At 64.4% G+C, this 46,571-nt stretch carries 45 protein-coding genes and 1 pseudogene (1 of these 46 running past the window's edge); 21 read left to right on the plus strand and 25 right to left on the minus strand.

Annotated features, from left to right (window positions below; genetic code table 11):
- The 3 genes in view from GGD67_RS34670 to GGD67_RS34680 are tightly spaced (at most 4 nt apart) and all read left to right on the plus strand, a layout consistent with a single transcriptional unit that may run on beyond the window.
- Positions 1–92 carry the 3' portion of an ABC transporter ATP-binding protein gene (locus tag GGD67_RS34670; protein ID WP_179739053.1) on the plus strand. It extends 1,078 nt beyond the left edge of the window, so 92 of the gene's 1,170 nt are visible here — the last part of the coding sequence; the start codon falls outside the window, past its left edge; it ends in the stop codon at positions 90–92.
- A complete protein-coding gene (locus GGD67_RS34675) occupies positions 89–1,003 on the plus strand; it encodes an ABC transporter permease (RefSeq protein ID WP_179739055.1) in 915 nt (304 codons plus the stop codon). Before GGD67_RS34670 ends, GGD67_RS34675 begins: the two co-directional genes overlap by 4 nt.
- A 4-nt stretch (positions 1,004–1,007) precedes the next feature.
- On the plus strand, positions 1,008–1,820 hold the full coding sequence (locus tag GGD67_RS34680; RefSeq protein ID WP_018317822.1) for an ABC transporter permease: 813 nt from the start codon (positions 1,008–1,010) through the stop codon (positions 1,818–1,820).
- Between the two features lie 14 nt (positions 1,821–1,834).
- Here the strand turns inward: GGD67_RS34680 and GGD67_RS34685 are convergent, their stop codons facing one another.
- Entirely contained in the window at positions 1,835–2,221 is a 387-nt protein-coding gene (locus GGD67_RS34685; RefSeq protein WP_018317823.1) for a hypothetical protein, read from the minus strand.
- A 184-nt stretch (positions 2,222–2,405) separates the two neighbouring features.
- Positions 2,406–2,738, minus strand: coding sequence for a hypothetical protein (locus GGD67_RS39600; protein ID WP_246784506.1), 333 nt, complete (start codon positions 2,736–2,738; stop codon positions 2,406–2,408).
- A 379-nt stretch (positions 2,739–3,117) separates the two neighbouring features.
- Here GGD67_RS39600 and GGD67_RS34695 point away from each other — a divergent pair, with 379 nt between their 5' ends.
- A complete protein-coding gene (locus GGD67_RS34695) occupies positions 3,118–3,615 on the plus strand; it encodes a DUF6622 family protein (protein ID WP_092254773.1) in 498 nt (165 codons plus the stop codon).
- Here GGD67_RS34695 and GGD67_RS34700 read toward each other — a convergent pair whose 3' ends face one another.
- The 5 genes from GGD67_RS34700 to GGD67_RS34720 all read right to left on the minus strand — a co-directional run bounded on the left by GGD67_RS34700 (position 3,616) and on the right by GGD67_RS34720 (position 9,299).
- Complete coding sequence (locus GGD67_RS34700) at positions 3,616–4,608, minus strand: hypothetical protein (RefSeq protein WP_179739059.1); 993 nt, start codon at positions 4,606–4,608, stop codon at positions 3,616–3,618.
- Positions 4,609–4,721: 113 nt separating this feature from the next.
- A complete protein-coding gene (locus tag GGD67_RS34705) occupies positions 4,722–5,573 on the minus strand; it encodes a carbohydrate ABC transporter permease (protein WP_018317827.1) in 852 nt (283 codons plus the stop codon).
- Positions 5,570–6,442 (minus strand): carbohydrate ABC transporter permease, encoded by an 873-nt coding sequence (locus GGD67_RS34710; protein WP_018317828.1) that lies wholly within the window; start codon positions 6,440–6,442, stop codon positions 5,570–5,572. Before GGD67_RS34710 ends, GGD67_RS34705 begins: the two co-directional genes overlap by 4 nt.
- 95 nt (positions 6,443–6,537) lie before the next feature.
- On the minus strand, positions 6,538–7,923 hold the full coding sequence (locus tag GGD67_RS34715) for an ABC transporter substrate-binding protein (RefSeq protein ID WP_092254779.1): 1,386 nt from the start codon (positions 7,921–7,923) through the stop codon (positions 6,538–6,540).
- Positions 7,924–8,318: 395 nt separating this feature from the next.
- Complete coding sequence (locus GGD67_RS34720) at positions 8,319–9,299, minus strand: LysR family transcriptional regulator (RefSeq protein WP_179739060.1); 981 nt, start codon at positions 9,297–9,299, stop codon at positions 8,319–8,321.
- A 118-nt stretch (positions 9,300–9,417) separates the two neighbouring features.
- On the opposite strand from GGD67_RS34720, the gene GGD67_RS34725 reads away from it, so the two are divergent.
- Positions 9,418–10,491, plus strand: a complete 1,074-nt coding sequence (locus GGD67_RS34725; RefSeq protein WP_179739110.1) for a 4-oxalomesaconate tautomerase — start codon at positions 9,418–9,420, stop codon at positions 10,489–10,491.
- A 69-nt stretch (positions 10,492–10,560) separates the two neighbouring features.
- Positions 10,561–11,946: a C4-dicarboxylate transporter DctA gene (gene dctA / locus GGD67_RS34730; RefSeq protein WP_179739062.1), complete on the plus strand. Its 1,386-nt coding sequence runs from the start codon at positions 10,561–10,563 to the stop codon at positions 11,944–11,946.
- Positions 11,947–12,061: 115 nt separating this feature from the next.
- On the opposite strand, the gene GGD67_RS34735 is transcribed toward dctA, so the two are convergent.
- Positions 12,062–14,002 (minus strand): AsmA family protein, encoded by a 1,941-nt coding sequence (locus tag GGD67_RS34735; protein WP_018317832.1) that lies wholly within the window; start codon positions 14,000–14,002, stop codon positions 12,062–12,064.
- Positions 14,003–14,274: 272 nt separating this feature from the next.
- On the opposite strand from GGD67_RS34735, the gene GGD67_RS34740 reads away from it, so the two are divergent.
- The 3 genes from GGD67_RS34740 to GGD67_RS34750 are packed head-to-tail and all read left to right on the plus strand — an operon-like array spanning position 14,275 to position 16,309.
- Complete coding sequence (locus tag GGD67_RS34740) at positions 14,275–14,982, plus strand: CoA transferase subunit A (RefSeq protein WP_018317833.1); 708 nt, start codon at positions 14,275–14,277, stop codon at positions 14,980–14,982.
- Between the two features lie 18 nt (positions 14,983–15,000).
- A complete protein-coding gene (locus GGD67_RS34745; RefSeq protein WP_011089829.1) occupies positions 15,001–15,651 on the plus strand; it encodes a 3-oxoacid CoA-transferase subunit B in 651 nt (216 codons plus the stop codon).
- A 22-nt stretch (positions 15,652–15,673) separates the two neighbouring features.
- Positions 15,674–16,309: a GNAT family N-acetyltransferase gene (locus GGD67_RS34750; RefSeq protein ID WP_018317834.1), complete on the plus strand. Its 636-nt coding sequence runs from the start codon at positions 15,674–15,676 to the stop codon at positions 16,307–16,309.
- Between the two features lie 88 nt (positions 16,310–16,397).
- On the opposite strand, the gene GGD67_RS34755 is transcribed toward GGD67_RS34750, so the two are convergent.
- The 4 genes from GGD67_RS34755 to GGD67_RS34770 form a co-directional block, all read right to left on the minus strand.
- Positions 16,398–17,276 carry an SUMF1/EgtB/PvdO family nonheme iron enzyme gene (locus GGD67_RS34755; protein WP_179739071.1) on the minus strand — a complete coding sequence of 293 codons (879 nt, stop codon included), beginning with the start codon at positions 17,274–17,276 and terminating at the stop codon, positions 16,398–16,400.
- A 52-nt stretch (positions 17,277–17,328) separates the two neighbouring features.
- Positions 17,329–18,426: a copper-containing nitrite reductase gene (nirK, locus tag GGD67_RS34760; protein ID WP_179739073.1), complete on the minus strand. Its 1,098-nt coding sequence runs from the start codon at positions 18,424–18,426 to the stop codon at positions 17,329–17,331.
- A gap of 122 nt (positions 18,427–18,548) precedes the next feature.
- Entirely contained in the window at positions 18,549–19,421 is an 873-nt protein-coding gene (locus GGD67_RS40215) for a copper chaperone PCu(A)C (protein ID WP_179739075.1), read from the minus strand.
- Between the two features lie 25 nt (positions 19,422–19,446).
- On the minus strand, positions 19,447–19,647 hold the full coding sequence (locus GGD67_RS34770; protein WP_018317837.1) for a hypothetical protein: 201 nt from the start codon (positions 19,645–19,647) through the stop codon (positions 19,447–19,449).
- A 202-nt stretch (positions 19,648–19,849) separates the two neighbouring features.
- On the opposite strand from GGD67_RS34770, the gene hemN reads away from it, so the two are divergent.
- Complete coding sequence (hemN, locus tag GGD67_RS34775; protein WP_018317838.1) at positions 19,850–21,202, plus strand: oxygen-independent coproporphyrinogen III oxidase; 1,353 nt, start codon at positions 19,850–19,852, stop codon at positions 21,200–21,202.
- Positions 21,203–21,392: 190 nt separating this feature from the next.
- Positions 21,393–21,590: a DUF1858 domain-containing protein gene (locus GGD67_RS34780; protein WP_028140266.1), complete on the plus strand. Its 198-nt coding sequence runs from the start codon at positions 21,393–21,395 to the stop codon at positions 21,588–21,590.
- 139 nt (positions 21,591–21,729) lie between these two features.
- Here GGD67_RS34780 and GGD67_RS34785 read toward each other — a convergent pair whose 3' ends face one another.
- On the minus strand, positions 21,730–22,440 hold the full coding sequence (locus GGD67_RS34785) for a Crp/Fnr family transcriptional regulator (protein ID WP_018317840.1): 711 nt from the start codon (positions 22,438–22,440) through the stop codon (positions 21,730–21,732).
- Between the two features lie 129 nt (positions 22,441–22,569).
- On the opposite strand from GGD67_RS34785, the gene GGD67_RS34790 reads away from it, so the two are divergent.
- Entirely contained in the window at positions 22,570–23,781 is a 1,212-nt protein-coding gene (locus GGD67_RS34790) for an NnrS family protein (RefSeq protein WP_179739077.1), read from the plus strand.
- Between the two features lie 2 nt (positions 23,782–23,783).
- Here GGD67_RS34790 and GGD67_RS40020 read toward each other — a convergent pair.
- Positions 23,784–24,820 (minus strand): annotated as a pseudogene (locus tag GGD67_RS40020) (AraC family transcriptional regulator).
- 206 nt (positions 24,821–25,026) lie between these two features.
- Here GGD67_RS40020 and GGD67_RS34800 point away from each other — a divergent pair.
- Both GGD67_RS34800 and GGD67_RS34805 read left to right on the plus strand, forming a co-directional pair.
- Positions 25,027–25,632, plus strand: coding sequence for a response regulator transcription factor (locus GGD67_RS34800; protein ID WP_092254816.1), 606 nt, complete (start codon positions 25,027–25,029; stop codon positions 25,630–25,632).
- Between the two features lie 179 nt (positions 25,633–25,811).
- Positions 25,812–27,488: a mucoidy inhibitor MuiA family protein gene (locus GGD67_RS34805; protein WP_179739079.1), complete on the plus strand. Its 1,677-nt coding sequence runs from the start codon at positions 25,812–25,814 to the stop codon at positions 27,486–27,488.
- 52 nt (positions 27,489–27,540) lie between these two features.
- Here GGD67_RS34805 and GGD67_RS34810 read toward each other — a convergent pair whose 3' ends face one another.
- From GGD67_RS34810 to GGD67_RS39620, 4 genes are read right to left on the minus strand one after another with little or no spacing between them, the layout of a single operon-like run.
- Complete coding sequence (locus GGD67_RS34810; RefSeq protein WP_179739081.1) at positions 27,541–28,344, minus strand: heme ABC transporter ATP-binding protein; 804 nt, start codon at positions 28,342–28,344, stop codon at positions 27,541–27,543.
- Entirely contained in the window at positions 28,341–29,432 is a 1,092-nt protein-coding gene (locus tag GGD67_RS34815) for an iron ABC transporter permease (protein WP_179739083.1), read from the minus strand. Before GGD67_RS34815 ends, GGD67_RS34810 begins: the two co-directional genes overlap by 4 nt.
- Complete coding sequence (locus GGD67_RS34820; protein ID WP_179739085.1) at positions 29,429–30,382, minus strand: hemin ABC transporter substrate-binding protein; 954 nt, start codon at positions 30,380–30,382, stop codon at positions 29,429–29,431. Before GGD67_RS34820 ends, GGD67_RS34815 begins: the two co-directional genes overlap by 4 nt.
- A gap of 6 nt (positions 30,383–30,388) precedes the next feature.
- Positions 30,389–30,595, minus strand: a complete 207-nt coding sequence (locus tag GGD67_RS39620) for a hemin uptake protein HemP (RefSeq protein ID WP_246784509.1) — start codon at positions 30,593–30,595, stop codon at positions 30,389–30,391.
- 264 nt (positions 30,596–30,859) lie between these two features.
- Between GGD67_RS39620 and GGD67_RS34830 the strand changes: the two genes are divergently transcribed.
- The 6 genes from GGD67_RS34830 (at position 30,860) to GGD67_RS34855 (ending at position 36,250) form a co-directional block, all read left to right on the plus strand.
- Positions 30,860–33,208 (plus strand): TonB-dependent hemoglobin/transferrin/lactoferrin family receptor, encoded by a 2,349-nt coding sequence (locus tag GGD67_RS34830; RefSeq protein ID WP_179739089.1) that lies wholly within the window; start codon positions 30,860–30,862, stop codon positions 33,206–33,208.
- Positions 33,209–33,302: 94 nt separating this feature from the next.
- A complete protein-coding gene (locus GGD67_RS34835; RefSeq protein WP_179739091.1) occupies positions 33,303–33,635 on the plus strand; it encodes an antibiotic biosynthesis monooxygenase in 333 nt (110 codons plus the stop codon).
- A 24-nt stretch (positions 33,636–33,659) separates the two neighbouring features.
- On the plus strand, positions 33,660–34,175 hold the full coding sequence (gene hutX, locus GGD67_RS34840; protein ID WP_026201918.1) for a heme utilization cystosolic carrier protein HutX: 516 nt from the start codon (positions 33,660–33,662) through the stop codon (positions 34,173–34,175).
- 26 nt (positions 34,176–34,201) lie between these two features.
- Positions 34,202–34,972, plus strand: coding sequence for a tonB-system energizer ExbB (exbB, locus tag GGD67_RS34845; protein ID WP_179739093.1), 771 nt, complete (start codon positions 34,202–34,204; stop codon positions 34,970–34,972).
- A 4-nt stretch (positions 34,973–34,976) separates the two neighbouring features.
- Positions 34,977–35,423 (plus strand): TonB system transport protein ExbD, encoded by a 447-nt coding sequence (gene exbD / locus GGD67_RS34850; protein ID WP_179739096.1) that lies wholly within the window; start codon positions 34,977–34,979, stop codon positions 35,421–35,423.
- Entirely contained in the window at positions 35,423–36,250 is an 828-nt protein-coding gene (locus tag GGD67_RS34855) for an energy transducer TonB (protein ID WP_179739098.1), read from the plus strand. Before exbD ends, GGD67_RS34855 begins: the two co-directional genes overlap by 1 nt.
- Before the next feature lie 52 nt (positions 36,251–36,302).
- Here GGD67_RS34855 and GGD67_RS34860 read toward each other — a convergent pair whose 3' ends face one another.
- From GGD67_RS34860 to GGD67_RS34880, 5 genes are all read right to left on the minus strand, one after another.
- Positions 36,303–37,658 (minus strand): esterase-like activity of phytase family protein, encoded by a 1,356-nt coding sequence (locus tag GGD67_RS34860; RefSeq protein ID WP_179739100.1) that lies wholly within the window; start codon positions 37,656–37,658, stop codon positions 36,303–36,305.
- 85 nt (positions 37,659–37,743) lie between these two features.
- Positions 37,744–38,646 (minus strand): carbohydrate ABC transporter permease, encoded by a 903-nt coding sequence (locus GGD67_RS34865; RefSeq protein WP_038948453.1) that lies wholly within the window; start codon positions 38,644–38,646, stop codon positions 37,744–37,746.
- Positions 38,639–39,595 (minus strand): carbohydrate ABC transporter permease, encoded by a 957-nt coding sequence (locus tag GGD67_RS34870; protein ID WP_018317857.1) that lies wholly within the window; start codon positions 39,593–39,595, stop codon positions 38,639–38,641. Before GGD67_RS34870 ends, GGD67_RS34865 begins: the two co-directional genes overlap by 8 nt.
- A gap of 140 nt (positions 39,596–39,735) precedes the next feature.
- A complete protein-coding gene (locus GGD67_RS34875; protein WP_018317858.1) occupies positions 39,736–41,082 on the minus strand; it encodes an ABC transporter substrate-binding protein in 1,347 nt (448 codons plus the stop codon).
- A gap of 84 nt (positions 41,083–41,166) precedes the next feature.
- The gene (locus GGD67_RS34880) at positions 41,167–42,210 is read right to left on the minus strand and encodes a C-terminal binding protein (protein WP_018317859.1); all 1,044 of its coding nucleotides are present in this window, start codon (positions 42,208–42,210) and stop codon (positions 41,167–41,169) included.
- 258 nt (positions 42,211–42,468) lie between these two features.
- On the opposite strand from GGD67_RS34880, the gene GGD67_RS34885 reads away from it, so the two are divergent.
- A complete protein-coding gene (locus GGD67_RS34885) occupies positions 42,469–44,154 on the plus strand; it encodes a methyl-accepting chemotaxis protein (RefSeq protein ID WP_026201919.1) in 1,686 nt (561 codons plus the stop codon).
- A 168-nt stretch (positions 44,155–44,322) separates the two neighbouring features.
- Here GGD67_RS34885 and GGD67_RS34890 read toward each other — a convergent pair whose 3' ends face one another.
- Together GGD67_RS34890 and GGD67_RS34895 are read right to left on the minus strand one after the other, a co-directional pair.
- Positions 44,323–45,300 (minus strand): Bug family tripartite tricarboxylate transporter substrate binding protein, encoded by a 978-nt coding sequence (locus tag GGD67_RS34890; RefSeq protein ID WP_092254855.1) that lies wholly within the window; start codon positions 45,298–45,300, stop codon positions 44,323–44,325.
- A gap of 97 nt (positions 45,301–45,397) precedes the next feature.
- Positions 45,398–46,333, minus strand: a complete 936-nt coding sequence (locus tag GGD67_RS34895) for a DMT family transporter (protein ID WP_018317862.1) — start codon at positions 46,331–46,333, stop codon at positions 45,398–45,400.
- Positions 46,334–46,571 lie beyond the last annotated feature (238 nt).

Consider the following 46,571-nt stretch of genomic DNA (forward strand, 5'->3'; position numbering starts at 1 on the left):
ACAGCGCCCGCCTGGATGTCGACGCCTATAGCGTGGGCCAGCAAATCGTCGCCTGGTTCACGCCGGATGATTGCGTGGTGCTGCCGTCATGAGCTCCCGCCGCATCTTTGCGCGCCCGGCGCGCTTTGCCGCGATCGCGCCCTATGTCTGGATGGTGCTGTTCTTCCTGGTGCCGTTCGCCTTCGTGCTGAAGATCAGCCTGTCGCAGACGGCGATCGCGCAGCCGCCTTACGAGCCCGTATTCGCGCTGACGGCGGGGTGGGATGCGCTCAAGGCGGCCTTTGCCGCACTGTCGATCGACAATTTCAAGCTGCTTGTCTCCGACGACATCTATGTGTTCGCCTATGTGCGCAGCCTCACCGTCGCTCTGACCGCGACTACGCTGCTGCTGCTGATCGGCTATCCCATCGCTTATGGCATGGCGCGGCTGCCGAAGAGTTGGCAGGCTGTGGCGATGGTGCTGGTGATCGTGCCGTTCTGGACCTCGTTCCTGATCCGCATCTATGCCTGGATCAACATCCTCCAGCACGACGGCCTGCTGAACCAGATCCTGGTGGCGCTACATCTGGTCAGCCAGCCCGTGGTCTGGCTCTCCACCGACAGCGCGATGTATATCGGCATCGTCTATTCTTATTTGCCATTCATGATCCTGCCGCTCTACGCCACGCTCGCCAAGATGGAGCCGGTGCTGGAGGAGGCGGCCTCCGATCTCGGCGCGCCGCCGTGGCAGGTGTTCTGGCTCGTCACCTTCCCGCTGTCGCTGCCCGGCGTCGGTGCCGGCGTGCTGCTGTGCTTCATTCCCATCGTCGGCGAATTCGTCATCCCGGACCTTCTGGCCGGCTCCAATTCGCTGATGATCGGCCAGACGCTGTGGCTCGAATTCTTCACCAACAAGGACTGGCCGGTCGCCTCTGCAGCGGCCACCGTGCTGCTGGTGGTGCTGCTGGTGCCGCTGCTGCTGTATGAGCGCCTCCAGAAGCGGCAGCTGGAACAGGGACGCTGACGCCATGCGCAAGGTCTCGCGCCTGTCCCGTTTCAACGTCGCCTCGCTCGCGCTGGGGCTGGCGTTCCTTTACTTGCCGATCCTCATCCTCGTCATCTATTCCTTCAATGCCTCGCGGCTGGTGACGGTGTGGGGCGGCTGGTCGCTGCGCTGGTATCACGAGTTCTTCAACGACCGCGCCATGATCGAGGCCGCCTGGATGAGTTTTCGCGTGGCGGTCTCCTCGGCGACCATCGCCACGCTGCTCGGCACGCTCGCCGCGGTCGCCTTGTCGCGCGGCGAGCGCTTCCGAGGCCGTACGCTGTTCTCCGGCATGCTCTACGCGCCGCTGGTGATGCCCGAGGTGATCACGGGGCTGTCGCTGCTATTGCTGTTCGTGGCGCTGAACGCCGAGCGCGGCTTCTGGACGGTGACGATCGCCCATACCACGCTGACGATGTGTTTCGTCGCCGTGGTCGTGCAGTCCCGCCTCGGCTCGCTCGATCGTTCGCTGGAGGAGGCGGCGATGGACCTTGGCTGCGACCCGGTGCGCGCCTTTCTTTCGGTGACGCTGCCGCTGATCGTCCCCGCGATCGTCGCAGGCTGGATGCTGGCCTTCACGCTGTCGCTGGACGATCTCGTGATCGCGAGCTTCACCACCGGCCCCGGCTCGGCGACATTGCCGATCCGGATCTATTCCGAGGTGAGGCTGGGCGTGAAACCCGAGATCAACGCGATCTGCACGCTGGTGATCGCCCTGATCGCGGTGGTGATCGTGATCGCTTCGCTTGCCTCAAAACTGTCGAGTTCGCAGGGCGAGAGCGCCGCGCCGCTGTAAGCGGGGCCCGCTTCTCAGAAAGCAGCCAACACCCACTTGGCTCCGTCCGCGCGTAAGATGTATAGCTTGCCGCGCGCCAACACGGTCTGGAAGTCGGTATTTCCCGTTCCGATGATGGCCTTGAGCTCGCTGCCGGCTGCATCGGCTTGTACGGTCAGGATCTGCCGTGGCGCCAGCTCGATCTTTTGTGAAACTCCCCCGACAACGAACTGGAAGCCGAGTGGCTGACCGGCGTCGTTGTAAAAGCCGACGCTGTTTGCTGCGACCACCGGCTCGGCGAGCGAGCGGACGGGAACGGTGAGACCTTGATTGCCATTCGGAGCCAGCCCTGTGGCTGTTGGAACGTGGCCCGGCGCAAGTCCGGGGACTTGGAGCGGCATCTGGGTCACATAGGGAGTCATCGGGGCCAGATCAGGCCTTATCGCGTTTCTCTCGATCGCGGTCTGCGGATTTGGAGCTCGCAAGCCAAGATTTCCAGGCGAGGCTGATTGAGCCGATGCCAACTGGGGCGCCGAAATCAGAATAAGGCCGGCGGTCGCTACTGCGGTGCGTAGGCAGTCCATGACGATGCCCTCTTGTCTAACGTTAACCTCTAGGTGCGGTCGCGGTGCCCGGCGGTGCCGCTTGATTGGGAGGAGCCGCGTTGGCAGCATTGAGGGCTGGCGGTTGGCCCTGAGGTTCTTCGGCCGCCCCGGCCGCCGACTTGCCGAAAATATACCCGACGATCGTGCCGAGGAGACTGAATACGGGTGCGGTCTGCGTGTCGGTGTAGCCGGCTACGATCAAGAACAACGCGGCAAAAACCACGACGAGAAGTAGGAAGGCCTTATAGAACTCCTGTGTGAGTTTGCCGATCGCCGCCATTACACACAGCAGGATTGCCATTGTGACCACCAATGCGATGGCGAGGCCGGTCAACCAGAATTCATAAGGCGTCTTGTAGGTGATGTAACCCTGTTGCTGCGCCGGCTAGCCGGTCCCCACGCTTGCGGGCGATTGTCCCGTCGGCGGCGGATTGGTAATCCGTTGATCTTGACTGACGTCTGAGGGCGTCGCGGTGGCGCTGGGGCTCGGATTGTCGGGAAGCTGTTGCGCACAAGCCAGGCCGCCGCAGAGAAGCATCAGCACGATGAGGGCAAATCTCGTCAGTCGGTGTAGCAGCATTTTGCTATCCGTCGGGCAATTGAATTGAAAAATACGCGGCACAGGCAATAAGTAGAGAATATCCTGCGCGCACACTTAGGTTGTCAATCCGATTCTTGCCTTTCTCCGCCCGGTCGGCAGGACTGGAGGTCTCATGAAGAGCTGGCTCGCTATCGCCGCCCATACCCCGCTATGGGTCTGGATCTTGTTCGCCTATCTGGTCTGGCAGGGTATCCAGTCGATGCAGCCACGCACGACGCCGATCTGGCGCGCGCTGATCCTGCCGGTCGTGTTCATCGTCTGGGGGATGTCTCGGATCGGCTTCGGGCCTCAGGGCAACGCGTGGCCGCTGATCGCGTGGATCGCGGCCGCGCTGGCACTGCTGCCGCTGGGTGTGCTGACGCCGCGTCCTTTCGAGGTCGATCACACGACAGGTGAGATCATCCGCCAGGGCAGCGCGTTTGCCCTGATCCGCAACCTTGTCGTGTTCTCACTGCAATATGCGGTCGGCGTGATCTCGGTGATCGATGCGAGCGACCGCGCACTGGCAATCATCATCGGCCGCGCCATCTCGGGCGCGACCGCCGGCTACTTCATCGGCTCGACGATCGCGCTGGTGATGGCCTATCGACGAAAACGCACCCTCGGATGATCAGCGCGACCGGGGCGGACGTTTCGAGCTTCTGGTGCCTGTGGGGCGCAGCCGCGTTGCGGTGGCTGCGACGGGGGCGGCATACCGCGCGCGCAATGCGCCCTGTGCCGCCGCCCCGAGCTGCCGCAGCGCCAGGGCGTCGAGCGGAAATTCCAGCAGGATATGGATCAGGCTCAGCGCCAGCAGGAAGGTAAAGCCGAACGCGTAGTCGTAGAAATAGAGCGCGGTGGAAGCTGCGCTGGCGGCGGCCATCGCCGCCAGCCGCGCCTTCGGGACCGCGGTCCAGCGGATCACGTCGGCTTTGATGAACCAGTTGAGGTAATGATAGGTGTAGACGAAGGCGAGCAGGCTCGTCAGCCTGGTGTCGAGGACGAGGCCGGGCACGCCGAACAGCCGGCTGAGCGCCGGACCGACATTGCCGAAATAATCCTGTCCGACCCGGGCAAAGCTCGCGATCCGGATTTCAGCGGTTGGCGGCAGCAGCAGAATCGTAGCGATCGCGACGAGGTAGACAGCCACCAGCGCAGCCTGGACGCGGCTGCCGGATCGGTGCGCGCCGAGCACCATGAAGATCAGCGTGAACAGTGAGACGTGGATCAAGGTCGGAATCAGGATGCCGATCACGGCGAGCGAGGATCCGCTCGAATACATGAGTGCGGACAGTGCGATCGCCGTCATGAACAGCAACATGCTCTCGATCGCCGAGGTGGTGGCCGCAAGCATGGCGCAGACGATCAGCGCGCCCCACATCGCAAAGCCGAACCAGGAGGCGTTGTCGATCAGGGCCGCGACCACGGCGATGATTGCGAGGGCTGCCGCAATCCCGCGATGTGGCAGGTAGTAGCTGCGGTCGTGCAGCCACGAAATCTCGGTGAAGTAGTGCGCCGGGCCGAGCACGACATAAGCCAGCAGCAACAGCTCGAACGGCATCAGATAGGCCGCCGCGAGCGCCAGCAGCATCAGGCCGAGATGGATCGCGTCGTTGCTGCGCATGATGCCGTGCCCTGCATTGGGGCACGGAGGTTAGAGCAGGCGTGAACAACCCGCAATTGTCCACCTTGTCGCTCGAACGTCCTGCTTGCGGCGACCCGATGCGTCCTGTCGCGTCAGGACTTCACCGCACCTGCCGTGAGCCCGCCCACCATGTAGCGGCGGAAGGCATAGTAGATCGCGGCCGGCGGCAGCGCGTAGATGAAGCCGGTCGTCATCAACAGCTCCCACGGCGAGTCGTCGGCGGCGAGGAAGTTGCCGAGCGCGACGGGCAGGGTGATCTCGCGGTCGTTCGAGAGCAGCAGGAACGCATAGAGATATTCGTTCCAGGCCAGCAGCACCGCATAGGTGCCGATCGCGACCAGCGAGGGCATCATCAGCGGCAGGTAGACCAGGCGGAAGATCTGAAGCGTCGTCGCACCGTCCATCACGGCGGCTTCGTCCAATTCGACCGGCAGCTTGTCGGAGGCCTGCTTGAGCACCCAGATCGCGTAGGGACTGGCGATGGTCACCATCGCCAGGATCAGCGACCAGTGATTGTTGAGCAGGCCGTAATTACCCATGGTGCGGTACATTGGCACGGCAAGGAATGCCGCCGGGATGAAATAGGTGAACAGCGCGAGGTTCATCACGACCCGCCCGCCGGGCACCTTCAGCCGCGAGATCGAGAACGCCGCGGCGGTGGCGATGAACAGCGTCAGCACGCCGACGGATGCCGCGATCACCAGCGAGTTCCAGAACTGTATGTAGAAGTCGCGCAGGAAGTAGTGCTGCTGCTTGAACACGATTTCGAAGTTGTGCAGCGTGGGATGGTCCGGCCACAGCTTGCCGGAGAATGCGTCCTCCTTCGGCGAGATCGCGAACAGGAACATGTGGTAGATCGGAATCATCGTCCAGAGGAAGACGGGAATGCCGATCAGCAGCAACCGCGCTTCGGTTGCGACTTCGCGCAGGGTAGGGAGCTTCATCGCGACAACCGTTTCATCATGAAGTACACGAGCGGCAGGACGAACGGCATTGCGCAGACGATCGATGCCATGGCCAGCGAGAGCTGGTCGAGCCGGAGATAGCGGATGCCGAGGGTCGACAGCACATGCGTGAGGTCGGCCGGGCCACCGCCGGTGAGCAGATAGACGCTGTTGAAGTCGCCGAGCGTCCAGATCATCGAGAGCAGCGTGCAGGTGACGTAGAGCGTCTGCATCGACGGCCAAGTGATGTAGCGGAATTTCTGCCACCAACTCGCACCGTCGACCTCGGCGGCCTCGAACAGATCATGCGAGATCGCAAGGCGGCCGGTGATCAGGATCAGCGTCCAGAACGGCAGCGACTTCCAGATATGCACCGCGATCGCCATGGTCAGTGCCACGGTCGGATCGTTCAGCCAGTTCGGGCCGTCATCGCCGGTCAGGGAGAAGATGAAATGGTTGACCATGCCCCATTCGGGATTGAGCATGAACCGGACCGACAGGATGGTCGGGATCGACGGCACCGCCCAGGGCAGGATGAAGATCACCGAGAGCCATTTGATCCAAGGGCGCTGCACGGCGAAGAAGCCGGAGAGGAACAGCGCGATCAGCATCTTGATGTTGATGCCGATGACCAGGAAGATCAGCGTATTGACCGCGGCACGCGCGAAGATCGGATCGTTGTAAAGCGCGACATAATTCGACGGGGCCCGCGCCAGCCACAGCCCGTAGCCGACGGGATAGACGACGAAGGCAAGGAAAACGAGCAGATAGGGCGCAAGCAGCACGATGCCCCAGACCTGCGCCGGGGTCAGCCGCGACGACAGGGGCGGGGCGGGGATTGCCTGGTCGCCAGAGAGCGTGATCGCCATTCTTTTCGGACTCTTCAAAGAGATGCCGGCCGCGAAACGCGGCCGGTGTTGTTCTTATACCTCTCCCCGCACAGCGGGGAGAGGTAAAGGATGATTCAGCCCGCGACCTGCTTGATGCGGGCGATCAGTTCGTCGACGGCCTTGTCGACCGGAACCTTCTCACTGACGACGCGATTCATCGCCTTCGCCCACACGTTCTCGTTGTTGAGGATCGTGAACTTCCAGTTCTTGGTGAAGTCGAACGCCGCGGTGCCGCCCTTGAACTGGGTGTAGACGGCCTTGCGGTGCTTGTCAGCCTGCCAGAACGGGCTTTCCTGGCTTTCCTTCGTCACCGGGAACCAGCGGCCGAGCGCACCCTCGATGTAGGGACGGACGTTCTCTTCCTGGAGCAGGAAGCTGATGAACTGCTTGGCCTCGGCCTTGTTCTTGGCCGCGGTGAAGATCAGTCCGGTCTTGACGTCGGAGCGGTAGCGGATGGTCGAACCATCCGGCGCCTTCGGGAAGGACGCCGTCACGATGTCCTGCTCATAAGCCTTCTTGCCGGCTTCGCGCTGTTCCGGCGTGAGCGCCTGGTTCTGGGAATCCTCGAACCACTTCGCGGCGATCGAGATCGTGAAATTGTGGGTCATCACGATGGTTTTGTTGTGGAAGGCGACGTTGTTGTCGGGATCCTTCCAGGTCGTGGAGGACGGCGGCGTGCAACCCTTGATGTAGGTGTCGGTGTAATCCTTCATCGCCTTGATCAGGTTCTCGCGAACCTTGGGATCGTCGACCGTGAGCTTGCCGTCGTCGTCGACCAGCTTGACGTGGTAGGCGTCCATGAAGGTGTAGAACGACTGGAAGGCGTCGGTGGATTCCACGCCCATCGGCTGGCCGACGGCATAGATGCGCTGGCCGGTAGCTTTGCGGATCGCCGGCTGCACCTTGTCGCACCAGAACGTCCAGTAGCCGGTCCAGTCGTTCGGGATATCGGTGAGCTTGAAACCGGACTTCTCCAGCATGTCGTTCCAGATCTGGACGTGCATGCTCTGCTGCTTCAGCGGGAAACCGTAATAGGCCTTCTTCTTGGTGACGTCGTTATAGAGGATCGACGCATCCAGCGTGTTCTGCACGAACCGGCCCTTGATCGGCTCCATCACGTCGGAGAGATCCTCGAGCTTGCCTTCATAGGCCCACTTGCCCTGCGCCTGCACGTCATAAGAGTCGGAATAGGCGACATCGGGCACGGTGCCGGCATCGAGCGCGGCGACCGTCTTCGGAATCATGTCCTGGATCGCGTATTGCGACAATTCGACCTTGATGCCGGTCTTGGCTTCGAACTTCTTGATCGTCTCGATCAGCGCGTCGTCTTCGGAGCGATAGAAGCCCTTGCCCCACCACACCGTGATCGTCTTCTGCTGCGCAAATGCGGGTGCAGCGGCTGCAAACAGCCCGGCCGCAGCGACCGCCAGTGATACTGCGCCAATAACCTTGGATTTCACGTTTTTCTCCCTCAAACGGCCGGTGTTTTTAACCGGTCGTATAAAACACTAGCCCATGCCGTTAACCCGATCTAGCGGCATGTTGTCAGACATAGGTCGTGGGGACGGGCCTTGCGGAGATGCTTAACGCGTGCATCGATCCAATCGCCGCATCAATTCGCGGCAATCAATTCGCCTTGTGCGTTCTGGCTTCGCCGGGCCATCCGCGACGTCAAACGCCGGATCGCCGAAAGACCGGCTGTTGTAAGCGGTGCGAGGACCGGGTGCAACGTGGCAGGCACCCGCGCCACCGCCGCGGCGGTGGATCCAACATGCCTTTGAAGACATAACAGGGGCGATCCGAGGGGTTCCGGTTTGGCTCGGGAACAGTCTGGCGCCGTTCTGCGGGGGAATTGTCAGCGTCTGCGCTTTGGCCCCGTCGAAGTGGCATTCGAACTTGCCTCGGTTGATCGAGGCCGCGACCTGGCTTGCCCGCTCGTCCGCAATGGAGAGCGCCATGCTTCGAGCAGCATCTTGAGAAACTGGCTGGCATGCGGCGATAGCGTCGCCCCGCGCCTGCGCACAATTCCGATCGTCCGCGACACTTCCGGCTCGACCAGCCGAACGGTGTGAATGATCGGATGACCGGCGGCGGGCGTCGCGAGCCTCGGCAGCACGGCGATGCCCAATCCCTCCTCGACCAGACCAAGCGAGCCGGAGAGGTGGGCGACTTCATAGGACCAGTTCAGCTGCAGGCCCTGCCGCGCCAGCGCATTGTCGATCAGCGCGCGGTTGCCGCTGTTGCGACCGACAGTGATGACCCGGTGCGACACGATCTCCGACCAGCTCACCTGCTTGCGCGATGCTAGCGGATGGTCATGGCGGCAGGCCAGCACGAACGGGTCCTCAACCAATTTCTCGAATTCGATTTCGGCATGCGAAGCGCCGATGAAATTGATGCCGAAGTCGACTTCTCCGCGCGCCACCGCTTCCAACCCCTCATTGGCGCCGATGTCCAGAATGCGGATGCGAATGCGCGGATAGGCTTCGGCGAACCGACCGATCGCTCGCGGAAGAAAATAGAACACCGCCGTCGGCACCGCAGCCACGGAGACCAAACCCGAACTTCGCGCGCCGATATCATGGATGGCGAGCACCGAGGTCTCGAACTCGTCGATGAGGCGGCGGACCTTCGGCAGGAAGTCGCGTCCCGTCATGGTGAGATTGACGTGGCGCGTGGACCGTTCGAGCAAGGGCGCACCAAGGCTTTCCTCCAGCTTCTGAATGCGTCGGCTGAGCGCCGGCTGGGACAAGTTCAGCGCCTTCGCGGTCCGGACGAAGCTGCCCATCTCCGCGACGGTGATGAACGCCTTGAGGTCGAGCAGTTCTGCGTTCATGCCAGGGCTCCATTATGTCGAACAGCGAAATAATACCTCAGATATTTGCATTTCACAAAATAGTTCGGACGGAGGATGCTCTGGTTCAGACGAGCACGTCGCCGAACGGAAGAACATCATGAACGATCAGATTGCCATTCCCTGTGTGGTCATGCGCGGTGGGACCTCGCGCGGACCGTTTTTCCTGGCCCGCGACCTTCCGGCCGACCCCAGCTCGCGCGACGCGGTGCTGTTGTCGGTAATGGGAGCTGGGCACGATCTCGGAATCGATGGAATCGGCGGCGACAATGCCGTGATCAACAAGGTCGCGATCATCGGACCGGCAACGGTGCCCGGTGCCGATGTCGATTACCTGTTTGCCCAGGTGAGGGTCCGTGAAGGGATCGTCGATACCTCGCCGAATTGCGGAAACATGCTTGCGGCGGTCGGGCCATTCGCAATCGAAGCCGGCCTGGTCGCCGCTACCGCAGATCGCACCCATGTGCGTATTCATAATGTCAACACCGGCAAGCTGATCGACGCGACGGTCGCCACTCCGGGAGGGCGGGTGACCTATGAGGGAGAAGCGCGGATCGACGGCGTGCCGGGAACGGCCGCGCCCATCGAACTGTCGTTCCCCAACGCCGCCGGCGCACGCACCGGCCGTCTGTTGCCGACAGGACGTCCGGTCGATCGCATCGGAGGGATCGACGTGACCTGCATCGACGCAGCCATGCCCGTCATGCTGGTCCGCGCGGCAGATCTCGGATGGACCGGCCGCGAGGCCCCTCCGGCCTTCGCCGACGGCGCCTTCCGCGGGCGGCTCGAACATTTGCGCATCGAGGCTGGACGCCGGATGGGTTTTCCGGATTCCGCGTCAATGGTGATTCCGAAGCCGGTTCTGATCGCGCCCGCAAGCGGGGCGACGTTGAACGTCAGGTACTTCATGCCGCACGACTGCCATAGCGCGCTGGCGGTGACCGGTGCCGTCGCGATCGCGACCGCCTGTGTGACGCCCGGGACGATCGCCGCGGAGATGGTTGGATGGCTGGCACCGCCGGTACCGATCACGCTCGCCCATCCCTCCGGCCGGCTCGTGGTTCGGCTCGAGCCCGGCCCGGTTGCCCGGGTGCAGCGGACAGCCCGGCGAATTCTCGAGGGCCATGTCTTCGCCCGTCGATCGCACGTCCCTCATTCGGTCCTGGCGGCCTGAAGCCGGACCGCTTTTCAAAACCGTCAAGAATCAGAGCCATGAAAAATCAGAGCCATGGGAGAAACGAGAATGCAGAAGCAAGCGCTGGTCGGGCCCGCGAACGGTGAGACGCGAAAACCATTCTACCGGATCCTTTACGTCCAGGTGCTGATCGGTCTCATGTTGGGCGTCCTCACCGGCCATCTCTGGCCTGAGTTCGGTGCCGCGCTGAAGCCCTTCGGCGACGGCTTCGTCAAGCTGGTCAAGATGATGATCGCACCGATCGTGTTCTGCACCATCGTCAGCGGTATCAACAGCATCAGCGATTCGCGCGAGGTCGGCCGCACGCTGGTGAAATCCATGGCGCTGTTCTACCTGCTGACCGTGCTTGCATTGCTGGCCGGACTGGTCGCCGTGTCGCTGATCCAGCCGGGCGTCGGCATGCATGTGTCCGTCAGCACGCTGGATCCGTCGGTGGCCGCGAAGTTCACCAAGCAGGCGAGTGCGACCGGATTTGTGGACTTCATGCTGCACATCATCCCGCATTCCTTCTTTGGCGCGTTTGCCGACGGCGAAGTGCTGCCGGTCCTGCTGGTCTCCATCCTGGTCGCCTTTGGCCTGAGCCGTGCCGGCGATGGGGGCGCCGTGGTGACGAAGGCCGTCGATTCCTTCGCTCAGGTGCTGTTCGTGTCCTTCGGCTTCGTCATGAAGCTCGCGCCGCTCGGCGCCTTTGGCGCCATGGCGTTCACGGTGGGCCGCTACGGCATTCGATCGATTGGCTCGCTCGGACTGCTGATCCTGACATTCTATATCGCCTGCTCATTCTTCGTGGTCGTCGTGCTCGGCACGCTGGCGCGGCTGAATGGCTTCAGCCTGTGGAAGACCATCCGCTACTTCAAGGAAGAGCTGCTGATCGTGCTCGGCACGTCATCGTCGGAACCGGCGCTACCCGGGGCGCTGCGCAAGCTGGAGCAGCTCGGATGCCGCAAAGGCGTGTCGGGACTCGTGTTGCCGATGGGCTATTCCTTCAATCTGGACGGCAGCGCCATCTATCTCACCCTGGCCTCCATCTTCATCGCGCAGGCCTGCGACATCCACCTGTCGTGGGGGCAGATCGCGGCGATGCTCGGACTGATGCTGCTGACGTCCAAAGGCGCGGCCGGCGTCTCCGGCAGCGGCTTCGTCGCGCTTGTCGCGACCCTCTCCGTCATGCCGGATCTGCCCGTGACCGGCGTTGCGCTGCTCGTCGGCATCGACCGTTTCATGTCGGAAGCGCGGGCGCTGACCAGTATGATCAGCAACTGCGTCGCAGCCATCACCGTTTCGCTGTGGGAGGACGCTTGTGACCGAGAGGTGTTGGCTCGCGAACTGGGAGGGAGTGGCTCTCTCAAGGTCGCGGCCGGATCGAAGATCGGCGGAGGAGCCGTGCTGCAGGGGGACAAGGCCTGGATTTCGACGACGCAATCGGCCGCTTGACGCCACCTCCGGGATGAAATCGGCCGCACTGCTCGATTCGGGTTTGCCAAGTCGCCGGCATGTCGAGCTTGTTGAGCCCGGGCTACCGAAATCCGCGAAGGCTGCGTTGATCAGCCTAGTTGGATTTGGCGTTCTCCTTCACGTTCTCTTTGGCGTTCTCCGCCGTCGGCGCTTCCGCCGGTGGAGGACGCTTTCCGCTGCCGGTGATGCGCTCGATCGCAGAGCGCACGGCGTCGCCCCCTTTGCGATCCTTCAGCATGTCGAGCAGCGGCGCGGAGGCCGGCGAGCGGCGGATCAGGCTTTCCGGATCGGGGAAGATCAGGGGATCGTCCCACGGGCCCTGCACCACGAATGGCAACTCGAACCCCGACGTGCTGTTGAGGCTCGCCACGCCCTTCATGTCGTATTCGCGCGTCGGCACCGAGGCGGTGCCGGTGAGCGTGATCTTGGCCGCCGGCCCTTCGACACGGATGTCCTCGGCGGTGGCGACCCCATCGGAGAATTTCACGGCGATGGTGAGATTGTTGTACGGCGTCGAACCGTTGCGGAAATTGCCGCCGCCCGACAGCGGTCGCCGCTCCAGGCGTTTCAGCAGCTGCTCGGCATTGAAGCCCGAGATCGCGCCGTCATGACCGGTGACGGTGGCGCTGCCGTCGAGCGACTGCACGAGGCCGAACGGGCTCGAGCCCGAGGCGAAGAGCGACACGTTGATGTTGCCGCGACCGGATAGCTTGCTGAGGCCGAACAGCTCGGTGGCGCAGGCCTGGAGGTCGACGTCGGTGAACTGGAATTGCGCCTTGATGTCGGCGACGGTGTCGGAGCGCGCGATGCCGAACGAGCCCTTGGCGATGCCGCCATAGACCTGGGCTTCGCCGACCGAGAGTGCGAGCGTGCCGTTGCGCAGATTGGCGCCGATCGCGGTGCGGCCGAGCCTGGTCGGCCCGACCGTCAGCTTTGCTGCCGACAGGCGCATGTCGAGATCGGTCGTCGACAATCCGTTGAGATCGAACAGCTGCCTGTTCCAGTCCCGCGCGCCGCTCGCGAGCAGCCGGAAGGTGGAAATATAAGGAGTGAAGTCGAGCGCGTCGGCGGCGAGCGTCGCCTGCAGCGTCTGCCGGCCGTTATTGGCGTAGGTCATGACGCCCTCGGCGGCATTGCCGTCTAGCTCGACATTGACGTTGGTGAGCGCGATCGAGGCGCCGACGACGTTGGCGCGCGCCTTCAGCACGAAGCGGCCGAAGCCGCCGCTGGCGGGTTGCGGCTGCCCGGTCCAGCGCAGCGCGTTGCGCAAGGAGGGGCTGTCGATCGTCAGCGTGCCTTCCATCATCGGGCTGGTGCGGTTGGCGACGCTGCCGTCGAAAGCGAGCTTGAGCGGTGCGCTGGCGATCCGCGCCTTCAAGCCCGAGCGCTCGCCGGAGAGGGCGGCGACGAAGTCGGAAAAGCTGATCGAGCCGTCGACACGCTCGCCGCGCCAGTCGAACTGTCCGGTCGCGGCGAAGGAGCGCGAGATCGAAGGCCAGGCCAGCGACAGGTCGATGTCCTCGAACTTCTCGGTGCCGTGCGTGGCGGCGTCCTGGTAGTCGAGCACGCCGTCCTGGATCCGGATTTCGGAGAACGAAAGCTGGTTTTCAGCCCCGGGCTTCATGGTGCGCGCGATGGTCTGGATGAAGGGCGTCCAGTTACTCTGGCCGTCCGGCTTCAGGCTGACATGGATGCGCGGCCGCAGCAGCGTCAGGTCGGCGATCTCGAACCGTTGCAGCAATAGCGGCAGCAGCCGCAGATTGGCGGTGAGCACGTCGACCTGGAGCGCGGGATCGCTGGTGCCGCCGCCCTTGAGGCCGACATCACGGAAGGAGATGTAGCTCGCCGGCAGCACCGAGATGTCGATTGCGCCTGCGACAGTGAGCTCGAGCCCGGTGACGTCGCGGATCTGCGCTTCGACCGCCTTGCGCAGCGCGTCGCGGTTGATGAGCCATGAGGTCGCGATCAGGGCGATCAGCGCGACGCCGAGCAGCGCCGCGATCGGCGTCCCGAGGCGCTTCATTCCTTGGGCCATGGTCAATGGCATGTCCTGATCGGGTTGGTCGTTGGAGCCAGGAGGGCGGGTCGGGAAACCTGCGTGCCCACGCCCAACCCCCGCAACTTGATGGGTTTTCTTGTCGCTTTCAAGGCCGCGGACGGTTCTGCCCACGGTGTGGGCAGCTTCTATCACCCGACCGCGGTGCGGAGAACCCCGTATCATTGACGGCTTTGGAGGATTTCGCCTAATAATCGCCGCCAATAGGGCGCGCCGCCTCCAAGCCGAAGGTTCAGTCGAAGGTTATTTGCATGAACAAGGTCTATCCCGACGCCAAGTCGGCTCTGTCAGGCATTTTGAAAGACAACATGATGATCATGTCGGGAGGCTTCGGCCTCTGCGGCATCGCCGAGGAGCTCTCGGATGCGATCCGCGAGTCCGGCGTCAAGGGCCTGACGGTGGTCTCCAACAATGCCGGCGTCGACGGCATCGGGCTCAGCCGCCTCTTGGAAACCCGGCAGATCAAGAAGATGATCTCGTCCTATGTCGGCGAGAACAAGCTGTTCGCCCAGCAATTCCTCGCCGGCGAGCTGGAACTCGAATTCAATCCGCAGGGCACGCTCGCCGAGCGCATCCGCGCCGGCGGCGCCGGCATTCCGGCCTTCTACACCAAGACCGGCGTCGGCACGCTGATCGCCGAAGGCAAGGAAGTGAAGGAGTTCGACGGCGAGAAATATCTGATGGAACGCGGCCTGTTCGCCGACCTCGCCATTGTCCACGCCTGGAAGGGCGACACCGCCGGCAACCTCATCTACCGCAAGACCGCGCGCAATTTTAACCCGATGATGGCGACCGCCGCCAAGATCACCGTTGCCGAGGTCGAGCATCTGGTTCCGGCGGGTGAACTCAATCCCGACCACATCCACACGCCCGGCATTTTCGTGAAGCGCATCGTCGAGGTCGGCACGGCCAAGAAGCGCATCGAATTCCGCAACACCCGCCCGCGTACCGCCGCTTAAGCGTATCAGGAGACACACATGGCCTGGACCCGTGAACAGATGGCCGCGCGCGCCGCGAAGGAACTGCGTGACGGCTACTACGTCAATCTCGGCATCGGCATCCCGACGCTGGTTTCGAACTTCATCCCCGACGGGGTCGATGTCAGCCTGCAGAGCGAGAACGGCATGCTCGGCATGGGCCCGTTCCCCTATGAAGACGAGGTGGACGCGGACCTGATCAACGCCGGCAAGCAGACGGTGAGCGAGCTGCCCTCGACCTCGTATTTCTCGAGCGCGGATTCCTTCGGGATGATCCGCGGCGGCCATATGGACCTGTCGATCCTCGGCGCCATGCAGGTGGCCCAGAACGGCGATCTCGCCAATTGGATGATCCCCGGCAAGATGGTCAAGGGCATGGGCGGCGCGATGGACCTCGTCGCCGGCGTCAAGCGCGTCGTCGTGGTGATGGAGCATTCGGCCAAGGACGGCTCCAAGCTCCTGAAGAAGTGCAATCTGCCGCTGACCGGCGAGCGCGTGGTCGACATGGTCGTCACGGATCTGGCGGTCTTCACCATCGACAAGCACGGTGACGGCGGCATGGCCCTGATCGAGCTCGCCGACGGCGTCTCGCTCGACGAGGTCAAGGCGAAGACCGAAGCCGAGTTTCGCGTGGCGCTGAAGAACACGTAAGGTCTTCGAGAATGGGGCGCGTATGACGATAAGGTCAGCGCGTCCCGAGGACGCTGCTTTCATCGCACGAACCATCCTGCACTCGATGCGCGGCTACCGGCCGCGGGGCTGGTTCGACGTGTCGCTCGGCTGGCCGGAAGCAGAGTGCCTCGATTTCATCGCACGCGTCGCCGTCGCACGCGCGGTGTCGATGTGGCATGTGTCGCAGTTCCTGGTCACCGAAATCGATGGCAGGCCTGCTGCTGCACTTTGCGCCGTGCCCGCGGCCGGCACCGGACCTGCGGCCTGGCGCGCGCTCGAAGAGGTCGGTCTCTCAACTGGGCTCACGGCGTCAGAGCTGGACGCCATCCGCCGGCGCGGCGCCTATTCGCGGACTTGCTGGGTCCAGGGCGGCGAGGGCGACTGGATGATCGAGCATGTCGCGACCGACCCTGCCTATCGTGGCCGCGGCCTGATGCAGGCGCTGATCGCGCACGCGCTGGACAAGGGGCGGGCGGCCGGGTTTGCCCGGACGACGATATCGTTCCTGATCGGCAACGAGCCCGCCGAGCGCGCCTACGCCAAGGCCGGATTTGTCTTTGCGGAGGAGAAACGCGATCCCGCGTTCGAGATGATCATCGGAGCTCCAGGCTTTCGCATGTTCGCGCGCGCGATTTGACGTGTCCGTAGCCCGCATGAGCGAAGCGATATGCGGGACCTTCCCGGGTGTCGCTTCGCTCACCCGGGCTACGCGGCGATAATCTTGGCTATGACCTCACCGCCCACACCTTGCTCCAGCGCGCGGACACGCTCGCGACCCAGGAGGTCTCCTCGCGCACCAGGCGGAAGCCGAGATTGGCGGGCGGCACGCCCTGGGCGCAACCGCCGGCGCGGGCGTCGCGGATGAAATCGGTGACGTAGGCGCGGTGGGCGCCCTCGGCGACACGCACGCCGCAGTTCACCGTGGGTCGGCCGGCATTGCCGGCGGCGTCGACGCGCGACCGCACGAAGCAGGTCGAGGTCCATTCCCAGACGTTGCCGGCGAGATCCTCGACGCCGTGCTCGTTCGGGCCGAACTTGCCGAACGGATAGGCCGTGGTGTCGGAAAGGTCGCGTTCGGACTCGCGCTCATAGCGGCTGATCCAGCGCTTTGAAGGATCGTCGGCATCGACAGCGACGCCGTCGTCCTTGAATCTGGAGCCTGCTGCAAAGGCCCATTCCGCATCGCTCGGCAGGCGGTAATGGTGGCCTGTCTTGCGCGACAGCCAGCCTGCATAAGCCTCGGCATCGTGCCAGTTCACCTGCACCGCGGGACGATCGGCAGCGACCGTGACGTCGCGATCGAGCGCGCGGCAGGCGCCCTCCTGCACACAGACCTGATAATCGGATGAGGAGACCTGATTTCGCATGATGTGGAGCGGCCGGTCGACGCGCATCGCGCGCAGCGGCGCTTCCGCCTGCTGCCCGCCGCGCGTGAAATCGCCGGCCTCGCGATAGGATAGACTGCCCGGCGCGACCCTCACGATCGCAGGCTCCGTCGCGGTGCCGCGGACCGTCATGTTCGAAACCAGCGGCGCCATCGCGATCGGTCCGGCGAGCCCGGCGGCGCAGGCGAGGGCCAGTTTGAGCTTGAATGCGATCAGCATGGTCATTCCCCGAAGAAAGAAGGGGCCGGTGAAGACCGGCCCCTTGTCGCGTTTAGTTGGTGTTGGCAGCCGGTATTTCGGCGGGCGCCTTCACCTGCATCATCAGATCATCGTTCCACTTGCCTTCGACCTTGAAGTGCGCGGTGGCGCCGAGGTCGGCGGCTTCGATCAGGTTATGCGTGACGTAGGCGTAGATGCCGGGCTGCTGGAATTTGTACAGCGCGGCTCCCGCCGATCCGCCGCGGATGAACCAGGTCTCGAGCCCGACTTCCGGCGCATTGCCGAACTTGCCGGTCTCCCAGACGTAGTCGCCATGGCCGCCGATCAGGTGCGGACGGCTGTCGCGGTTGGCTTGCGAATGCACGATCAGCACGTTCTCGCCGACATTGGCCGTCAGCGCGTTCTTGCCGGTCAGCGCACCGGCCTTGCCGTTGAACACGACATGGGTCGGGATCAGCTTCTTCATCACCTCTTCGGTCTCGGTGAAGGCCTCGCCAGGCGATTCGTAGGACTTGAAGTTGCCTTTCTCGTCGCGGGGCACGTACATGTCCTGCTCGCCGATGTAGTAGACCTTGTCGTATTTCAGGGCGCGGCCCTTGCCGTCGTTGAGGCCGTCACGCGGCAGTACCATCACGGCGCCGTTCATGCCGGAGACGACGTGCCAGGGGATCATCGGGCCGCCCGGGGCGCAATGGTAGACGAACACGCCGGTCTTGGTTGCCTTCCAGCGCAGCACGACCTGCTCGCCGGGATTGACCAGAGTGAGCGCGCCGCCACCGAGCGCGCCGGTCGCGGAATGGAAGTCGATATTGTGCGGCATGGAGTTGGTCGCAGGATTGACCAGCGTCGTTTCGACGTAGTCGCCCTCGTGCACGACCATCAGCGGACCCGGCATAGAACCGTTGAAGGTCATGGCCTGGAAGGTGGTGCCCTTCTCGTCGATGATGACCTTCTTCTCCTCGATCGTGAGTTTGAACTCGATGATCTTGGGGCCTTGCTTGGTCGCCTGCTCGTGCGCATGCACGAACGGCGGAGCGACCAGCTCTACCTTTTGACGCGGCAGTTTGAGATCGTCGCCAGCCAAAGCGGGGGTCGCCAGCATCAGAGCTGTCGCGGCGGCGCCGATCAATGCGACTCTGCGGGTGAACATCGGAAGCATCCTTCATCTGGAAAGGTTTTGATGACGGATGCAGTGTGCGCCTATCTCGGCAAGAGTGTTTGCGCTGCGACAAGGTTTTGCCGGATTCGGCTCCGCTACAGTACTTAGGTGCCTTAGCGGAGCAGAATCGGCGACACGACGTTGACGACATCCTTTGGCGTGATGCGGATGTCGAGGCCGAGCGACCAGCGGCCTGACAGCGGTGCCGACATTCTGACGCGCCACTGATCGTTACCGACGCGTTCGGCGTTTGCCGTGATCGGCGCCACGCCATGCTCGGGATTGCCGAGCGTGACCGCGACTGCATCGGCACTCAGTGGCAACTCGTTCGCATCTTCGAGCTGGATCGCGATCTCGACCGGACCGGCGCGCCCGGGCGAGACCGTGACGTTGGCCATGGCTTTTTCTGCATGGAGATGCGTGAAGAAGCTCTCGTCCGCGTCGGATGTCGCGGCGGCAGGGACCGCCGCCTGCTCCGCGCGATGCGCAGGCTCTGCGGCCGCCGTGGTCGCCATGCTTTCGGGAGCCTGTGCGCCGATGGCCTGCACGTCCAGCGTCACTTTCACCGCGCCGGCGTGCTCGAACGACAGCGTCACGGGCATCTGGTCGCCGGCATGAAGCGGCACATCGAGACCGATGAACATCAGGTGTCCGCCGCCGGGCGCAAGCGTCACGATCTGTCCGGGAGCGATGACAAGTCCCCTGTCGAGCGCGCGCATGGTCATGACACCGTCGTTGACGGTCATCTCGTGGATCTCTGTTCGAAGCGCATGCGCGGCCGATGCGGCCTGCAGTCGCTCCGGCGCGCGGCCCCGGTTCTCTATCGTCAGATAGCCGCCGGCGACCTTGGCTCCGCCGGGCGTCGCCCGGCTCCAGGCTCTGGTGATGACGAGGTCGCCGCTGGTCGTGTCGGCCGCGAAGGCCGGCACCCCGGCAAGGCATGTCAGGACGACCGCGCCGGCGAATGCACGCTTGGATGAGATCATGGTCGAGGCCTTCGCGAAGACGCCACTAGAAGAGAGATGTGGCAAGCCAGACCGTTGCCCAGATCGCCAGTGACAGCACGACGAAGATGGCGATGGCTGCGGCCAGAGCGCGCACGGTGCCGGCCGGGGCCGCTGCGAGCGGGGCCGGCCGGAAGTCGTCGAAACGCGGGATATGGCCGCGGACGTCGAGCAAGGAAAGAAGCAGTTCGAGTGCGAGAAGCCTCATGGGCAAACGCTCCGGATGGCGTGCGAATTGGCATGATCATGGCCCCGAAATGGCCGCTGCGCTTTGCGCGAGCGCAAGGTCTGCGGCACCCCCGGCCGACTTTGCGCAAGCGCAAGGTCACCCCCTCGGATCCGAGGTAGTGGGGTGTATTCCGTGATTTGCCGTGGTCTGCACACGGCGGAAATTTACGAATGGGTAAGACATGAGAGCTGATCTTGCGGCGAGCTACGGCGAAGAACGATTGCCACGCTACACGAGCTATCCGACCGCGCCGCATTTTTCCACGGCGGTCGGATCGGACGCCTACGCCCGTTGGCTGGCGGAGCTGCCGGCGGGCGCCAGCGCCTCACTCTATCTCCACGTGCCGTTCTGCCGCGAGATGTGCTGGTATTGCGGCTGCCATACCCAGATCGTGCGCCGCGACGAGCTCATCGCCGGCTATCAGCGCACGCTGCGCAACGAGATCGAGCAGGTCGCCGAAACCATCGGTCGCCGCATCAAGGTGGAGCACATCCATTTCGGCGGCGGCACGCCGACGATCATGCAGCCGGAAGCTTTCGCCGAGTTGATGGCGACGATGCGCCAGAAGTTCTTCGTGCTGCCCTCGGCCGAGATCGCGGTCGAGATCGATCCCCGCACATTGACCGCCGACATGGTCGATGCCATGCGGCTCTCCGGCGTCAACCGCGCGAGCCTTGGCGTGCAGAGCTTCGATCCCGTGGTGCAGCGGGCGATCAACCGCGTGCAGAGCTTCGAGCAGACGGCTTCCGTGGTCGACATGCTCCGGCGCGCCGGCATCGAGGGACTCAATTTCGACCTGATCTACGGGTTGCCGCACCAGACCGTCGCGTCGTGTCTGGATACCGTCCGGCGCAGCCTCACGCTCGCGCCCGACCGCTTCTCCGTGTTCGGCTATGCTCATGTGCCAAGCTTCAAGAAGCACCAGCAGATGATCAACGAGGCTGTGTTGCCGGACGGCCTCGCGCGCCACGACCAGGCCTGCGCGATCGCGAATGCACTGAAGGAGGCCGGTTACGTGCAGATCGGGCTCGATCATTTCGCGCGGCCCGGTGACTCCATGGCCGTGGCCTTCGAGGAACGGACGCTGCGGCGCAATTTTCAGGGCTACACCACTGACAAGAGCGAAGTCCTGCTCGGTTTCGGCGCCAGTGCGATTGGGCATTTGCCGCAGGGTTACGTCCAGAACGAGGTGCAGATCGGCGCCTATGCGCAGAGCATTGCCGCCGGCCGTCTCGCCACCGCCAAGGGCTATGGGCTCACCGACGACGACCGGCTGCGCGCCGACATCATCGAACGCATCATGTGCGAGTTCAGCGCCGATCTCGGCGACATCTGCGCGCGCCATGGCGCGGAGGCGGCGGCGATGCTGAACTCGGCGGCACGTCTGAAGCCACTGATCTCCGACGGCATCGTGAGGTTGGACGGCAACCGCCTCGCAGTCGCAAAAGATTCCCGCTTCCTGGTCCGCAGCGTCGCGGCCGCGTTCGACGCGCATCTCAATCCGGCGAAGCAGCTGCACAGCCGGGCTGTGTAGCTGGTCATTCGGGGCCGCGCGAAGCGCGAGCCCGGAATCCATTCCTCCATGTCATCCGCTGCACGATGGATTCCGGGCTTGCGCCAAAAGGCGCGCCCCGGAATGACGGCGGAGGAACGGGCAACAGCTTGCGCTCCAACAAAGAAACTCAGGTCACCTCCGTTATCGTCGTGTCGGAACGGAGTTGCCCATGTCTTTCGGATCCGACGATCTGGTCGATGACATCATGCGTACCGCGCCGCACACGATCCGCGTGTTTCTGGCCTTCAGGATGGCTTGTGTCGGTTGTCCGATCGCAACCTTCCACACTGTGGATGATGCCTGCCGCGAGCATGGCATCGACCGCGAAAAATTCCTCGCCGCGTTGTGCGATTGCGTGCCGGCGTGAAGCAGTCTCGAATTCGCGCGGGCGCGCGCGGATTCCCGGGTGAGGGACGGCTTTCGCCGTAAGCGGAAGCGCCCCTCACCCCTATCTCGATCCCTATCCTGGTCCCTATCTTGGGCGGAGACGCCCCGGTGCGGCTGTGTCACGCCGCGCCGCTGTCGGCGCTCCGCTCTGCCAACACGACGATCCTGTGCGGATCGCGCAGGATGATGCGCTGACGGCCGCTCTCGACGAGGCCTTGGCTCTCCCAGCCGCTCAGGATGCGGCTGACGGTGTGCAGCGTGGTGCCGGTCATCTGCGCGATGTCCTGGCGGCTGATCGGGAAGTCGATCTCGATGCCGTGGTCGAGCTTCTTGCCGGACTGTTTGGCGAGACGCAGCAGCGCATGGGCGACGCGCTGCTCGACCTGCTGGGTCGACATTTCCAGGATGCGGGTGTGGCTCTCCTGGAGGCGCGCGCCGACGGTCTGGAGCGTGTTCGCGGCCAGCGAGGGAAATCGCTCGACCAGCCGCGGCCAGGCCGAGGTTGGCCATATCAGCACCACGCTGTCATCGACCGCGATCGCGGTCGCGGGATATTGCACGGCTCCGATCGCCATGGCGAGCCCGAACGTTTCGCCGGGCGCGACGTAGCGGACCACGATCTGCTCGCCGGTCGGCGTGGTCTTGGCCGCGCGGACATGGCCGTGCAGCAGCAGGAAGAAGGACTGCGCATCCGCCCCCTGCTCGAAAATGGCGCTGTTCTTGGGATAGCGCGCCGAACGGGCCTCACGCAGGATCTCATCCAGAGCTTCCGGCGTGACCCCGGCAAACAGCGGCAAATGCGCAACCAGCGATGTGTCGACCTTGGCCATTCTGCCTCCTTGGCATCAGGGAGTGTGATGGCACCTGCAATCGTCCGATAGTTTGCGATAGCGCAAAACGGGACGGCTGAGTGGCAGTATTTTTCCAGACAACGGACTGAATTTTATTGGAGTTGACCCATGGCTGGCGCCCGATCCCGCAACTTTGAGGGCTGGCCGCTGTTTGCGAACAGTTTTCGGCCCTTTTTCCTGCTCGCCGCGATCCAGGCGGGGCTATCGATCCTGGCCTGGCTGCCGATGTTCTACGGTGAATTGTCGGTGAGTTCCGCATTCGCGCCGCGCGACTGGCACGTCCACGAGATGCTCTATGGCTTCCTGCCGGCTGTCATCACCGGGTTCCTGTTCACGGCCATCCCGAACTGGACCGGGCGGCTGCCGATCCAGGGCACCTCGCTGGGGGCGTTAGTGATGGTCTGGCTTGCCGGGCGTATCGCGGTGACGTTGTCGGCCGATACCGGCTGGGCGTTTGCGCTTCTCGTCGATGCCGCCTTCCTGGCGCTGGTCGTCGCCGCCGCGGCGCGCGAGATCATCGCAGGCGGCAACTGGCGCAACCTGCCCGTGGTGGCGCTGGTGTCCGTTCTGCTCGCCGGCAACGTCGCTTTTCATCTCGAGGCGCACTACCAGGGCGCTGCCGATGTCAGCATCCGCGTCGGCATCGGTGTGGTCATGCTGCTGATCTCGCTGATCGGAGGCCGCATCATTCCGAGCTTTACCCGCAACTGGCTGGTCAAGTTCAATCCCGGCCGCCTGCCGGTGCCGTTCGGACGCTTCGACGGCGCAGTGATCGGATGCAGCGCGCTCGCGCTCGTCTTCTGGATCGTGGCGCCGCTGAATGTCGTCACCGGTGTCCTGATGGCGCTGGTCGGCGGGCTGCATCTGGTGCGGCTTGCGCGCTGGGCGGGTGATCGCACGTTTGGCGAGCGACTGCTGGTGATCCTGCATATTGGCTACGTCTTCGTGCCGCTCGGCTTCATCCTGCAAGCCGTCGCTGTTTTCGGGGCGCTGCCGCCAAGCGCCGGCATCCACGCCTGGATGGCGGGCGCGGCGGGAACCATGACACTGGCGGTGATGACCCGCGCGAGCCTCGGCCATACCGGACAGGCGTTGACCGCTTCGCCGGCGACGCAGGCAATCTATGCTGCGATCATCATCGCGGCCCTGGCCCGGGTCGCCGCCGTGGTGTTGCCCGCGCATAGCGATGTGTTGTTGCACATCGCCGCCTGCGGTTGGCTCGTCGCGTTCCTCGGATTTGCCGTCGCGTTCGGCCCGCTGCTCGCCGGCAGCCGGCGGCGTGCCCTCGCCACGATGGGCGTGCCTGCTCCGGCGCGCTGAACTCAAGCTGCGGTCGCCGAGGGCGCATCGGGCGGCGGCGTCGGAGGCCGAACGCCCTTGCGCCAGTCGGTGACGGTGCAGCCGAACCGGCCGCGGAACCAGCGCGCCATGGCGCTCTGCGCGGAGAAGCCGAGCTGCATCGCGATGTCAGCCAACGGCCGGCCGGGGTCCTCGATCAGCTGGATCACGAGATCGGCACGTTGCGCATCCAGGATGGCCGAAAAGCTGGTGCCTGCGGCAGCGAGGTGGCGGTGGATGGTGCGGCGGGTGCAGGCAAGATGCTCGGCCACGCGCTCGACCGTGCAGTCGCCGCTGGCGAGCAGGGTCCGCACGACCTCGTCGACCTTCCCCTCCCAGCTTGCGGGCCGGGTTTCGATCGCCTCGATCCGCTTGCGCAGATAGCTTGCGATCAGCGGATGCGCGCTCGGGATCCGGCGCTCCATGTCGCGCGCCGAGAGCAGGATCGCATCGTGCTCGGCGTTGAAGGTCACGCGGCAGCCGTAAAATTCGCGGTAGCGCTTGCGATTCGCGGCGGCGGGTAATGCAGCTGGACCTCCTGCGGCCGCCAGTTTTGGCCATGCAGCGATTGGATGATGCGGTGGATGCTGCCGAGCGCCATGTCGATCGCCTGGCGCGGCGCGCTCGGCCGCCTGCCGCGCAGGTGCAGCGTGACCGTCACGATCTGCCGGTCGCGCGCAACATCCAGCCGCATGCCGTCATGATGGATGTGGATGAAGCGCGAAAATGCGTCGATCGCCTCGCCGACAGTCGCCTGTTCGCGCACGATCAGGCCGACCGCACCGAAATTGGTCAGGCCGCCGCGCTCGGCGAGACGCAAGCCGAAATCTTCGGCGCCGGAGGTCTCCGCCGACAATTCGAGCAGACGGCGCAGGCCTGCGACGGCAATGGGCGTATCGGGCTTGTCGAGGCAGGCCAGCGGCAGCCTGGCCTTGCGCATCATCTGTTTGGGATCGAGCCCCACCGACCGGGCGATTTCCGGGTAATAGCTCAAGCCTGCGCTGCGAACGAGGTCGGTCATGCGAACCGTTCCTGCCAGCCATTCCCGCAGATGTCCCGAAATGTAAAATTTCTGTCTCGATCCGTCAAATCCAGGAACCGGCCGGAACATACATAGGGGAAACCGAAGCACTGGCGTGAATGCTGTGCTCACGACGACGCGGCAGGGCGATGCGGCCCGCTTTCCGTCTCGGACCCATTTGACCAAGACATTGCTGGATCGGGATTATGCCGGGGAACATGCTTTCCAAGGGCGAGGTATTCGTCATCGACACCGACGCTGCCTCCCGCGAACAACTTTCGACCGCGCTCCAACAGAGCGCCTATGACGTGATCTGCTTCGCTGACGGTGCCTCACTCCTGTCCGAAGCAAAGGCACGCATGCCGGCCTGCGTGCTGATGGAGCTGCCACCCGATCGCTCCGGCCTCGACATGCTCAGGCGCCTGCGCGAGGAAAATTGCATGGCGCCTGTGCTGGTGACCTCGGCGAATGGCAGCATCGCCATGGCGGTCGACGCCATCAAGAGCGGCGCGACCGACTTCATCGAAAAGCCTTTCCGCACCCACGACATCATCGGCCGGATCGATGCCGCCATCGACGAATTCGCGCAGCCCGGCACGAGCCGGCAGCGCTGGCTGCCCGGCTGCGAGCCCTTGACCGAGCGTGAGGGCGACGTGCTCGAGCACCTCGCGGCCGGCCTGACCAACAAGGAGATCGCCCGGCGCATGCATCTGAGCGCACGGACCGTCGAGGGCTATCGCGCCGGCGTCCTGAAGAAGGCCGGGGCCAAGAACGTGACCGATCTGCTCCGCCGCATCTTCGGCCAGGGGTAGCCCACCAGGCCTGAGGCCTGCCGCGGGCGATACGTTCCGCAGCCTTGGTGCCGCCGCGGCGGCGCCCCACGGAAACCCCAATCGAACCAGTTCCTTCCCTGCCGCGTCCAACCATGTTGGCGAGGCATTTGATCGCGCGCGTCCGGCTGGCGGCGCGGCGATACGGCAGGAGGGACTTCATGCGCATCACCGCAAGATATTTGGCAACGACAAGCCTGGTTCTGGTCACCATGGCGGCGGCCTCGCCATCATGGGCCGCCGATTTGGACGCTACATCGGCGATCGATACGGTCACGGTTTACCCCGATGGCGCCACTGTCACCCGCGTCATCACGGTCGATTTGCCGTCCGGGGATTCGACGCTGGTCGCCAAGGATTTCCCGCTTGGTCTCGATGCCTCCTCCATCCGGGTCGAGGGTGAGGGCGGCGCAAAGCTCACCATCGGCACGATCGATGCGCGGTCGCCTCGCGCCGCGCCGGTCAATCTGCCCGAGCTGGAAAAGCGCATCGAGGCCTTGAACGATCAGCGCGCCGATTTGCAGGGCGCGATCGACTCGGCGAATGCGCGGCGCAAGTTTGCGGAGCACTTTGCGGAAACCTCTCCCGCGGGGATCGGCGACAAGGGTGAGGCGCGGCCGATCGCCGAATGGCGCGCGGCCTTTGCTGCGGTCGGCGAAGAAATTGCGAGCGCCGACACCGTCATCCGCGATGCCACGCGCAAGACGCGGGAAATCGACCGGCAGATCGCCCAACTCGAGGTCGAGCGCAAGGCCAAGCCGCCGAGCAAGCTCGAGATTCGCATGGACGTTGCCGCGACTGCTGCGACGAAGGCGACGCTGCGCGTGACTTACGCCGTGCGCAATGCGCGCTGGATGCCGCTCTATGACGCTCGGCTCGACACGGGCGCCAAGGATCGCAAGCCGCAGCTCGAGCTGATCCGCCGCGCCGAGATCACGCAATCGACCGGCGAGGATTGGTCCAACGTGACGCTCGGCGTCTCCACGACCCGCATCAGCCGCGGCGGCAGTGCGCCGGAGCTGCATTCGCTGGTCGCGCAATATCCACAGGTGCCGAAGCCGCTGGCAGCAGGTTCGGTCTCCGATCTGGCGCGGCCCGCGCCGGTTCTGCGACAGATGCAATCGCCAGCGATGGCCAAGATTGCGGAAGCGGCCGAGCCGCGCGAACGTGCCGACGAGCAGCAGGCAATTGCCGAGATCGGGGATTTCCAGGCGACGTTCAAAATTCCCGGCCGCGTCAGCCTCGGCGCCGCCGAGGGCGCCAAGAGCCTGCGGATTGCAGCGATGACGGTGCCCGCCGACCTGGCGGTCCGCGCCGCACCGGTGCTGGACCCGACCGCCTTCCTCGAAGCCAGCTTCAAGCAGACCGATGACACGACGCTGCTGCCGGGCAAGGTCGCGATCTACCGCGACGGCGTCTTTGTCGGTCGCGGCAAGCTCTCCGCTTCCGCCAAGGACGACATCGTCCGCCTCGGCTTCGGCGCCGACGACAAGGTGAGAATCGAGCGCGCCGTGCTCAAGCGCAATGAGGGCTCGGCCGGTCTCCTGGTCACGACGTCCAAGACCGACGAGCGTACGTTCAAGACCACCATCCGCAACGGTCATGATTTTCCGATCAAGGTTGCGATCGAGGATCAGTTGCCGGTCAGCGAGAGCGAGGACATCGTCGTCGAAATGCTACCCGCGACCACGCCGCCGACCGCCAGCAACATCCGTGACCGCCGCGGCGTGCTGGAATGGTCGTTCGACGCCAGGCCGGGCGAAGTCAAGGATATCAACTTCGCCTGGCGCATCCGCTGGCCGAAGGACAAGAGCATGGTGATCGTCCCGGCGGGGTAGGTTGCTGGCCACGAACGAGGTGCGCTCCCTCGCCCCGCAAGGGAGCGCACCTTCATCGTGGCGGCGCCGCCGCCCGCATCGACTGCGGAAGCACGTAAGGCACGCCGTCGTCGCCTTGATGGACAACGGCATCGATCTCGAAGATCTCGCGGATGGTTTCGCGGGTGACGACATCGGCGCGCGAGCCATCTGTGGCGAGCTTGCCGCCAGCCAGCACGACCAGCCGGTCGGCGAAGCGGATCGCGAGATTGAGGTCGTGCATGATCGCGATCACGGCCGTGCCGCCGGCCGCACGGCGGCGGGCGGCTTCGACGAGGTCGATCTGGTGGCGCAGATCCAGGCTCGAGGTCGGCTCGTCCAGCAGCAGAAGTCCCGGGCCGTGCTCGGCTTCGCCGCAGGCGAGCTGCACCAGCACGCGGGCGAAATGGGCGCGCTGCTGTTCGCCGCCTGATAGCGTCGGCAGTTGCCGTTCGCGGAAATGGGCTAGCCCAACCTCGTCGAGGGCCGCGTCGACGAGCGCGCCTGCTTCACGCGCGCTGCGCTCGCCCGCGCCCATCAGCACGATCTCCTCGACGGTGAAGGGGAAGGTGACGTTGATGTGCTGGGACAGCATTGCGCGCCGTGCGGCGAGCTCGCACGGCGGATAGCTGCTGATATCGCGCTGTTTCAGGCGCACCGCACCCTCGTTCGGGCGGAGATCGCCGGAGAGCAACCGCAGCAGCGTCGACTTGCCGGCGCCGTTCGGGCCGATGATCGCGACCATCTCGCCGGCCGCAACCGTCAGGTCGACGCCATCGAGCAGCGTCGCGCGGCCGGCGCGCTTGCTCAAGCCGCGCGCCTCGATCACGGCGCTCATAGCGAGGCCAGCCCGCGCTGCCGCAGCAGGATGAAGAGGAAGACCGGCGCGCCGACCGCTGCGGTCAGGATGCCGATCGGCATCTCCGCCGGCGCCACGATGGTGCGCGCCAGCGTGTCGGCGCCGACCATCAGGATCGCGCCTGATAGCACCGAGGCCGGCAGCAGCAGTCGATGCGCAGGTCCAATGACGAGACGGAGCAGATGCGGCACGACGATGCCGACGAAGCCGATAACGCCGCTGATCGACACCGCGACGCCGGTCATGGCGGAGACCATGACGATCGAGATTCGCTTGAGACGCTCGACGTCGACGCCGGCGTGAAAGGCGTCGGCCTCGCCGAGCACCAGAAGATCGAGGCCGCGCGCGATGAAGGCACAGGCGCCAAGCCCGATGATGAGGATGGGCGCCAGCATGGCGGCCTTGGTCCAGGTCGCCCCGCTCATCGAGCCCAGCAGCCAGAAGGTGATGTCGCGGAGCTGGCGGTCGTCGGCGACGAACACCAGCAGCCCGATGCCGGCATTGGCGATGGCGGTGATGGCGACCCCGGCGAGCAGGAAGACCGCGATCGAGGTGCGCCCCGAGCGGCTCGATATGCCGTAGAGGATCGCAGTCGTGGCCAGCGATCCCGCGAATGCCGCGAGCGGCAGGAGCTCGGTCTGGAGGAAGCGCAGCGTCTCGCCGAAGCGCGAATCGGTGAAGACGATCGCGCTTGCGGCTGCGAGCGCGCCGCCGCTGGAGACACCGACCAGCGCGGGATCGGCGAGCGGATTGCGAAACAGCCCTTGCATGATCGCGCCGGCGGCCGCGAGCAGGCCGCCGACCATCGCCGCCGCCGCGATCCGGGGGACGCGGATCGACCACAGCACGAGCTGGTCGCGGGCCGTCATCGCCGTGCTTTCGCCTGATAGGCCGAGTGCGGCAGGCAGGCGGGAGAGGGGAATGCCGGCGGCGCCGAAGCTCAGCGCCACGATCGCGGCGACCGCGAGCACCGCGATCAGAAGAGGGATTGCGAACGATGCGGACCGCCGCCGCGCGCTGGGGCGTCGTTCCGAGCCGCGCGCTTCCATGCCGATCGCCACGCTCATTGCCGGCAATTCGCCGCCGACAGCGCCGAGGTGAAGGCAGCGCCCGGTTCGGCCAATCCCGGATAGAGTTTCACCGAAAGGTCGCGCGCCGCCGCCGCCGTCCGTGGCCCGAAGCCGAGCAAATAGAGCCCGTCCATGGTGATGAGGCTCTTGTTGGCCACGACCGGCGTCAGGGCGAAGCCGGGATGGGCATAGATCGCGTCGGCCTGCAGCGAGTCCTTACCGCGCTCGATCGACAGCACCACGTCGGGTCTTGCCGCCGCGATCGCCTCGTCACCGATGATCTTGTAGCCGTCGAAATCGTCGACGGCATTCGCGGCGCCGGCGAGCTGGATGATCTCGTTGGCCGCGGTCTTGTGGCCGGCGACCATGGCGCGCCCGTTCTGGAGCGACATCACGAATATCACGCGCACCGGCTTGGTCACCTTGGCGCGCAGGGCGCGCAGCTGGGCAAAATCGGCGCCGACCGCGGCGCTCAGGCACGCGGCGCGTGCGTCGACACCCATGGCGTGGCCGACCAGCCTTATCTTCTCGATCAGTCCGTCCTCGGAGAAGGTGTCGGGCACCAGCACCAACGGCACTTTCGCCGTTTCCAGGATCTCCATGGTCGCGTGCGGGCCCGAGCCCTGAATCGCCAGGATCAGGGTGGGATTGAGACCCAACACGCCTTCGGCGGAGATCTGGCGCATGTAGCCGACATTGGGTTTGTCTTGCAGCGCCGCCGCTGGATAAAGGCTGGTGGTGTCGACGCCGACCAGCCGGTTCTCGAGCCCGAGCGCATAGATGATCTCGGTGATGGCGCCGCCGATCGAGACCGTGCGCGCGAAGTCGGTCACGGCGACGTCGCGATTGCGCGCGTCATGCACGGTGATGCCGGCGGCGTGCGCGGCAGAGGCGAGCGCGATCGTGCTGGAGAGCAGGAGGCTTGCGAGGGTGCGACAAAATGTCATTACAGGTTACTTCGTCAGGATCAGCTTGTTCTGCGAGGTCAGGCGAAGCCGATAGTTGTCCTCGCCGTGCGCGATGATGATCTCGCGCTCGACCGCAAACAGCTCGCGACTGTCGATCCGGCTCCCACGCATGGTGAGGGTTCGCGTTGTCGCAGAAGGGCTTCCTGCCGACCCCGCCGCGTCGCCGCTGCTGTCTCCTGATGTTGCCGACATGTTGGGTGTGATGCGCTTTCGAAACTCTGGAGTTCTGCTTGTTTGTATAAGCGGCACGAAGCGCATTCCAACGGCCGCAATTTACAATCGATATAAACTGCAAGCTGATGTCATTGACCGTCAGAGTGTTGCCACGTAACCAATTATGGCGGCGGGGTGACTTGCCCGCGTCTCGAGAAAATCAGCCAGCCAGTCGTTCGCGTTGCGAACGCACGCCAGCCAAACGACCTGAAAAAATAGAGTGAAGTGCAGGCTGGGGCTGATATGGCTGACGGGGCTAGGTATTCGCGCGCCTTGATTTTGGGCGCGTCGGTGGTTTCATTTGCGGCAATGACGACGGAGAGCGGTCTTGCGCAGACCGCCGCGCCGCAGGCCGAAAGTGCGTCGACGGAACGGCCGAAGCAGGCCAGGCGCAAGCCGACCAAGCCGCTGGTCGCGCAACAGGCAGCGCCGGAGGTCCTCAACGCCCGAGCCCAGGCCGGCGGCACCGCGCCGGTTCAGACGCTCGACACCATCACGGTCGCTGCAACGAAAACCAAGGAGCGCGCGATCGATGCGCTCGCGCCGGTCAGCTCCATTTCGCTCGACCAGATCCAGGGTCTTCAGCCGAACCGGCTGTCGAGCATCTTCTATGCTGTACCCGGCGTGTCGTTCCAGGAACGCGGCGACGATCCCGCGACCGTCATCAACATCCGCGGCCTGCAGGATTTCGGCCGCGTCGCCGTGGTCGTCGACGGCGCGCGGCAGAATTACCAGCGCACCGGCCACAACGCCAACGGCTCCTTCTTCCTCGATCCCGAATTGATCGGCGGGGTCGACGTCGTGCGCGGTCCGACCGCCAACATCTACGGCTCCGGCGCAATCGGCGGCCTGGTCTCGTTCCGCACCAAGGACATCGACGACGTGCTACGTCCTGGCGAGCGCTGGGGCGTCGATCTCTCCGGCTCCTACGGCTCTAACAACAATCGCGGCCTCGGCTCGGTCTTCGGCGGCGTGCGCGCCACGCCCGACGTCGATATCTTCGGCGGCGCGGTCTATCGCACCCAAGGCAATTACAAGGACGGCAACGGCACCGAGATCGGCAACACCGGCAACCAGGTCGAGGCCGGGCTGATGAAGCTCACGGTGCGGCCCGCGATCGGCCACGAGGTCAAGTTCGGCGCCGTCTTTCAGGACTACCAGTACGATGTCGGCCAGTTCAACCGCGGCCCGGTCGCGACGGCGGCGCAGCGCGCGCTGTATCAGGGCTCGTCGGTCTATGCGTCCGACACCAAGAACTACACCGGAACGGTGACCTGGAACTATTCGCTGCCGAGCGACAATCTGTTCGACTCGCACATATCGGTCTACGGCAATCGCACCGACAACGACCAGACCAAGACCTATCACTACTCGACATCCGGCGCGGCCTATTGCGGCGCCGGCAATGTCGGCAACAACATCTCCGGCTGTGTCGGCGACAAGCGCGGCTATGTCCTCGATACGTTTGGCTTCGACGCCAACAACACCACGCGCTTCAACGTCGGCGACTGGCGTAATGCCGTGACCTACGGCGTCGACGCATTCCAGGATGACGTCATCACGACCGACAGCCGCGGCAATTCCAACATCACCACGCCGGGCGGTATCCGCACCGTGTCGGGCGGCTTCATTCAACTGAAACAGAACTACAACACCTGGTTCGAGGCGGTGAGCGCGATCCGCTATGACCGTTACAATCTGCAGTCCGGCGGTACCAATGCGAGTGGCGATCGCTTCTCGCCCAAGATCACCCTCGGTGTGACGCCGGTCCCGGGCTTCCAGCCCTATGTCAGCTACGCCGAAGGCTATCGTGCCCCATCGATCACCGAGACGGTGATCTCCGGCGCGCATGCTAACGGCGGCAGCCCGATCAACCTGCCTTGCCCGGATGGGACAACGGGTCTGTTCTGCTTCCTGCCAAATCCGAACCTGCGGCCGGAGGTCGGCAAGAACAAGGAAGTCGGCATCAACCTCAAATACGACAACATCTTCACCGCGTCCGACTCGTTCCGCGGCAAGATCAATCTCTTCCGAAACGACGTCTCTGACTACATCGAGGCGGTCTCGTTCAACCCCGTTGCGACGATGTTCGGCACGTTCAACCAGTTCTACCAGTACCAGAACATCGCCAATGCCCGCATCCAGGGTTTCGAGGCCGAGACGATGTACGATGCCGGCAGCTGGTTCATCGGTGTCGCCGGTCATTACATCCAGGGCAAGAACGCTGTCACCAATGTCGGGCTCGCGACCATCACCCCGCGCAAGGTCGTCACGACCGGTGGCGTCCGCCTGCTCGATCGCACCCTGATCCTGTCGGCGCAATGGGCCTCGTTCGGTGCCAACAACGATGTACCCGTCGGCTATCTGCCTGCGACCGGCTACGAGCTGGTCAATTTGTACATGACCTACAATGCGACCAGGGACATCGTGTTCACGGCTTCGATCGACAATCTCTTGAACCAGTACTACCGGCCTTACGCCATTCCCGGCAGCTCGACCGACGGCACGTCGCAGAACGACGTGCTGTGGTCAGCCCCGGGACCGGGCAGGGTCTACAAGGCCGGCATGAAGATCCACTTTGGAGGTGCGTAGCCGCCAGCTTCGCAGCACCACATCTCCGCCGGGCCGCGCTGATGCTCCAGCGCGGCTTCGGCGTGTTTCGTTTTGATCAGAAGGAGAGACTTTGATGTTCATCGCCATGAATCGTTTCCAGGTGAAGAAGGGCGCGGAGACCGCGTTCGAAACCGTCTGGGCCACCCGTGAATCCTATCTTGGCAGCATGCCGGGCTTCGTCGAGTTTCACCTGCTGAAGGGCCCTGAGGCCGCGGACCACACGCTCTATTCGTCGCACACCACCTGGGTCGACAAGGCGGCGTTCGAGGCCTGGACGCGCTCGGACCAGTTTCGTCGTGCCCATGCCCGCGCCGACAACTCGACCGGCGAGAGCCTGTATCTCGGCCATCCCAAGTTCGAAGGCTTTGAGGTGATCCAGAGCGAGCGCAAGGCCGCGGCCGCCTAGATTGCAATGGCAGAGGAGCCGGACATGTTGAGCACCGATCTTGCCGATCTCAGGGCCCATATGGCCGACAATCCGGGCGCGGTGATCGAGGACGTTGCGCGCCAGCGCAAGGTCACCCCGCGCAGCGTGATCGAGGCGCTGCCATCCTCCATGGTGCATATTGGCGGCGGCGAGCATTTTGCCGCCGCCATGCAGGACATCGCGGAGTGGGGCGAGGTCACGCTGATCGTGCACACCGATGACGCGATCTTCGAGTTCACGGGCGCCATTCCCGCGGGCGAGATCGGCCGCGGCTACTTCAACCTGATGCAGCCGAAGGGTCTGCACGGCCATCTTCGCCACGAGCGCTGCGCGGGCGTCGCCTTCGTCGAGCGCCCGTTCATGGGCAAGTCGTCGGCCTTCGTCGCGTTCGTGAACGCCGACGGCGGCATCATGTTCAAGGTCTTCGTCGGTCGCGACGAGACAAGGGCGCTGCGGGCTGATCAGCTGGCGCGGTTCCGGCAGCTCGCGGCCCGGATCGCGGCGCAGCCGGCTGCGTAGCTTTCTTTTGTTGTCGGGAGATCAGGATGCAAGGCAAGTCCAGGCTTCGGCAAATGGTCGTTGCAATCGCGCTGGCGCCGACACCGGCCTTCGCGATCGACGAAGCCCTGTTACCGCGCAATCTGTCGCCCTGGGGCATGTTCGTCAGCGCCGACATCATCGTGAAGACGGTGATGATCGGGCTCGCCGTCGCCTCGCTGGTGACATGGACGGTGTGGCTCGCCAAGACCATCGAGCTGCGTCGCAAGGGTGCACTCGCCTTGCGGCGGACGCGCGCGCTCGAAGGCAACATGACACTGGCCGAGGTATCGTCACGGGCCGGTGACGCGCGCGACGCCGTCGCCCAGCTGATCCAGTCCTGCGCCAGGGAAGCCGAGCTCTCCGGCGGTATCCTCGACGACGGCCTCCAGGAGCGGGTGGCGCTGCGGCTCGAGCGGGTGGAGGCGGCAATGTCCAGACAGATCGCGCGCGGCACCGGCGTGCTCGCGACCATCGGCGCCACCGCGCCCTTCGTCGGCTTGTTCGGTACCGTCTGGGGCATCATGAACGCCTTCATCGGCATCTCCGAGAGCCACACCACCAGCCTCGCGGTGGTCGCGCCGGGCATCGCGGAGGCGCTGCTCGCCACCGCGCTCGGCCTCGTCGCGGCGATCCCGGCGGTGGTGATCTACAATCATCTGGTCCGCGGTATCGCCAATTACCGCGCGCTGCTCGGCGATGCCTCGGCGCAGCTGATGCTGCTGGTCAGCCGTCAGCGCGACCACAGGGAGTTCCGCCTGGCGCGGGCGGCGGAGTAGGCTCATGGCTGCGAAGCTCGGCGCGCGCGGGGGATCTCCGCTCAAGCGCGGTGACCCGGATGATCTCGACGTCGTCAACGAGATCAACGTCACGCCGTTCATCGACGTGATTCTGGTGCTGCTGATCATCTTCATGGTGGCAGCCCCACTTGCCACCGTCGATATCGGTGTCGAGCTGCCCGCGACCGCAGCCGAGCCGGCGCCGCGGCCGGACAAGCCGACCTTCGTGACGGTGAAGCCGGATCTCACAATTGCCGTTGGCGAGGACACGATGGCCCGCGACGGTCTCGCCGCCGCCCTCGATGCCGTCATCAAAGGCCGTAAGGACGAGCGCATTTACCTGCGCGCCGACAAGGCCGTCTCCTACGGCGACCTGATGGAGGTGATGAACACCCTGCGTAACGCCGGCTACCTCAAGGTCGCCCTCGTCGGCCTCGACGGACGCAACTGATGGCCGCGAACGCCTTTGCCCTGCACGAGCCGCTTCGAGAGCGCGAGACCGCGCGCTGGGGCGCATCGGCGGCGGTGATTGTGGCGCTGCACATCGCCGCCGCACTGCTGGCGATGAACTGGATCAGGTCGCAGCCCGAGCAAGGTGTCAACATGCCGGCGATCCTCATCGACATGACGCCGGAGACATCGGCGCCGCAGTCGACACCGCTCGATATTGCGCCGGGCCCCGTGATGGAGCAGGCGGATGCGTCGCCGCCGGAGCCGATGCAGCAGCAGGCCGTCGAAGAGACGATCGCGCCGACGCGGCCGCAGGAAAAGCCGGACGTGGTTGCGCCGCCGGAGCAAAAGCTGGAGCCGGCTCCGCCGAAGCCCGAGCCGGTGCAAGTCGCGCCCGTGGAGAAGCCGGCACCGGCAAAGCCTCGGGTGGTACGTCCCGACGCTCGGAAGCCGTCGGATGCGCCGCCCGCGCCGCGTACCAGCGCTCCGCCACGTGCCGAGCGCCAGGCTCCGCTGGCATCCGCCGTGAGTGCCGGCTCAGTTGCTTCGGCGATGGCAACCTATTATCAGCGCGTGCGCGCGCACCTCATGCGCTTCCACCAGTATCCGACGAGTGCGAATGGTCAGAGGGGCGTGGTCAAGCTGAGCTTCACGCTCGGCCGTGGCGGTCAGGTGCTGTCCAGCCGCCTCGGGGGCTCTTCGGGTGTGGCGGTGCTCGATGCCCAGGCCATGGCCATGGTGCGTCAGGCCCAGCCATTTCCACCGGTGCCGTCCGAAATCACTTATGCGACGATTCCCATCAACGTGGGCGTCGCGTTTGGTAATTGATTTGCGACGAACTCCTCCCCCGCGCGAAGCGGGAGAGGAGCATAGCGTCAGCCTATTTCGCCTTCAGGAAGTCCGCGACTTCGAGCAGCATGAACTCGTCGTCGTCGGCCTTGTTGGGATCGCGGCTGGAGGAGAACGGCAGATTGTTGTCGTTGCCGACGATGATGTGGGTGTCGTCGACGCGATCGACGTTCTCGATGGTGAAGAACGGGAAGGTGTAGACGCCGTCGTTGAGCGGCTTCCTCGCCTTCTTGTCGGGATCCCTGATCTTCATGAGGTCGATATAGCCGATCTTGCGCACGGGCTTGCCGACATTGGCTTCGGTGAGCTCGATCTTGTAGATGCGCTTGAACTTGGCAAGATCCGGAAAACAGGTCTCGCCGCGGGTGCCTTGCGGGCAGGCCTTGTCGGCGGTGCCTTCGCCGTTGTCGCGCTCGATGATGAGGCCGGAGGCTTGATCGATCATGTTGAAATCGCCGATGGCGTTGCCGTTCTGCTCGAACACGTATTGCCAGTAGCGGCCGGTGAATTTTTCCGCGGCGACGTCGAATTCGAGGATGCGGGAGGCTTCCTTGCCGTCGACCTTCTCCCAGTCCTTTTTCTCGGCATCCCACAGCGGTCCCTCGAGCAGGCCGTAGAGGAATTTGCCGTCCTTGGAGGACGCAAAGCCCTCATAGCCCTTGGAGCGGCGGAGGTTGACGTTGGTGTAGGTTGCGCCCGGCGCGCCCGGCGTCGCCACGGCCCAATTGTCCGGCGACCGCACCGGCTTGCCGTCGGCAACCGTGTCGAACACGGCCAGGATCTTGCCTGACTTGTCGGCCTTCAGGATGTAGGGGCCGAACTCGTCGCCGATCCAGAAGGTATCGCCGATGATCTGGAAGCCTTCGGTGTCGAAGTCGGAGCCGGTGAGATAGCGCCTCTCGGTGTCCTCGTGCACGATGCGGAACGGGACCTTCTTGTCGGGGTCGTGCAGGAAGATGGTCTCCTGACGATCGATCTTGCCGCTCGCCCAATCCATCTTGTAGCGGTTCAAATACAGCATCGAATCCGGCGAGTTGGCGCGCGCGCCCATGCCGTTGTCGGTGATGACCCAGAAGCTGCCATCGGGCATGGTCTTGATGCCGGAATGGCCCTGCAGCGGCTGGCCCTTGAACGGCAGCGACACGCCGGTCGCGCGCTCATAGGACTTGCCCATCACGGTGCCGAGCGCGTCGACCCGCTTGCCGGTGGTATATTTCCCCGAAGTCTTGAGATCGGCGGGGGCGTCGGCGGGGGCGTCGATGAAGGTGGCAGCCGGCATCACCACGTGGCCGGCGAGCTTGGCGGGGAATTCACCTTCGCTCTGCGCGAGCGCTGGGCTCGCGGCGAGAATGATCGTTGCGACGGTGCTGAGAAAAGTCGCGCGCATGTGCGTCTCCTGTTGGCGGACGCTCGCCTTATGCTGTCAGCGTGTTGCAGTTTTGTGAAACCGGGCCAAACGCCGCAGCCGCGATCTACTCCTTCACCGCGCCGGTCAGCGAGGATACGTAGTAGTCCACGAACAGCGAGTAGAAGATCGCGACCGGCAGCGATCCCAGCAGCGAGCCAGCCATCAGCGCACCCCACTGATAGACGTCGCCGGTGACGAGCTCGGTCAGGATCGCAACCGGCACGGTCTTGTTGGCACCGCTCTGGATGAAGGCGAGCGCGTAGATGAACTCGTTCCAGGACAGCGTGAAGGAGAAGATGCCGGCCGAGATCAGCCCAGGCACCGCCAGCGGCAGCGTGATCCGCCGCAGGATCTGGAGGCGTGTTGCGCCGTCCACTAGCGCGCATTCCTCGAGCTCATAGGGGATCGACTTGAAGTAGCCGATCAGCAGCCAGGTGCAGAACGGCACCAGGAAGGTCGGATAGACCAGGATCAGCGCAAGAGGACTGTCGAACAGGCCGAACTGCACCACGACGGTGGCGAGCGGAATGAACAGGATCGACGGCGGCACGAGATAGGCCAGATAGATGCCGAGGCCCACATAAGGACTGCCGCGGAAGCGCAAGCGCTCGATCGCATAGGCGGCAAGCGTGCTCGCGATCAACGACAGCGTGGTCGAGCCGATTGCCACCAGCATCGTCGTCTTGAGCCAGCGCGGATAGGCGGTGTCGAACAGCAGATGCTTGATGTGGGCAAGCGTCGGCGAGGAGATCCAGAACGGATTATGGTCCTTGTAGTTCATCAGCTCCGCGTTCGGCTTGAACGAGGTGATCGCCATCCAGTAAAACGGGAACAGCAGGATCAGCACGAAGCAGCCGAGCGGCAGGTAGATCATCATCAGCCGCCGCAGCCCGGAATCCCAGGCCATGGTGTCCGGTGCCGCCTTCGCGTCGGCCACAGTGGCGGTTTGCGCGACGGTGTCAGTCATTGGCCTCTCCCTGCTGCCATTTGCGGCGCGCCAGGCCGAAATAGGAGAACAGCGTCGCGAATATCAGGAACGGGATCATCGACACCGCGATCGCCGCACCTTCGCCGAGCTCGCCGCCGGCGATGCCGCGCTGAAACGCCAGCGTCGCCAGCAGATGGGTCGAGTTGACGGGTCCGCCGCGGGTGATGGCGTAGACCAGCTGGAAGTCGGTGAAGGTGAAGATGATCGAGAACGTCATGACGATGGCGAGGATCGGCATCATCATCGGGAAGGTGATGTAGCGGAAACGCTGCCAGGCGCTGGCGCCGTCGAGCATCGCGGCCTCATAGAGCGAGGGTGAGATGGTCTGCAGACCGGCCAGCAGCGAGATCGCGACGAAGGGAATGCCGCGCCAGATGTTGGCGGCGATCAGCGAGAAGCGCGCCGGCCAGGGCGAGCCGAGGAAGTCGACATTGCCCGACCGCCAGTGCAGCACGTCGACCAGCAAATAGGAGATGATCGAGAATTGCGGATCGTAGATCCACCAGAACGCCAGCGCCGAGAGCACGGTCGGCACGATCCAGGGCAAGAGGATGATCGCACGCAGGATGCTCTTGAATGGAAAATGGTTGTTGAGCAGCAGCGCGAGCCAGAAGCCGAGCGCGAACTTCCCGAAGGTGGCGATGCCCGTATAGACCACGCTGTAGAACACTGCGTTCCACCACAAGGGATCGGTGAGCAGATACTGGAAATTCTCCAGGCCCACGAAGACGCCGCGACGGCCGATCGTGGTGTCGGTGAAGGCGAGCCAGATGCCGAGGCCGAGCGGGTAGGTCAGGAACACCGAGAGCAGCCCGATCGCGGGCGCCAGGCACATCACGATCAGGAACGGCTTGTAGTCGAACAGCCGCACCAGCCAGTTCGGTTGCCGCTGGGCAAGTACGGGAGAGGAGAGTGTCGTCACGGACATTAATGTGTTGTCCTATCGTTGAACGTCACCACACCGTCATTGCGAGCGAAGCGAAGCAATCCAGTCTGTCGCCGTGGCTGCAGTCTGGATTGCTTCGTCGCAAATGCTCCTCGCAATGACGACGGTTCTATCGTCGCGCGTTACCGCTGCCGCCGGAAGTACCGCTTGCAGCGCTGCTCGGCTTCCGCGGCGGCGGCCTCCGGCGTGGCCGCACCGGTCGCAACGGACGCGCACATCTGAATCAGCACGTAGTCGGCGCTGACGGCTCCGGTCGCCGTCGAGATCGGGCCCTTGTAGCCGTCATAGTAAGTGCTGTTCATCGTGTCCTTGAACAGCTTCACCTTGGGATCCTGCGACCACACCGCGGCCTCGGCATAGGCGGCGAGCGGCTGCGACCAGTAGCCGGAGTTGGCGTTGAGCCAGGGCTCGTACTGGTCCTTTTCCAGCATGTATTGCAGGAAGGCCTTTGCGGCGTTGGGGTACGGGCTGTGCTTGAACACCATGGCATTGAGGGTCAGGCCCGCCATCGGAGAGACCTTGGCCAGTCCCTTGGGCAGCAGCTGATGCTCGCTGTCCTCGGCGATCGCCTTGGTCGCCGGGTCGTTCTTGAGCGAGAAGTACAGCGAGACGCCGTTGGCGGTCAGGGAGATCTCCTGCGAGGAATAGGCGCGGTTGTTGCTGACGTCGTTCCACGACGGCGTGCCGGCGATGAAGGTCGGGTAGACCTGCTTGACCCAGTTCAGCGCCGCGATGGTCTCCTTGCTGTTGATGACGACATTACCTTCCTCGTCGAGCAGGGAAGCATTGTGCGACCACAGCGCCCAATTGGCGAAGCCGTTGCCGTCGCCCTTGGCGTTGCCGAGCGCGAAACCGGCCGGCTTGCCGGCCTTGTGCAGCTTCTGGCACAGGTCGAGGATTCCGGCATGGTCTTCCGGCACCTTGTCGAAGCCGACCGATTGCAGGATCGACTTGCGGTAGATCAGGGGCCCCGCAGTTGCACCGAACGGCAGGCCGATCCAGGCGTCGCTCTTGTTCTTCTTGCCATAGCGCTGCGCAAGCGGCAGCCAGCCGCCATAGCGCTTGCCGACATAATCGGCGACGTCGGTCAGCTCGATCAGCTTGTCGACGTAGATGTGGGGGGCGTCGGAGAAGCCGATGATAATGTCGGGGCCGGCGCCGGAGTTTGAGGTCACCGCGGTCTGCTGGTTGATGTCCTCCCAGCCGACGAAGTCGACCTTGACCTCGACGCCGGTCTCCTTGGTGAACTTTGCTGCATTGGCACGGAACACGTCCTCGTCGGCCTGGACGAAGCGCACCGGGCGCAGCATGCGCAGCGATGCGCCCTTCTCGATCTCGAGCTTGGGTGCCGCCACGTCGGCGGCCTTGATTGTCGATGATGTTGTTTGCGCTGCAGCACCGGTGGCCGCGAGCGTTGCAGCGGATAGGCCCAGCGCCAAGGCATCACGACGTGTGATGTCGTTCCTCATCAGTACCTCCCTATGATGTTCCCTTCCCGGCGTTGATCGCCGGTGAAGGGCCGTTCGGTCGTTGGCGCCTCGGGCGCCGGCCGCCTAGCTGTTCGGCCCGCGATCCATGCTGACGGGTTGCCAGCGGCGGAGCGTGGTGTCTTGCAGCACCGACGGATTGACGCAGCTTACCGGCCACATGCCCTGAAGCACCAGTGACAATTCGTAGCCCACGCGGCGCTTGCGTGCCTCGTCAAACCGTGCCGAGGCCGACGCCACGTGGGCGGTCAGCGTCACGTTCTCCATGCCGAGCAGGGGATTGTTGTGCGAGGGCGGTTCCTTCTCCAGCACGTCGAGCGCGGCGTGCGCGATCCAGCCCTCCTGCAGCGCCTTGATCAGGCTCTCCTCGTCCACGGTGGCGCCGCGCCCGGTGTTGATGAAGATCGAACCCTTCTTCATCTGCCGAAAGTGCTTCTCGGTCAGCATGTGATGCACCTCGGGCCTTGCCGGAGCATGCATCGAGACGAAGTCGGATTGCGACAGCACCTCGTTCAGCGTCGCCGGGATCACGCCGTGGTCGTACATAAGCGTTTCCTGGATGAAGGGATCGTAGGCCATCATGCGCAGGCCGAACGGCGCCGCGCGTTTCGCAACTGCACGCGCGACGCGGCCGAACGAGACGAAGCCGAGCGTCTGGCCCATCAGCCTCGGGACCTTGAGCAGCGCTGGCCGGCCCTCCGCCCAGCGGCCGTCACGCACCATGCGGTCCTGCTCGACCAGGCGGCGGAAGCCGGCGAGCAGCAGCATCATGGCGTGATCGGCGACCTCTTCGATGAAGGTGTCCGGAATGTTGGTGACGGGAATGCCGCGCGCGGTGGCCGCCTTGACGTCGACGCTGTCGACGCCGACCGAGCCGAGCGTGATGACCTTGCAGGTCTGCAAGCTGTCGATGATGGTCTTTGTGATCGGGATGCCCTTGGCATAGATGGCGTCCGCGGTCTTTGCTGCGGCGATGAACCCGGCCTCGTCGGCGGGGGCCTCGATGATCTCGGCGTCGATCGGATCGAGCGCCTCGCGCTCAAAGGAATAGTCGCTGCCCGCGACCGTGAAGCTCGCGCCCTTCGGCGTCACCACCCTGTATTTCGGCATTTTCTCGCTCCCGATTTGGTTTGTCGGTTCTTGTTGTGACCCGCCTCCGCGGGCGGGCCTTTGCGTCTTTTACGCGAAATCGGAGCGGTCGCGTACAATCGTCGGTTGCCGGTGCGGGGATAAATTGCCGCTTTTTGCGGCTGCGTCCGGGCTTCTACGGAGGCGCGTAAGTAACTTGCTAAGGCTCTCTCCCTAAAAGTTGTTTCGATTTCGATCGATCTGTCGCGCGCCCATATCCCATTATTGCCGGAGCTAATCGTGAAGTTGAGCAATCTGAAGATCGCCCCGAAGCTCGGCATCCTTGTCGGCGTCACCTTGTTCGGCCTGTGCATCTCCGGCGTCCTCGCCGGCTATCTGATGAAGCGCGAGATGGTGAATGCGCGCATCGATCAGGCCAAGGCGATCGTCGAGCTGGCACGCAACTATGCGGGCGCTCTGAAGAAGCGCGTCGACGCCGGCGAGCTGACGAAGGACGCGGCCATGGCCGAGCTTCGCCGCTACGGCAATTCGATGACCTACGACAACGGCGCGGGCTATCTGTTCGGTACGTCGTACGAAGGCATCACGCAGCTCGCGCCGGATCCCAAGCAGATCGGCACCAATCGCATGGATGTCGTGACCAACGGCCGCAAGCTGTCCGTCGAGCTGATGGACGGCGTCAAGGCCAACGGTTCGATCCTGCTGCATTATGAATATATGAAGCCCGGTCAGCCGACGCCGATCCGCAAGATCGGCTACGCGGTGGCGGTGCCCGGCTTCGACATGTATCTCGGCACCGGCGCTTATCTCGACGACATCGACGCCAAGATGGGCCCGGTCTATTGGCTGCTCGGCTTTGCCATGCTCGGCATTTTCGTTGTCGCCGGCAGCGTCGCTTGGCTGATCGGCCGCGGCATCAGCCGCCCGCTGGCGCTGCTCGGCGCCCGCATGAAGGATCTCGCCGACGGCAAGCTCGAGGGCGACATACCCGGCGTTGGCCGCGGCGACGAGGTCGGCGCGATGGCCTCCACCGTCCAGATCTTCAAGGACAACGCGGTCCGCATCCGCGACCTCGAAAGGACCGAAGCCGATGCCAAGGAGCGCGTCGCGGCCGAACGTCGCAGCGCGATGGAGGGCATCGCCAGCGACTTCGAACGCAGCGTCAACGGCATCGTCCGCTCGGTCTCCTCGGCCGCGGCCGGCATGCAGACGACGGCGCAGTCGATGACCGCGACCGCCAGCGACGCCTCCTCGCGCGCGGCGACGGTCGGCGCGGCCTCGCAAAAGGCCTCCGGCAATGTCGGCACGGTCGCGGCGGCCGCCGAAGAGCTGTCGAGCTCGGTTGCGGAAATCTCCCGCCAGGTGACCCGCTCGACCGAAGTCGCCAGCCGTGCCGTCAGCGACGCCGAGCGTACCAACGCCACCGTGCAGGTGCTTTCGACCGGCGCCGAGAAGATCGGCGAAGTCGTCAAGCTGATCCATTCGATCGCCGCGCAGACCAATCTGCTCGCGCTCAACGCCACCATCGAGGCGGCACGCGCCGGTGAATCCGGCCGCGGTTTCGCGGTCGTCGCCTCCGAGGTCAAGGCGCTCGCCAACCAGACCGCCAAGGCGACCGAGGAGATCTCCGCGCAGGTCGCGGCGATGCAGACCTCGACCAGCGACGCGGTCACGGCCATCTCCGGCATCACCCAGACCATCGCCGAGATGAGCGAGATCACCGCCGGCATTTCCGCCTCGATCGAGCAGCAGGGCGAGGCGACCCGCGAGATCGCCCGCAACATCCAGTCCGTCGCGGCGGGCTCCAGCGAGATCAACGCCCATATCGGCAGCGTCACCTCCGCTGCGGAAGCGACCGGCACCGCGGCCACCGACGTGCTCTCCAACGCCCGCGAGCTGGACAACCAGTCCGGCGCGCTGCGCAGCGCCGTCGACGGCTTCCTCGCCAAGGTGCGCGCGGCGTAGATTCTTGCACTGAATTCGTAGGGTGGGCAAAGCGAAGCGTGCCCACGACTTGTCGCTATTTCGGACCGATGGTGGGCACGGCGCAAGTGCGCCTTTGCCCACCCTACAAGAGCAGTGCCCCGGGCGCAGCGTCACGACGTGCCGCCGCGTCCGGGACACGAGACCGTCCTACTGCTTCTCGATCTTCGCGTTCGTGATCAGCTTCTCCCACAGCACGAGTTGTTCGTTCACGAACGTGCCGAGCTGCTCCGGCGTGCCCGAGAACGCGTCCATGCCGAGCGTGGCGAGCTGGGCCTTGATCTCCGGCTTCTCGACGATCTTCCGGATCTCGGCGTTGAGCCGGGTCACGATCTCCTTCGGCATGCCGGCGGGGCCGAAATAGCCCTGCCAGGACGAGATGTCGAAGTCCGGCACGCCGGCCTCCTGCATCGAGGGCAGGTTTGGCACCAGCGGCGAGCGGTCCTTGGTGGTGACGGCGAGCGCGCGCAGCGCGTTGCCGTTGACGTGGGGCAGGCCGGTCAGGATGTCGACGAACATCATCGAGACGCGGCCGCCCATGACGTCGTTGAGCGCCGGCGGCGAGCTCTTGTAGGGCACATGCAGCAGGTCGAGCCCGGCATTGTGCGCAAAGGTCGCACCCGAGACGATCGCGGAGGACGATCCCGAGGCGTAGCTCAGCTTGCCCGGATTGGCCTTGCCGTAGGCGACCAGCTCGCCGACGGTCTTGGCCGGCACTTCCGGATTGACGACCAGCATGAAGGGCAGGTCGCCGGTGCGCGCGATCGGCGTGAAGTCCTTGACCGGATCGTAAGTGAGGTTCTTGAGCAAATAGGGATTGGCGGAATGCGTGGTGTTGGTCGTCACCAGCAGCGTGTAGCCGTCGGGGGCCGCCTTCGCGACATAGCTTGCGGCGAGCATGCCGTTGGCGCCCGCCTTGTTCTCGATCACGATGCCGACGCCGAGCGCCTGCGACAGATGCTGCGAGATCAGCCGTGTCGTCGTGTCAGTGCCGCTGCCGGCCGCGAACGGCAAAACCAGCGTGATGTTGCGGCTCGGATAATTGTCGGCCTGGGCCGTGGATGCGGCGGCGAGGCACAATGCGGCCGCTCCGGCGGCACGCAGGTTTCGAATCAGCCCTGAAAGCATGTTTGAACGTTCCCTCTTTTTGGTTGGCGGGGAACCTAGCGCCTCCTCGTCGAAATCGGAAGGCGCGAGTTTGTCGCCTTGTCTCCGCGTCGCGGAATTACTTCACCGCGGAGCCCTGGCGTGAGGCGATCACGACGCCGGCGAGCACCAGCGCGTAGCCGATCAGGTGGAACGGCTGCAGCTTTTCGCCGAGCAGCAGGATCGCCATCGCCGAGCCGAACACCGGCACCAGATGGAAGAACGGCGCGGCCCGATTCGGGCCGATCAGCGCGACGCCGCGGTTGAAGAAGAGATAGGCCAGCGTCGAGGGAAAGATCAGGATGTAGCCCAGCGTCGCCAGCGTCGTTCCGTCGAATTGCAGCACGCGGCCGCTTGCGGCCTCCCAGATCGCGGTCGGCAGCAGCATCGTCGCGCCGCAGCAGGTGGTGAAGGACAGGAAGGACAGCTGGTGGATCTTGGGCCGGCGCGGGATGAAGGCCGAGTAGATCCCGAACGCCACCAGCGAGGAGGCGAACATGATGTCGCCCCTGTTGAAGCTGATGCTCGCGAGCGCGGCGAGATCGCCGCGCAGGATGATGATCAGCACGCCGAGAAGCGAGATCGCGATGCCGGCGAACTGCCCGCCCGTCAGCCGCACGCCGAACAGCACCAGCGACCACAGCGCCACGAACAAGGGGCCTGCCGACTGGATCAGCAGCGCGTTCAGCGCCTCCGTGTATTGCATCGCCCAGTACGAGATCGCGTTGTTGAAGGCGAAGCCCACCAGCGACAGGAACAGCATCAGCGGCAGACTGTTGCGCAAGGCGGGCCAGTCGCGCTTCAGATGCGGCCAGGCGAACGGCAACAGGATCAGGAAAACGCCGAACCAGCGGATCGTGGTCACCGTCAACGGCGGCACATGCGCGCCGACATGACGCGCCAGCACGATATTGCCGGCCCAGAACAGCGAGCTCAGGCTGAGCAACAGATAAGGCTGGTTGTTGAGCCAACTGGCCGGATTGGCGGTCTTTGGCGCGGGCGGAGCAATCGTCATTGGCGTTGGACGAAAGCTTGCGCCGGATTGCCGTCGCCGCACAAGCCACGTGGCCGCAATGCTACAATGCAGGCAAACCCTGAGGAGCGCCTTTGGCGGTTAATATGTTGAACATCGCGGGCGCGCGTCTCCCCCTCTCCCCCTGTGGGCCTGTTGCGTAATTCGCCAGTTGTGATTCCCTAGGGCAAAGCCTTGGGGGAATGACGATGGCGGTGAAGCGGACAGGACAGCCGAGCTT

Origin of the sequence: Bradyrhizobium sp. IAR9 (genome assembly GCF_013408065.1) — a bacterium.
Taxonomy (GTDB): Bacteria; Pseudomonadota; Alphaproteobacteria; order Rhizobiales; family Xanthobacteraceae; genus Bradyrhizobium.

Coding starts and splice junctions, on each gene's coding strand:
- GGD67_RS34685 (WP_018317823.1), bottom strand. CDS start 2,221: ATGACTCCCTATGTGACCCAGATGCCGCTCCAAGTCCCCGGACTTGCG.
- GGD67_RS34705 (WP_018317827.1), bottom strand. CDS start 5,573: ATGAAGCTCCCTACCCTGCGCGAAGTCGCAACCGAAGCGCGGTTGCTG.
- GGD67_RS34800 (WP_092254816.1), top strand. CDS start 25,027: ATGCCGGGGAACATGCTTTCCAAGGGCGAGGTATTCGTCATCGACACC.
- GGD67_RS34700 (WP_179739059.1), bottom strand. CDS start 4,608: ATGCGCAGCAACGACGCGATCCATCTCGGCCTGATGCTGCTGGCGCTC.
- GGD67_RS34740 (WP_018317833.1), top strand. CDS start 14,275: ATGAACAAGGTCTATCCCGACGCCAAGTCGGCTCTGTCAGGCATTTTG.
- GGD67_RS34780 (WP_028140266.1), top strand. CDS start 21,393: ATGTCTTTCGGATCCGACGATCTGGTCGATGACATCATGCGTACCGCG.
- GGD67_RS34785 (WP_018317840.1), bottom strand. CDS start 22,440: ATGGCCAAGGTCGACACATCGCTGGTTGCGCATTTGCCGCTGTTTGCC.
- hemN (WP_018317838.1), top strand. CDS start 19,850: ATGAGAGCTGATCTTGCGGCGAGCTACGGCGAAGAACGATTGCCACGC.
- GGD67_RS34680 (WP_018317822.1), top strand. CDS start 1,008: ATGCGCAAGGTCTCGCGCCTGTCCCGTTTCAACGTCGCCTCGCTCGCG.
- GGD67_RS34735 (WP_018317832.1), bottom strand. CDS start 14,002: ATGGCCCAAGGAATGAAGCGCCTCGGGACGCCGATCGCGGCGCTGCTC.
- GGD67_RS34755 (WP_179739071.1), bottom strand. CDS start 17,276: ATGCTGATCGCATTCAAGCTCAAACTGGCCCTCGCCTGCGCCGCCGGG.
- GGD67_RS34835 (WP_179739091.1), top strand. CDS start 33,303: ATGTTCATCGCCATGAATCGTTTCCAGGTGAAGAAGGGCGCGGAGACC.
- GGD67_RS40215 (WP_179739075.1), bottom strand. CDS start 19,421: ATGATCTCATCCAAGCGTGCATTCGCCGGCGCGGTCGTCCTGACATGC.
- GGD67_RS34710 (WP_018317828.1), bottom strand. CDS start 6,442: ATGGCGATCACGCTCTCTGGCGACCAGGCAATCCCCGCCCCGCCCCTG.
- GGD67_RS34750 (WP_018317834.1), top strand. CDS start 15,674: ATGACGATAAGGTCAGCGCGTCCCGAGGACGCTGCTTTCATCGCACGA.
- GGD67_RS34855 (WP_179739098.1), top strand. CDS start 35,423: ATGGCCGCGAACGCCTTTGCCCTGCACGAGCCGCTTCGAGAGCGCGAG.
- dctA (WP_179739062.1), top strand. CDS start 10,561: ATGCAGAAGCAAGCGCTGGTCGGGCCCGCGAACGGTGAGACGCGAAAA.
- GGD67_RS34865 (WP_038948453.1), bottom strand. CDS start 38,646: ATGACTGACACCGTCGCGCAAACCGCCACTGTGGCCGACGCGAAGGCG.
- GGD67_RS34725 (WP_179739110.1), top strand. CDS start 9,418: ATGAACGATCAGATTGCCATTCCCTGTGTGGTCATGCGCGGTGGGACC.
- GGD67_RS34720 (WP_179739060.1), bottom strand. CDS start 9,299: ATGAACGCAGAACTGCTCGACCTCAAGGCGTTCATCACCGTCGCGGAG.
- GGD67_RS34790 (WP_179739077.1), top strand. CDS start 22,570: ATGGCTGGCGCCCGATCCCGCAACTTTGAGGGCTGGCCGCTGTTTGCG.
- GGD67_RS34745 (WP_011089829.1), top strand. CDS start 15,001: ATGGCCTGGACCCGTGAACAGATGGCCGCGCGCGCCGCGAAGGAACTG.
- hutX (WP_026201918.1), top strand. CDS start 33,660: ATGTTGAGCACCGATCTTGCCGATCTCAGGGCCCATATGGCCGACAAT.
- GGD67_RS34695 (WP_092254773.1), top strand. CDS start 3,118: ATGAAGAGCTGGCTCGCTATCGCCGCCCATACCCCGCTATGGGTCTGG.
- exbB (WP_179739093.1), top strand. CDS start 34,202: ATGCAAGGCAAGTCCAGGCTTCGGCAAATGGTCGTTGCAATCGCGCTG.
- GGD67_RS34675 (WP_179739055.1), top strand. CDS start 89: ATGAGCTCCCGCCGCATCTTTGCGCGCCCGGCGCGCTTTGCCGCGATC.
- GGD67_RS34860 (WP_179739100.1), bottom strand. CDS start 37,658: ATGCGCGCGACTTTTCTCAGCACCGTCGCAACGATCATTCTCGCCGCG.
- GGD67_RS34880 (WP_018317859.1), bottom strand. CDS start 42,210: ATGCCGAAATACAGGGTGGTGACGCCGAAGGGCGCGAGCTTCACGGTC.
- GGD67_RS34820 (WP_179739085.1), bottom strand. CDS start 30,382: ATGACATTTTGTCGCACCCTCGCAAGCCTCCTGCTCTCCAGCACGATC.
- nirK (WP_179739073.1), bottom strand. CDS start 18,426: ATGTTCACCCGCAGAGTCGCATTGATCGGCGCCGCCGCGACAGCTCTG.
- GGD67_RS34875 (WP_018317858.1), bottom strand. CDS start 41,082: ATGAGGAACGACATCACACGTCGTGATGCCTTGGCGCTGGGCCTATCC.
- exbD (WP_179739096.1), top strand. CDS start 34,977: ATGGCTGCGAAGCTCGGCGCGCGCGGGGGATCTCCGCTCAAGCGCGGT.
- GGD67_RS34810 (WP_179739081.1), bottom strand. CDS start 28,344: ATGAGCGCCGTGATCGAGGCGCGCGGCTTGAGCAAGCGCGCCGGCCGC.
- GGD67_RS34815 (WP_179739083.1), bottom strand. CDS start 29,432: ATGAGCGTGGCGATCGGCATGGAAGCGCGCGGCTCGGAACGACGCCCC.
- GGD67_RS34870 (WP_018317857.1), bottom strand. CDS start 39,595: ATGTCCGTGACGACACTCTCCTCTCCCGTACTTGCCCAGCGGCAACCG.
- GGD67_RS34895 (WP_018317862.1), bottom strand. CDS start 46,333: ATGACGATTGCTCCGCCCGCGCCAAAGACCGCCAATCCGGCCAGTTGG.
- GGD67_RS34805 (WP_179739079.1), top strand. CDS start 25,812: ATGCGCATCACCGCAAGATATTTGGCAACGACAAGCCTGGTTCTGGTC.
- GGD67_RS34890 (WP_092254855.1), bottom strand. CDS start 45,300: ATGCTTTCAGGGCTGATTCGAAACCTGCGTGCCGCCGGAGCGGCCGCA.
- GGD67_RS34830 (WP_179739089.1), top strand. CDS start 30,860: ATGGCTGACGGGGCTAGGTATTCGCGCGCCTTGATTTTGGGCGCGTCG.
- GGD67_RS39620 (WP_246784509.1), bottom strand. CDS start 30,595: ATGTCGGCAACATCAGGAGACAGCAGCGGCGACGCGGCGGGGTCGGCA.
- GGD67_RS34770 (WP_018317837.1), bottom strand. CDS start 19,647: ATGAGGCTTCTCGCACTCGAACTGCTTCTTTCCTTGCTCGACGTCCGC.